This is a genomic window from Pseudoalteromonas sp. RWi3 (assembly GCF_054960735.1).
Genome location: NZ_JBHNYL010000005.1, coordinates 1 through 57671 on the forward strand (window position 1 = coordinate 1; position 57671 = coordinate 57671).

At 39.9% G+C, this 57671-nt stretch carries 52 protein-coding genes and 1 pseudogene (1 of these 53 running past the window's edge); 30 read left to right on the top strand and 23 right to left on the bottom strand.

The window, feature by feature from the left end; genetic code table 11:
- Window positions 1-603: 603 nt before the first annotated feature.
- The 3 genes from ACFI4Z_RS08650 to ACFI4Z_RS08660 all read right to left on the bottom strand — a co-directional run bounded on the left by ACFI4Z_RS08650 (window position 604) and on the right by ACFI4Z_RS08660 (window position 2010).
- Complete coding sequence (locus ACFI4Z_RS08650) at window positions 604-1029, bottom strand: secondary thiamine-phosphate synthase enzyme YjbQ (protein ID WP_462670236.1); 426 nt, start codon at window positions 1027-1029, stop codon at window positions 604-606.
- Entirely contained in the window at window positions 1026-1493 is a 468-nt protein-coding gene (locus ACFI4Z_RS08655) for a chemotaxis protein CheX (protein WP_058561911.1), read from the bottom strand. Before ACFI4Z_RS08655 ends, ACFI4Z_RS08650 begins: the two co-directional genes overlap by 4 nt.
- 82 nt (window positions 1494-1575) lie before the next feature.
- Window positions 1576-2010: a transcriptional repressor gene (locus ACFI4Z_RS08660; protein ID WP_058561910.1), complete on the bottom strand. Its 435-nt coding sequence runs from the start codon at window positions 2008-2010 to the stop codon at window positions 1576-1578.
- Window positions 2011-2103: 93 nt separating this feature from the next.
- Between ACFI4Z_RS08660 and ACFI4Z_RS08665 the strand changes: the two genes are divergently transcribed.
- The 10 genes from ACFI4Z_RS08665 (at window position 2104) to ACFI4Z_RS08710 (ending at window position 10714) form a co-directional block, all read left to right on the top strand.
- The gene (locus tag ACFI4Z_RS08665; protein WP_462670237.1) at window positions 2104-2724 is read left to right on the top strand and encodes a MarC family protein; all 621 of its coding nucleotides are present in this window, start codon (window positions 2104-2106) and stop codon (window positions 2722-2724) included.
- A 265-nt stretch (window positions 2725-2989) separates the two neighbouring features.
- A complete protein-coding gene (locus ACFI4Z_RS08670; RefSeq protein WP_462670238.1) occupies window positions 2990-3880 on the top strand; it encodes a DUF3369 domain-containing protein in 891 nt (296 codons plus the stop codon).
- Window positions 3881-3884: 4 nt separating this feature from the next.
- A complete protein-coding gene (locus ACFI4Z_RS08675) occupies window positions 3885-5627 on the top strand; it encodes an ATP-binding protein (protein WP_462670239.1) in 1743 nt (580 codons plus the stop codon).
- 239 nt (window positions 5628-5866) lie between these two features.
- Window positions 5867-6877 carry a tRNA dihydrouridine(20/20a) synthase DusA gene (gene dusA / locus ACFI4Z_RS08680; protein ID WP_462670240.1) on the top strand — a complete coding sequence of 337 codons (1011 nt, stop codon included), beginning with the start codon at window positions 5867-5869 and terminating at the stop codon, window positions 6875-6877.
- A 236-nt stretch (window positions 6878-7113) separates the two neighbouring features.
- Window positions 7114-7782 (top strand): PspA/IM30 family protein, encoded by a 669-nt coding sequence (locus tag ACFI4Z_RS08685; protein ID WP_462670241.1) that lies wholly within the window; start codon window positions 7114-7116, stop codon window positions 7780-7782.
- A 12-nt stretch (window positions 7783-7794) separates the two neighbouring features.
- On the top strand, window positions 7795-7998 hold the full coding sequence (locus ACFI4Z_RS08690; RefSeq protein WP_058561887.1) for a PspC domain-containing protein: 204 nt from the start codon (window positions 7795-7797) through the stop codon (window positions 7996-7998).
- A gap of 12 nt (window positions 7999-8010) precedes the next feature.
- On the top strand, window positions 8011-8337 hold the full coding sequence (locus tag ACFI4Z_RS08695) for a hypothetical protein (protein WP_462670242.1): 327 nt from the start codon (window positions 8011-8013) through the stop codon (window positions 8335-8337).
- Window positions 8338-8435: 98 nt separating this feature from the next.
- A complete protein-coding gene (locus ACFI4Z_RS08700; RefSeq protein ID WP_462670243.1) occupies window positions 8436-8954 on the top strand; it encodes a copper chaperone PCu(A)C in 519 nt (172 codons plus the stop codon).
- 8 nt (window positions 8955-8962) lie between these two features.
- Window positions 8963-9949 (top strand): DUF2333 family protein, encoded by a 987-nt coding sequence (locus ACFI4Z_RS08705; protein WP_462670244.1) that lies wholly within the window; start codon window positions 8963-8965, stop codon window positions 9947-9949.
- Between the two features lie 3 nt (window positions 9950-9952).
- Window positions 9953-10714 (top strand): TIGR04219 family outer membrane beta-barrel protein, encoded by a 762-nt coding sequence (locus tag ACFI4Z_RS08710; RefSeq protein ID WP_462670245.1) that lies wholly within the window; start codon window positions 9953-9955, stop codon window positions 10712-10714.
- A gap of 18 nt (window positions 10715-10732) precedes the next feature.
- Here ACFI4Z_RS08710 and ACFI4Z_RS08715 read toward each other — a convergent pair whose 3' ends face one another.
- Window positions 10733-11620: a TIGR03899 family protein gene (locus ACFI4Z_RS08715; RefSeq protein ID WP_462670246.1), complete on the bottom strand. Its 888-nt coding sequence runs from the start codon at window positions 11618-11620 to the stop codon at window positions 10733-10735.
- A gap of 1 nt (window position 11621) precedes the next feature.
- Window positions 11622-12029: an SRPBCC family protein gene (locus ACFI4Z_RS08720; protein ID WP_462670247.1), complete on the bottom strand. Its 408-nt coding sequence runs from the start codon at window positions 12027-12029 to the stop codon at window positions 11622-11624.
- Between the two features lie 283 nt (window positions 12030-12312).
- Here ACFI4Z_RS08720 and ACFI4Z_RS08725 point away from each other — a divergent pair, with 283 nt between their 5' ends.
- Together ACFI4Z_RS08725 and ACFI4Z_RS08730 are read left to right on the top strand one after the other, a co-directional pair.
- A complete protein-coding gene (locus ACFI4Z_RS08725) occupies window positions 12313-14508 on the top strand; it encodes a bifunctional diguanylate cyclase/phosphodiesterase (protein ID WP_462670248.1) in 2196 nt (731 codons plus the stop codon).
- Window positions 14509-14612: 104 nt separating this feature from the next.
- Window positions 14613-16787, top strand: a complete 2175-nt coding sequence (locus tag ACFI4Z_RS08730; protein ID WP_462670249.1) for a YgiQ family radical SAM protein — start codon at window positions 14613-14615, stop codon at window positions 16785-16787.
- 61 nt (window positions 16788-16848) lie between these two features.
- Here ACFI4Z_RS08730 and ACFI4Z_RS08735 read toward each other — a convergent pair whose 3' ends face one another.
- From ACFI4Z_RS08735 to coaBC, 3 genes are all read right to left on the bottom strand, one after another.
- Window positions 16849-19608, bottom strand: a complete 2760-nt coding sequence (locus tag ACFI4Z_RS08735) for a S9 family peptidase (protein ID WP_462670250.1) — start codon at window positions 19606-19608, stop codon at window positions 16849-16851.
- Between the two features lie 176 nt (window positions 19609-19784).
- Window positions 19785-20372 (bottom strand): nucleoid occlusion factor SlmA, encoded by a 588-nt coding sequence (gene slmA / locus ACFI4Z_RS08740; RefSeq protein ID WP_099294817.1) that lies wholly within the window; start codon window positions 20370-20372, stop codon window positions 19785-19787.
- Window positions 20373-20484: 112 nt separating this feature from the next.
- Window positions 20485-21678, bottom strand: a complete 1194-nt coding sequence (gene coaBC, locus ACFI4Z_RS08745; protein WP_462670422.1) for a bifunctional phosphopantothenoylcysteine decarboxylase/phosphopantothenate--cysteine ligase CoaBC — start codon at window positions 21676-21678, stop codon at window positions 20485-20487.
- 160 nt (window positions 21679-21838) lie between these two features.
- On the opposite strand from coaBC, the gene radC reads away from it, so the two are divergent.
- The 3 genes from radC (at window position 21839) to rpmG (ending at window position 23190) form a co-directional block, all read left to right on the top strand.
- Complete coding sequence (gene radC, locus ACFI4Z_RS08750) at window positions 21839-22513, top strand: RadC family protein (protein WP_394192769.1); 675 nt, start codon at window positions 21839-21841, stop codon at window positions 22511-22513.
- A 273-nt stretch (window positions 22514-22786) separates the two neighbouring features.
- Window positions 22787-23023, top strand: coding sequence for a 50S ribosomal protein L28 (gene rpmB / locus ACFI4Z_RS08755; protein ID WP_006793236.1), 237 nt, complete (start codon window positions 22787-22789; stop codon window positions 23021-23023).
- Between the two features lie 11 nt (window positions 23024-23034).
- Complete coding sequence (gene rpmG, locus ACFI4Z_RS08760) at window positions 23035-23190, top strand: 50S ribosomal protein L33 (protein ID WP_004587947.1); 156 nt, start codon at window positions 23035-23037, stop codon at window positions 23188-23190.
- Between the two features lie 188 nt (window positions 23191-23378).
- Here rpmG and ACFI4Z_RS08765 read toward each other — a convergent pair whose 3' ends face one another.
- On the bottom strand, window positions 23379-24305 hold the full coding sequence (locus tag ACFI4Z_RS08765; RefSeq protein ID WP_462670251.1) for a manganese-dependent inorganic pyrophosphatase: 927 nt from the start codon (window positions 24303-24305) through the stop codon (window positions 23379-23381).
- A gap of 199 nt (window positions 24306-24504) precedes the next feature.
- Here ACFI4Z_RS08765 and ACFI4Z_RS08770 point away from each other — a divergent pair, with 199 nt between their 5' ends.
- Both ACFI4Z_RS08770 and mutM read left to right on the top strand, forming a co-directional pair.
- The gene (locus tag ACFI4Z_RS08770; RefSeq protein WP_462670252.1) at window positions 24505-25020 is read left to right on the top strand and encodes a hypothetical protein; all 516 of its coding nucleotides are present in this window, start codon (window positions 24505-24507) and stop codon (window positions 25018-25020) included.
- Between the two features lies 1 nt (window position 25021).
- Window positions 25022-25831, top strand: coding sequence for a bifunctional DNA-formamidopyrimidine glycosylase/DNA-(apurinic or apyrimidinic site) lyase (mutM, locus tag ACFI4Z_RS08775; protein WP_462670253.1), 810 nt, complete (start codon window positions 25022-25024; stop codon window positions 25829-25831).
- 43 nt (window positions 25832-25874) lie between these two features.
- Here mutM and ACFI4Z_RS08780 read toward each other — a convergent pair whose 3' ends face one another.
- The 3 genes from ACFI4Z_RS08780 to ACFI4Z_RS08790 are packed head-to-tail and all read right to left on the bottom strand — an operon-like array spanning window position 25875 to window position 28337.
- A complete protein-coding gene (locus ACFI4Z_RS08780) occupies window positions 25875-26375 on the bottom strand; it encodes a DUF3299 domain-containing protein (protein ID WP_462670254.1) in 501 nt (166 codons plus the stop codon).
- A gap of 10 nt (window positions 26376-26385) precedes the next feature.
- Complete coding sequence (locus tag ACFI4Z_RS08785) at window positions 26386-27651, bottom strand: ABC transporter permease (RefSeq protein ID WP_462670255.1); 1266 nt, start codon at window positions 27649-27651, stop codon at window positions 26386-26388.
- Entirely contained in the window at window positions 27648-28337 is a 690-nt protein-coding gene (locus tag ACFI4Z_RS08790; protein ID WP_462670256.1) for an ABC transporter ATP-binding protein, read from the bottom strand. The genes ACFI4Z_RS08785 and ACFI4Z_RS08790 overlap by 4 nt, the downstream gene beginning before the upstream one ends.
- A 183-nt stretch (window positions 28338-28520) precedes the next feature.
- Here ACFI4Z_RS08790 and ACFI4Z_RS08795 point away from each other — a divergent pair, with 183 nt between their 5' ends.
- The 6 genes from ACFI4Z_RS08795 (at window position 28521) to ACFI4Z_RS08820 (ending at window position 35149) form a co-directional block, all read left to right on the top strand.
- On the top strand, window positions 28521-29627 hold the full coding sequence (locus tag ACFI4Z_RS08795; RefSeq protein ID WP_462670257.1) for a phosphoribosylaminoimidazolesuccinocarboxamide synthase: 1107 nt from the start codon (window positions 28521-28523) through the stop codon (window positions 29625-29627).
- 158 nt (window positions 29628-29785) lie between these two features.
- Window positions 29786-30445 carry a methylamine utilization protein gene (locus ACFI4Z_RS08800; protein WP_462670258.1) on the top strand — a complete coding sequence of 220 codons (660 nt, stop codon included), beginning with the start codon at window positions 29786-29788 and terminating at the stop codon, window positions 30443-30445.
- Complete coding sequence (locus ACFI4Z_RS08805; RefSeq protein WP_462670259.1) at window positions 30438-32753, top strand: bifunctional diguanylate cyclase/phosphodiesterase; 2316 nt, start codon at window positions 30438-30440, stop codon at window positions 32751-32753. The genes ACFI4Z_RS08800 and ACFI4Z_RS08805 overlap by 8 nt, the downstream gene beginning before the upstream one ends.
- Window positions 32740-33573 carry a DUF3034 family protein gene (locus tag ACFI4Z_RS08810; protein WP_462670260.1) on the top strand — a complete coding sequence of 278 codons (834 nt, stop codon included), beginning with the start codon at window positions 32740-32742 and terminating at the stop codon, window positions 33571-33573. The genes ACFI4Z_RS08805 and ACFI4Z_RS08810 overlap by 14 nt, the downstream gene beginning before the upstream one ends.
- Complete coding sequence (locus ACFI4Z_RS08815) at window positions 33573-33989, top strand: group I truncated hemoglobin (protein ID WP_462670261.1); 417 nt, start codon at window positions 33573-33575, stop codon at window positions 33987-33989. The genes ACFI4Z_RS08810 and ACFI4Z_RS08815 overlap by 1 nt, the downstream gene beginning before the upstream one ends.
- Window positions 33990-34081: 92 nt before the next feature.
- A complete protein-coding gene (locus ACFI4Z_RS08820) occupies window positions 34082-35149 on the top strand; it encodes a CDP-glycerol glycerophosphotransferase family protein (RefSeq protein WP_462670262.1) in 1068 nt (355 codons plus the stop codon).
- A gap of 85 nt (window positions 35150-35234) precedes the next feature.
- On the opposite strand, the gene ACFI4Z_RS08825 is transcribed toward ACFI4Z_RS08820, so the two are convergent.
- Entirely contained in the window at window positions 35235-36251 is a 1017-nt protein-coding gene (locus ACFI4Z_RS08825; protein WP_462670263.1) for a CDP-glycerol glycerophosphotransferase family protein, read from the bottom strand.
- 324 nt (window positions 36252-36575) lie between these two features.
- On the opposite strand from ACFI4Z_RS08825, the gene ACFI4Z_RS08830 reads away from it, so the two are divergent.
- Both ACFI4Z_RS08830 and ACFI4Z_RS08835 read left to right on the top strand, forming a co-directional pair.
- The gene (locus tag ACFI4Z_RS08830) at window positions 36576-37706 is read left to right on the top strand and encodes a capsular polysaccharide export protein, LipB/KpsS family (RefSeq protein WP_462670264.1); all 1131 of its coding nucleotides are present in this window, start codon (window positions 36576-36578) and stop codon (window positions 37704-37706) included.
- Window positions 37639-38484, top strand: coding sequence for a sulfurtransferase (locus ACFI4Z_RS08835; RefSeq protein WP_462670265.1), 846 nt, complete (start codon window positions 37639-37641; stop codon window positions 38482-38484). The genes ACFI4Z_RS08830 and ACFI4Z_RS08835 overlap by 68 nt, the downstream gene beginning before the upstream one ends.
- On the opposite strand, the gene ACFI4Z_RS08840 is transcribed toward ACFI4Z_RS08835, so the two are convergent.
- From ACFI4Z_RS08840 to ACFI4Z_RS08860, 5 genes and pseudogenes are all read right to left on the bottom strand, one after another.
- A complete protein-coding gene (locus tag ACFI4Z_RS08840; RefSeq protein ID WP_462670266.1) occupies window positions 38485-40014 on the bottom strand; it encodes a tetratricopeptide repeat-containing sulfotransferase family protein in 1530 nt (509 codons plus the stop codon).
- A gap of 52 nt (window positions 40015-40066) precedes the next feature.
- Window positions 40067-40708, bottom strand: a pseudogene (locus ACFI4Z_RS08845) (TonB-dependent receptor domain-containing protein); the annotation flags it as partial.
- Between the two features lie 137 nt (window positions 40709-40845).
- A complete protein-coding gene (locus ACFI4Z_RS08850; protein ID WP_462670267.1) occupies window positions 40846-41352 on the bottom strand; it encodes a TonB-dependent receptor domain-containing protein in 507 nt (168 codons plus the stop codon).
- Window positions 41316-42629 carry a TonB-dependent receptor plug domain-containing protein gene (locus ACFI4Z_RS08855; RefSeq protein ID WP_462670268.1) on the bottom strand — a complete coding sequence of 438 codons (1314 nt, stop codon included), beginning with the start codon at window positions 42627-42629 and terminating at the stop codon, window positions 41316-41318. The genes ACFI4Z_RS08850 and ACFI4Z_RS08855 overlap by 37 nt, the downstream gene beginning before the upstream one ends.
- A 231-nt stretch (window positions 42630-42860) precedes the next feature.
- Complete coding sequence (locus ACFI4Z_RS08860) at window positions 42861-43211, bottom strand: DUF5522 domain-containing protein (RefSeq protein ID WP_462670269.1); 351 nt, start codon at window positions 43209-43211, stop codon at window positions 42861-42863.
- 52 nt (window positions 43212-43263) lie between these two features.
- On the opposite strand from ACFI4Z_RS08860, the gene ACFI4Z_RS08865 reads away from it, so the two are divergent.
- Window positions 43264-43590, top strand: coding sequence for a hypothetical protein (locus tag ACFI4Z_RS08865; protein ID WP_462670270.1), 327 nt, complete (start codon window positions 43264-43266; stop codon window positions 43588-43590).
- Between the two features lie 89 nt (window positions 43591-43679).
- Here the strand turns inward: ACFI4Z_RS08865 and ACFI4Z_RS08870 are convergent, their stop codons facing one another.
- Window positions 43680-44648: a class 1 fructose-bisphosphatase gene (locus ACFI4Z_RS08870; RefSeq protein WP_394192572.1), complete on the bottom strand. Its 969-nt coding sequence runs from the start codon at window positions 44646-44648 to the stop codon at window positions 43680-43682.
- A gap of 162 nt (window positions 44649-44810) precedes the next feature.
- Here ACFI4Z_RS08870 and ACFI4Z_RS08875 point away from each other — a divergent pair, with 162 nt between their 5' ends.
- Both ACFI4Z_RS08875 and ACFI4Z_RS08880 read left to right on the top strand, forming a co-directional pair.
- On the top strand, window positions 44811-47240 hold the full coding sequence (locus ACFI4Z_RS08875; protein ID WP_462670271.1) for a zinc-dependent metalloprotease: 2430 nt from the start codon (window positions 44811-44813) through the stop codon (window positions 47238-47240).
- Between the two features lie 134 nt (window positions 47241-47374).
- The gene (locus tag ACFI4Z_RS08880; protein WP_099294796.1) at window positions 47375-48148 is read left to right on the top strand and encodes a YggN family protein; all 774 of its coding nucleotides are present in this window, start codon (window positions 47375-47377) and stop codon (window positions 48146-48148) included.
- 58 nt (window positions 48149-48206) lie between these two features.
- Here ACFI4Z_RS08880 and ACFI4Z_RS08885 read toward each other — a convergent pair whose 3' ends face one another.
- Both ACFI4Z_RS08885 and rsuA read right to left on the bottom strand, forming a co-directional pair.
- The gene (locus tag ACFI4Z_RS08885) at window positions 48207-49835 is read right to left on the bottom strand and encodes a methyl-accepting chemotaxis protein (protein WP_462670272.1); all 1629 of its coding nucleotides are present in this window, start codon (window positions 49833-49835) and stop codon (window positions 48207-48209) included.
- A 127-nt stretch (window positions 49836-49962) separates the two neighbouring features.
- Window positions 49963-50661: a 16S rRNA pseudouridine(516) synthase RsuA gene (gene rsuA / locus ACFI4Z_RS08890; RefSeq protein ID WP_462670273.1), complete on the bottom strand. Its 699-nt coding sequence runs from the start codon at window positions 50659-50661 to the stop codon at window positions 49963-49965.
- Window positions 50662-50719: 58 nt separating this feature from the next.
- Here rsuA and zapE point away from each other — a divergent pair, with 58 nt between their 5' ends.
- Window positions 50720-51838 (top strand): cell division protein ZapE, encoded by a 1119-nt coding sequence (gene zapE, locus ACFI4Z_RS08895; protein ID WP_462670274.1) that lies wholly within the window; start codon window positions 50720-50722, stop codon window positions 51836-51838.
- Window positions 51839-51923: 85 nt separating this feature from the next.
- Here zapE and ACFI4Z_RS08900 read toward each other — a convergent pair whose 3' ends face one another.
- Window positions 51924-54944 carry a TonB-dependent receptor domain-containing protein gene (locus ACFI4Z_RS08900; protein ID WP_462670275.1) on the bottom strand — a complete coding sequence of 1007 codons (3021 nt, stop codon included), beginning with the start codon at window positions 54942-54944 and terminating at the stop codon, window positions 51924-51926.
- 327 nt (window positions 54945-55271) lie between these two features.
- Here ACFI4Z_RS08900 and ACFI4Z_RS08905 point away from each other — a divergent pair, with 327 nt between their 5' ends.
- Window positions 55272-57398 (top strand): winged helix-turn-helix domain-containing protein, encoded by a 2127-nt coding sequence (locus tag ACFI4Z_RS08905; protein WP_462670276.1) that lies wholly within the window; start codon window positions 55272-55274, stop codon window positions 57396-57398.
- A gap of 55 nt (window positions 57399-57453) precedes the next feature.
- Here ACFI4Z_RS08905 and ACFI4Z_RS08910 read toward each other — a convergent pair whose 3' ends face one another.
- Window positions 57454-57671: the 3' portion of a 5-carboxymethyl-2-hydroxymuconate Delta-isomerase gene (locus tag ACFI4Z_RS08910; RefSeq protein WP_462670277.1), read on the bottom strand. It continues 112 nt past the right edge of the window; only the last 218 of its 330 coding nucleotides appear in the window; its start codon lies off the right edge, out of view; it ends in the stop codon at window positions 57454-57456.

Below are 57671 nucleotides of genomic sequence, written 5' to 3' on the forward strand. Positions count from 1 at the left end.
CAAATAAAGTAAAGCTATCAGCTGCACAGCATCAACCTATACACCGTAGCGTGGGTTGAGTCTCACGAAACCCACGGATAAAAGAACACGAAGAACACCCAAGAGCCCGGTGAGTCATTATTAAAGAATATTAATCATACGCTGCATATGAAAGTAGGTCATCCTACTGCGTAGCGCACCATAGCTCTAAATACTAGAAAGCCCGACTCGAAAGAGCCGGCTTTTTTTACGCCTAAGAGAAAATAAAATACGTAGGTTAACCTGCCCACCGTAGCGTGGGTTGAGTATTACGAAACCCACGGGTAAAAGAACGTCACGAACACCTCAGAGCCCGGTGAGTCAATATTAAAGAATATCAATCATATGCTGCATATGAAGTAGGTCATCCTACTGCGTAGCGCACCATGGCGCCAAATACAAGAAAGCCCGACTAGAAAGAGCCGGGCTTTTTTACTTCTGAAGGAAAATATGAATAGGTAGGTTAACCTGACCACCGTAGCATGGGGTGAGTATTTGACACCCACTAATTAAAGAACACGACAGAGTATGAGAGCGAAGCATTTGTTATGTGGCTCTTTACCGCTGTAGGTATTCGCACTAAGCTCAAACTTGACCTTGCAAGGTTGCTACGATACGCCGGCTACCACCATGATCTCTGTGCTCGCCAAGGTAAACTCCTTGCCATGTGCCGAGCTGTAAACGGCCATTGCTTATTGGAATTGATAGTTCACAGCCTATTATGCTGGTTTTTATGTGCGCCGGCATGTCGTCATCACCTTCATAATCATGGCGGTAATAAGGCTGGCACTGAGGAACAAATTTATTAAAATGACTTTCCATATCCATACGAACGGTTGGATCGGCATTTTCGTTGATTGTTAGACTTGCAGAGGTGTGTTGTATAAATAAGTGAAGTAAGCCAATTTTATAATTCGCTAACTCAGGAAGTTGTGAAGTAATCTCGTCATCAATAATATGAAAACCTCGCGAACGAGGTTTTAAGTTAATCGTTTTTTGCAGCCAGCTCATAGCTTATCAAAGCTGACTTCAATATTTGCATTGCCTGAATCTGAAGTGAAAGGAATTAAAATTTTCGCCCCTTCGCTTTTATGGGTAATTGTATGACCTTCGCCAGATACAACAATAGGTGTTGCCATGTCAAAGTCATAGCCTTTCTCACCGAGCAAGTTCTTTGCGCCACCTGTTACCATATTGGTTATTTCACCAACCATATCAGTTACTTCTTCGTTAACAGAATCAGGTCTTTCGCCAAGCATGCGTTCCATAATTGTAAGCGCTAAACTTTTATCGAAGGTGATAGAAAAAGAACCTTTGGTTTGAGGGCCTACCATACCTATCAATCCTGAAACATCACCACAGGCAATTTCATCTTTTTTGATTCTAGGCTTTCCTGGCTTTAATTCTGTTTGCGCCATTGTGCTTAACACATTTAATAAGGAAGCTAGAAAAGGATTGATAAACTCTACATTCATTGTTACTTGTCCCTTAAGTTTGGCAGTTAAACTGCATTTATATACTTTAAAGTGTAGTGCTTTATTTTAGCTCTGCACTTTATTATTCTTTACACGATGCACATTGTCCATGCGCTTCAATTGTTTGACCCGAAACGATAAAGCCACTTTCAGCCGCTAAACTATTTAGTTCGTGCGATATGAGGGTCGAGTGCAATTCTTTTACAAACCCACAACTATCACAAATTAAAAGTTGCACTGGGTGTATATGATCAAAATGATGACACAGCATAAAAGCATTAGTACTTTCAATTTTATGAATAAAACCTAATTCAGACAAAAAGTCTAATGCACGGTAAATTGTTGCTGGTTTTGCACCTGATTCAGTTAGTTTTAGCTGTTCAAGTAAATCATAAGCACCAACACCGCCTTGAGCACTGGCGAGAAGGCGAAATACTTTTTCACGGATAGGGGTAAAACGAGCCCCACGGTTGTCGCACACATGCTTTGCTTTACTAACGAGTGATTCTATATTCATCTTCTCTTATCCTTACGCTACCGTGATATACTAACATATTGTGTTGTACTTGCAGCGTTTTTATTAGACACTTTTAATCTAGGAGGTCTAGCAGTGAATGAATTATTAGCGATTTTCATATTCTTTTTTGCCGTTATCGATCCTATTGGCACTGTTCCTGTTTTTATTGCGGTAACGCGTGGAGATAGTGAAAAGTTTAAGCGCAAAGTCATTTACAAGGCTGTTGCAGTTTCTGCAGCAGTGCTGCTTTTCTTTGTGGTAGCAGGGGAAGCGTTATTAAACACAATAGATATTCCACTCTCTGCATTTCAAATTGCTGGCGGGATAGTACTTATGCTATTTGCTTTATCCATGATATTTGGTGAAAGTAAGCCCGAAGAAGAAATTAAAAGTGTAAGAGATAGCACTGAAACAGCTATCTTTCCACTTGCCATTCCCTCTATTGCTAGTCCTGGCGCGATGCTTGGCGCTGTTTTGATGACAAGAAACAATGAATATACATGGGTAGAACAAGCAATTACGTCATCCATGATGTTAGCTGTTTTAGTTGTAGTTTTAATTTTACTTTTACTGGCTACCCATGTACATAAATTAATTGGCGATAGTGGTGCGAGTATTATTAGCCGTATAATGGGGCTTATTTTGTCTTCTGTAGCTGTAAATAATATTCTAGATGGCATAGCTCATTATTTTGGTTTAGCTATTTCAGTTTAACCTCCTTTATTATTCCTGTTTTTTCTGGCCTTTGATTATTGGCTTAACTATTGTAATTGTTAGCTGATATTGAAAAGACTATTATGCAGCAGCTAACTTAATAAGCTGTCAACTAAATCTATTTGTCTCAATCGCTCGCTTATCAAATGCAGCTGTATTTTAAGTCATTTTAGATTTTCAAAACTATCAATAGCTGATGCAAATTTTGTTAATTAATTTTTCTTTGCTAGATTTAATTTAACTGTATTACTTTTTTGGAATGAACATGGACTGGTTAGCTAAAGATGCAAAAACTAAGCCTAATACTCGAAGGCCTTGGAAAGTGTTAATTGTCGATGATGATCTAGAAGTTCATAAGTCTACAAAATTGGCAATGAAACTTTTCGTATTTATGGGGCGAGAGCTTGAATTTATCAGTGCTTATAGTGGAGCTGAAGCAAAAAAAATCCTTAATGAAAGAGATGATATTGCTGTTATTTTATTAGATGTTGTAATGGAAACGGACGATGCGGGGCTGAAGCTAGTAAATTATATCCGCAAAGAACTCAATAACACTAGTACTCGAATTGTACTTAGGACAGGTCAAGCAGGGCTCGCTCCAGAAAGTGAGATTATTAAAAGTTACGATATTGATGGTTATAAAGCAAAAACAGAAATCACACAAAATAGCCTTTATCACCTTTTTTATGTGTCTTTACGTTCTTATCGCGATATTTTTCGTTTAGGTAGCTATAAAAATGCACTTAGAGCACTTTTAAGCTCAGTGTTAAAGGTTGATAAGTTAGAGGATTTAGAGTCTTTCTCAGCGCACCTGTTACGATATTTAAGCGAAGTGTTAGATGCGTATGAAGCTGAATTAGTTGTTAATAAAAAAACAGCCTCTCAAATCACTATTAAAAGTGCGGATTGCTCAGTCTTTAATGCAAAAGTAGATAACTTACCTGCTTTTGATATTTCGTCGTTTATTAATAAAGTGTCAGAAGCTAAAACTATGCTTTATGAAGAGAAATTTGTTGGGATTTACTATTTAAGCCATCAAAATACAGAAGCAATCATTGTATTAGAGGTTGAGTCAGAGCTTGACAGTAATGCGATTGAGTTGGTGGAAATATTTGCAGAGCACGTGTGCTCACTAATAGAAAAATTAATAGGATAGCCACGTGCAAAATTTTGATATTGGTAAAATAATAGCATCTTTAAAGTCTTCATATGGTAAAGACTTCTTGGATACTATTACCATGCAGCTTCATCAATCAATAGGCTCTCAGTTTACATTTATTGCCAAATTAGACAAAGCTAGGTTTGTTTCTCAAACCTTATCATTAGTTGCGGGGGATGATTTTGCTGAAAATTTTGAATACTCCCTTGAAAACACTCCATGTGCAGATGTAAGTGATGATTCGACATGTATATTCCCACGTAGAATTTGCAACTTATACCCAAAAGACCAACTCCTAATTGATATGAATGTTGATGGTTATGTAGGCGCACCTTTACATGATTCGAAAGGGGATGTTTTTGGATTAGTTGTTGCTTTATATACTGATCCAATTAAAAATGCTGACGATGTTGCCGCTTTATTTGAGCTGTTTGCTGGTCGAATATCTGCAGAAATAGAACGAGCTGAAAATGAGTTGGCATTGAGTGAATTGAATCAGCAGCTAGAGCATAAAGTTGTATATAGAACGTTCGAACTAGAGAATTTAATTAAACAATTGAAAAGCTCGCAGCAGCAACTAATAGAACAAGAAAAACTAGCGTCACTTGGAAGGCTTGTTGCTGGTGTGGCGCACGAGGTTAATACGCCGCTTGGAGTTGCTGTTTTAGGTAACTCTACGGTACTCTCAGGGTTAAAACAACTGGAGGCAAAACTAATTGATGGCTCGTTAAGTAAAAGAGATTTAGAAGTATTTATTAACGATAACAAAGAAGCTAGTCACGCTATTGAGTTTAACTTAAATCGTGCAAGTGAGTTAGTTGCCAACTTTAAGCAAATGGCTACAGATTTTCACAGTGATCCAAAAGGTGAAGTTAATCTTTGTGATTGGATACACTCAATCTCTACCAGTTTAAAACCATTACTGAAAAAGTCAGGGATCCATTTAAATTTAGCACTCCCTGATCAGCATATTGTAGTATCAACGTACCCTTCTAGATTAGCGCAAGTGATTACTAACTTAGTAACGAATTCAATTAATCATGCATTTCCCAAGGGTTTTGAAGTTAGTCACAAAGAAATTACAATTAGCCTCACTGGAAACAGCTATAAATATGCCATATTAGTGTCTGATAATGGTATTGGTATGGATAAAGATACCAAGTCGAAAATATTTGATCCATTTTACACAACCAACCGTGTTGCAGGTGGAATGGGTCTTGGAATGACGATTGTACATAGTTTAGTAACGAGTTCTTTAAATGGTCGATTTACAATTGAGAGTGCTATAAATAAAGGAACAACAATACATATCAATTTTGATAATACGGTAACTGAGAAGAATTCACTAAAAGGTAGTTTTAAAAGGGCAACTTCGGATTACTATCAGTTTTATATGACTTTTCATGATCGCTTTATTAGTAAAAGTGATGAAATTAAGCAGCTATTTCAACGTGTTGATTTAGAGCGGCAGCAAAGAATGATCTTGCAATCAATCAACTTGTTTATTGAAAATACTGACGATTTAGATGCGCTATTTGCAAGTGATTCATTTAAAGACATTATTGCAAAGCATAAAAATATGGGGATTAATCAGGATTTAGTCGCTATTTGGAAAAATTGCTTAATTGATACTATTGCACAATTTGATTGTGAGTTTAATGATGAGCTGCAAGCCATATGGAGCAACTTACTCACCAATTTTACAACTGGCTTTATGAAAGAGCTCAACAACCAGCAGCATTGAATGATGCAACCTTATATCGTTAATAAAAAAACCTTTAGTTCTTAGGCTAACATTGGCACTCTTTCACTGAATATTTTGTTATGGACGTGTATAATCGCGATAACAAGTTTAGTAAGTCACACATTTAGTTACTATGCATAATGTTGTGTGCTTGATAATAAATATAGCCAATGGCGCTCAATTTTTGGGTGTTAGCACAATTAAAGCAGTGCAGGGTCATTCAGAGCGATTAAGGTAGTATGAGTATTAAAGTAACCTCGGACTCTAGTCCAGCAAAACCACAAGATTCAGAGTTTAGACGCTTTTCCGTAGCCCCAATGCTTGATTGGACAGATCGTCATTGTCGCACATTTCATCGTAAGATGACTAAACACACAGTTTTGTACACGGAAATGGTGACCACTGGCGCTATATTATTTGGCCGTGGTGATTACCTTCATTTTAATCAACATGAAGGTCCAGTTGCTTTACAGTTAGGTGGTTCTGACCCTGAAGCATTGGCAAAATGTGCAAAGCTTGCCGGTGAGCGTGGTTATAATGAAATAAACCTAAACGTGGGCTGTCCGTCAGATCGTGTTCAAAACGGGCGTTTTGGTGCGTGTTTAATGGGCGAACCGCAACTGGTCGCAGAGTGTGTTGCTGCCATGAAGGCCGAGGTGGATATACCAGTAACGGTTAAAACACGCATAGGTATAGATGAACAAGATTCATATGAGTTTTTATGTGAGTTGATTGAAGCAAGCCATAAGGTTGGCTGCGATGATTTTATTATTCACGCACGTAAAGCGTGGTTAAAGGGCTTAAGTCCTAAAGAAAATCGTGAAGTTCCTCCTCTTGATTACCCGCGTGTTTATCAGCTAAAAAAAGATTACCCTCAGCTGCACTTAAGCCTCAATGGTGGTGTAAAGACAATTGCTGATAGTCAAACACACCTCGAGTATGTTGACGGTATAATGATCGGCCGTGAAGCGTATAGTAACCCGTTTATTCTTAGCGAAGTTGATGAAGCCATTTATAATGAGCAACCCTTCACTTTATCTCGCCATGACGTAGTACGCTCAATGTATGACTATATTGAGTTAGAGATGCAGCAAGGTGCAAATTTTTGGCATGTTGCACGCCATATGCTGGGCATTTTTCAAGGTCAGCCAGGCGCGAGGGGGTTCCGTCGTCATTTATCTGAAAATGGACATGGCAAGCAGGCTGATTTATCAGTGATGGATAAAGCGCTCAGCTTTGTTCCTGAATAGTTTTTTATTGAATACGAATAAAGCCGCTTTTTAGCGGTTTTTTTGATCCTAAAAGTTAGTCAAAATATTCATTTTTTAGTTAATTTAACTTTTTCATTCATTCTCTAGTCATCTTTCTTTTTTTTAATATCAATATTAACTAATTGAAATTAATAGTATAAATTAATTTTTATTTAACTTGGCACAAGTCTTGGAATCTCTTAGTGGTAATCACCCATATTCAATAGGAGAAAATCATGGGCTTAGTAAACCGCGTAACAGATCTCATTCAATCAAATTTAGTATCGGTATTAGATAAAGCCGAAGATCCAGAAAAACTACTCGCTCTACTGATTCAGCAAATGCAAGAAACGCTGGATGAATGTCGTTCAACAGCCGCCGCTCTTTTATGCGAGGAAAAGACGTTAAAGCGGGAGCAAAAAAATAAACAAGCTCGCATTGCTGATTGGCAAGCTAAGGCTGAAATCGCCGTCGAGAAAGGCCGTGATGATTTAGCCACCGCCGCATTAAAAGAGAAACAAAATGTGTCTATTGAGTTGGCGGCGATAGAGCCTGAACTCACTAAGTTAGCTGATTCTCTGGCGACGTTACAAGATGATGCCCAGCGATTGCAAAATAAGTTAACTGAAGCAAAAGCAAAGCTTGCTAGTTATCAAAAGAAACACAATGTAGTTGCTGCAAGGGAGCGAGTGAATCACCAGCTTAATAGTAACAAAATTGCAGATGCACTATCTCGTTTTGACGTGATTGAGCGTCGTGTTGAGTCAATTGAATCTCAAGTTGAAGCATACGATATTACCAAATGTGCTAATAGCACAGCAGAGCAAATCGACGCCCTAGTTAAAGATGAGGCTCTCGATAAAGAGCTTGCAGCGCTTAAAGCTAGCCTAAAACAAAGTGCATAGGAGTAAATAAAAATGAATACATACAATAACCAAACACGTTGGAAGAAAGATCCATTAAATAAAAAGATTTCAGGTGTCTGTAGTGGCTTTGCTCGTCGTTTTGATTTTCCTATATGGGCAACGCGCTTAGTGACTATCTTACTTTTAATTCAGTTTCCATTGTTTATAGGTGGTGGCTACCTTGCCGCACATTTTTGTTTAGATAGTGAAGTATAGTGGGGGAGTGTCATGAAATTTATTGCAGCGTGCTTATTACTCATCGTACTTATAACGTGGAGTCCATTTGAAATAGTGCAGTTTGATTCATGGCAGCTGCCTTTAATTATTGCAGACTTGAGCTGGGTTGGTATTGAATTATTTGGTGTGCTTGTAGCTATTATTGTAGCTATCGCTGCTATTGCATTGCTTAGTGCGGGTTTGTTGGGGGCTGGGGTAATAGTTTGCATTGGTGTGATCTTAGCTCTGTTATTTGGATCTGTAGTTATAGCATGGCCGCTAATATTGATCGTTTGTTTGTGTTGGCTAATAGCTGATAATAAAAAAGCCGCGCAATAGAGTGGCGCAATATGGTGTTGAATCACTAATATTACTGACTATTTTTCCGCAAATATGCTAAATTTAGTCTAAAGAATGATTTATTAACAAGGAACGAAATGACTTTTAAACCATTATTGCCATTAGTGTTATCGACTATTATTGGCATGAGTTTATATTCAGTATGTGCTCAAGCTCATTCAGAGCATCATCATGAAACAGATAGTCAGATTATTGTTAACAATGCGCAAATAAGGGCTTTTTTACCAGCTAGTGAATCGACAGTGGGTTATTTAAGTATTGCGAACCACGGTGAAAAGTCGATTCAACTTACTAAAGCAAGTATAGAAAGTTTAGGGCGTGTTGAAGTTCATGAACATACTCATGTTGATGGCGTAATGAAAATGCAGCAAGTCGATTCATTAGTGATAAAAGCACATCAACAAATTGACTTTAAGCCAGGTGGATACCATTTAATGGCTTTTGAGCCAATTGAACCGTTAAAAGTCGGGCAAGAATTAAAACTCACGCTATATTTTAATGACGGAAACCGAGTTTTTACTCAAGCTAAAGTGGTATCTTTAGAGAGCCAAGTTAAACAAGCGTCGCAATCTGATAACAATCACAAGCATCATTAGGAGGCTTAATGTCACAACATAAAGGGAAAATTATTGGTGTCTTGGTACTAATATTTATCTTGTTTTATGCATTAGCGGTGTATTGGAGTGTTGAACCTGAACGCGTCAATGTCGTTACTTATGCAAAGCAGCAAGCACAAGAGCGAGGTGAGAAACTCGTTACTGGTTATGCGACAACGTCATCGTTAATTAATGTGACAAGCACATTATTGAATAAGTCAGGTGGTTACTTATCTAATGATATGATGCCGCCAAGTGTTTTTATGGATAATATGCCAGCTTGGGAGTTCGGAGCTTTAGAGATGTCCCGTGATCTTGCACTATCGATGCGTAAAGATTTTAGTCGCTCACAATCTCAATCTACCGAACATGAATCTTTAAAAAAAGCACAACCGCAATTTAACATCAGTTCTGAAGCATGGGCTTGGCCAAGTGCTGAAAGTGAGTATCAAAAAGGGATCGATTTTTTAATTCTTTACCGTACGCAAATTGCAGACCAAAGTAATCGTCAGAGTCAGTTTTATGCTCGTGCAGATAATCTTCGTGGCTGGTTAAAAGAAGCTGAAAAACGCCTTGGTAGCCTAAGTCAACGATTGAGTGCTAGTGTTGGTCAAGAGCGCCTCAACACTGATCTAGCGGGCGATAAAGAAGCACATCAAGCAACATATACCCCATTACAAAATCAAGTAAAAACCTCATGGTGGGAAATTGATGACGTTTTCTATGAGTCTCGAGGTGCAACTTGGGCTTTATTGCACTTTTTGCAAGCTGTAGAATATGATTTTGCTGATGTGTTGGAAAAGAAAAATGCGCGCGTTAGCTTACAACAAATTATTCGTGAGTTAGAAGCAACTCAAGAAACTGTTTGGAGTCCGGTGATTTTAAATGGTAATGGTTTTGGCTTAGTGGCAAATCACTCATTGGTAATGGCAAATTATATATCTCGGGCCAACGCGGCTCTAATTGAACTTAGCGAACTTTTAGCGCAAGGATAAAAAATGAAAAAGTATTGTTTAGCAGCTGCCCTTTCTATGGCATGTTTAGCACCAGCAGCTCAGGCTGACACTTTATTAGGTCTGTATATTGGTGCAGATGGGTGGCAATCAGATAACTCTGGTAGCTTTGCTGATAGTGGTAACATGCAAAATTTTAATTTTGAAGATGAAACATTCATCAGTTATTACGCAGCATTAGAGCATCCAGTGCCGTTGGTACCAAATGTTAAACTAAAGTACACAGAGTTAGAACTAAATGGTTCAACCACGTTAAATGGTACTTTTGAGTTTGGCGGCTCTACTTTTACTACAAACACGACAGCAACAACGGTAAGTGATTTGTCACACGTTGATTATATTCTGTACTACGAAATTTTTGATAACGACCTTATATCAATTGATTTAGGTCTGAATGCAAAGCAGTTTGATGGTGACATTACTGTAACAGGCACTGATAATGGTCAAACAAAAAGTGAGAATATTGATTTTTCAGGCTTTGTTCCACTTGCTTACGGACGTGCTGAAGTTGGCTTACCGCTTACAGGTTTAAGTGTCTTCTTTGAGGGCAGCTTATTAGCTATTGATGATAGCAAAGTACAAGACTATCAAGCTGGTATTGCTTGGGAGTTAATTGATAACTTAGCAGTGGATGTGGCGATTAAAGCAGGTTACCGCCAAATGACTCTAGAGCTTGATGATATTGATGATCTATACACAGACATTGATGCTTCAGGTCCATTTGCTGGCATTCAAGTCCACTTCTAAGCATTATTTTGCGTGGCACTACTTTTTAAGTGTGTGCCACGTTACATCAAACTCCTCATCTAACGCACTGCTTAATAATTGTTTATAGCCTTTATTTATAGGTATATTTATTAGCTTTCTTAGCTCATCGCCAGTTTGGGTAAATTTATAGTAGCTTAAAACTAGATCGTTGCTTTTTGGTTTCAGCATTGCTTTTTGGTTTAAAAAAGTTAAGTTCAGTTCTTGGCCTGCTTTAAGTACTCCAGACTCTATTTCTTTGCGGTATATAAGGCCAATATCCATTAAGGTCAATATATCTGGAAAACTGATCCCCGCTCTACCTAAATTAAGCGAGACTTTATTCCCTTTGCGTAAAAGATCAAATATAGATGGTTTTTTATAAAAGCCGAGTAAAATTAAATGACTGTCGTCCTTTTCGTTGTAACCACAAAGCGCGGTACACTTTTGTAATGCATCAGCTTCTCTTTGTGTCATTTGCTTAAGAGTTTGCAAGCTTTTGATTGAAAAAGTCCCTGGTGCAACCGTTTCTCCGGCGAGTATTTTAGCCCATAATTTTTGCATTGACTCATTTGAGGTGTCTTCACATAATGCAATAAAGCGTTCTACCCAGTCACTATCAGGTTGACCATTACTTGTTACATCTGGGCAAAAGTTAACGGCCATTGCCATAATTGCTTCAATATTTTGTTGCTGGTTTATTAGTAAGCGCTGCTGTCTATTTTGAGCGCGAGTAAATACAGAGTCTTTGCTGTTAATCCTAAAGGGAACAGGTGAGCGGCCTTGCGCATCATAGCTCTCATTTTGCACTGAGGCGCGAGGAGCGCTACTCTTAACGATGGCATAGCCTAGCTTAGATTCAATGATATTAGCTAAATTAATTTTTGCTTGTGAAGCTTTGACAGTCATATTAATTCTTATCATCCTTGATTTTCAGTTGCACTGTTGTACTTAAGTTATTAAGTCCAAGTGCTACAGTATTGTTTAAAATATATTGGCTGAAAAGTGCAAAATACCCCCCTACAATTGGCGTAGTGACTTCACCAATCAACTTACACGAGAGAACTGTATGCGCTTGCGCTTGAGTAAAGTTGAAAGACCCACTAACAATATGTTCATTATTAAAAAGAATATTAAAATTAATGGAAGTGTCAGTAATGCTGGTGATTGTCATTTCACCCGTGCCCCATTTACTTTGCCAAAATTGATGTGCGCCGACGCCTGAGCTTGGCTTTGCAATCTCAAATTGAATACTGGGATCAAGCTTCTCCCAAGGAGACCAAGTCCTCCAGTTTGAAAGGTCAGTAATATATGGCATTATCAATTCTTTATTCGCTTTGATATCTAGCTTTTGAGTAACCTTATACTGCTGAGGCAGTAGTAACCCAATGACTAATAGGGTTAAACAGAGAATAAATATCAGTTGAATTAATGTTTGTATGATCTTAATGCTTAATCCTTAAAATATAATTTGATTTCAAGTACAACAAGGTGTTATTCATTGACTATAATACGTAATGTGTCATTCATCTATATTAAATAAGACATCATTTAAATTTAAAATAGCTGTTGCACACTGTATTTAAACTGAAGGATTTATAATGTCGTCTAAGCACAGTGACTTTTTGTTTTTTGATCATGAGGAAGAAGCTTCTTCGCAAAGCGCCTCTACGAGGTTTTGGGATGTATTGATAGTTGATGATGATCCTGAAATTCATTCAGTGACTAAGCTTGCTCTTTCAGGCGTTGAGTTTTGGGGGCGGATACTGCGCTTTCATCATGCATATTCAGCAGCTGAAGCTATCGAGGTGTTAAGTAATACACCCAATATTTCGGTTATATTATTAGATGTTGTAATGGAGTCCGATGATGCGGGTTTAAATGCCGTTAAGCACATTAGAGAAACGCTTCAAAATCATTCAGTGCGTATCATTTTACGAACCGGGCAACCCGGTTATGCCCCAGAAGAGCAAGTCATACGCGAATACGATATTAATGATTACAAAACAAAAACAGAACTAACTCGCAGTAAACTGGTGACCTCTTTAGTGACTGCCATCCGCTCCTACGAACAAATTTGTAAATTAGAATATCAAGGACAAGCGCTGAATAATATTCTTTCAGCGTCTAAAGCTATTTTAGGCTTTACTGATATAAAAGCATTTACTATGGCGGTTATTAAGCAGTTATCAGTCATTCTTGATTGCGAGGCGCAAGGCATTGTGTGTGGTTCGCTAGATGATACGAATCGTATTCAAGTATTAGGAGGCTGCCAAGAGTACAGCGATTTTTTTGGTCAAGGCGTTGAGCAATTAGATAATGGTAGAGTGATTCTGCAAGTACAAAAATGCTTTGAACAGTTAGAGCATCAATACACAGATCACGATGGGACATTTCTTTTAAAAAGTAAAAATCGTCAAGCAGCCATTTTTTTGGAATACGCATCAAAGCCTAATATTGAACAGCTCCAATTTGCTGAGATTTTTTTAACAAATGTGAGTGTTGGGCTTGATAACGTTCGGTTATTTAACCGCCTCAGAGATGCTGCATTTAAAGATACCTTAACTGGGCTTTCAAATAGAACGCATTTTATTGAGCAAGTAGAAAAATATCACAGGGTTAATAACAACGCGCATGTTTTTGTATTAATTGATGTAGCTCACTTTTCAGATATCAATAACGGATTAGGCCAAGAGGTTGGTAACCATTTACTTATAGCGATTGTCGAACGTCTTCAGCAAGAGTATCCAACGGCTCAATTGCTGTCTCGTATTGGTGCAGATGTTTTTGGTTTTTTGATTGCTCAAAATGAGTTTGATGAGACTGAGCTATTTGATAATTTAACCTTACCTTTCCTCGTTGCAGAGCACCTATTGCCGATTGAATTTAAAGCGGGGCTATGTGAACAAAAAGATTTTCAAACAACCGGCATACAAACGTTAAAACTCGCTTACATTGCATTAAATCAGGCCAAAAAAGATAAGCGTAATTCAGCCGTTTATTACACACCAGACATGGAAGAGAAAATGGCGTGGCGATTGGGTATCATTCGTCAGTTACGCCAAGATTTTGAGTGTTCAAAGTTAGCAGTGTGGTATCAGCCTCAACTTGATTTAGGTAACCTTGAGTTGATTGGCTGCGAAGCATTATTACGCTGGCCTTCAGGGCAGAGGAACTTTATTTCTCCCGCTATATTTATTCCTTTGGCGGAAGATGCCGGGTTGATTATAGATATAGGGCAATGGGTATTGGAGCAAGCATGTGAGCAACATAAACGCTTAGAGGCGCTAGGTTTTAAGGTGCGTATTGCTGTTAACGTGTCGGTGCCGCAATTTAAAGTAAAAAATTATGCCGAGCTAGTTAAAAATACTTTACTGAAGTACCAAGTTGATCCAGCATACATCGAGTTAGAAGTAACTGAAAGTGTTGTTATGGATGAGCTTGATATTGTGATTGAAACACTACAAAACCTTAAAGCTTTTGGTATTGATGTGGCAATTGATGACTTTGGCACTGGCTTTTCATCGCTGAGTTACTTACAAAAGCTTCCCGTTAATCGCTTGAAAATCGATCGTGATTTTATTAAAGATATTCCAGATGACGACAATGGGGCGATTGCCTCGCTTGTGATAGCTCTGGGTGCTCAGTTAGGCTTAAAAACGATTGCTGAAGGAGTTGAAACACAAGCCCAAGCTGATTTTTTGAAGCAGCTGGGCTGTAATGAAGTGCAAGGTTTTATGTATGCTAAGCCGATGCCTGAAAGTGAGCTTATTCAATATCTTGAGAGTAATAAATAGGTTTTACTGGGCAGCTCATTGAGCATTTACGAAATCGTTAATACCGCTGGAGCATTTATTCGGGTATACTTTGCGGCCATTTTTAAAGCAATTGGTCATATTTTATGAGCGCACTAAAAGCCAAGCGAGCCTTATTCTCGTACCCTAAGTATTGGGCAGAATGTTATGGCACAGCACCATTTTTACCTACAACTCGACAAGAGATGGATGCACTTGGCTGGGATAGCTGCGATATCATCATAATTAGTGGCGATGCTTATGTCGATCACCCCAGTTTTGGTATGGCGGTTATTGGCCGAGTGCTCGAAGCGCAAGGTTTTAGAGTGGGCATTATTGCCCAGCCAGACTGGCAATCAAAAGATGCCTTTATGGAACTAGGCCGCCCTAACTTATTTTTTGGCGTGACAGCCGGTAACATGGACTCGATGATCAACCGTTATACGGCTGAAAAGCGTATGCGCCATGACGATGCTTATACCCCAGGTAATGTGGGCGGTAAACGCCCTGATCGCGCCGTGATGATTTACTCACAAAAATGCCGCGAAGCCTACAAAGGTATCCCAATCGTTATTGGTGGTATTGAGGCAAGCCTTCGTCGTATAGCGCACTATGACTATTGGCAAGAAAAAGTACGCCGCAGTATTTTATTTGATGCCAAAGCCGATATTCTTATTTATGGTAATGCAGAGCGCCCGCTGGTGGAAGTAGCTCACCGTATCGCTGCTGGTGAAACCATGGATACCATTCAAGACATTCGTGGTACTGCGGTTATTCGTAAAGAACCGATTCCTGGTTGGCGTGGCAGTGATTCCACAGCGATTGATAAAATTGGCAAAATCGATCCTATTCCAAATCCGTATGGCGCAGACGATGTAGGCTGTAGTAAAAGCGAGTTTAAGCAAGCGGGTATTGATTTACAGGCCGAAGCTGCAAAGCCTATAACTATTCAACCAGCTCGCCCTAAGCCATGGGAAAAAACTTACGTAAAGTTACCCGCATTTGAGCAAGTAAGCGTTAACAAGCCGCTGTATGCGCATGCCTCACGTATTTTGCACCAAGAGACTAACCCTGGTTGTGCCCGTGCGTTATTCCAGCGTCATGGCGATCGCTCTATTTGGGTAAATCCGCCAGCGTATCCGCTAGAAACCCATGAAATGGATGCCGTATTTGGTCTGCCGTATCAGCGTATACCGCACCCAAGTTATGGTGATGCGAAAATTCCTGCGTACGACATGATCAAAACCTCGGTGAATATTATGCGTGGTTGTTTTGGAGGTTGCTCTTTCTGTTCAATTACAGAGCATGAAGGGCGTATTATTCAAAGTCGCTCACAAGAGTCGATCATTGATGAGATTGAACAAATTCGCGATAAAGTACCGGGTTTTACAGGTGTTATTTCTGATTTAGGTGGCCCTACAGCGAATATGTATAAGTTGCGTTGTAAGAGCAAAAAAGCCGAAAGTACCTGTCGTCGTTTATCATGTGTTTACCCTGATATATGTAAGCACATGGATACTGATCACACTCCAACTATCGATCTTTATAAAAAAGCCCGTGAAGTAAAAGGCATCAAAAAAATCTTGATTGCATCAGGTGTACGTTACGATATTGCAGTACAAGATCCACGCTATATAAAAGAGCTGGTGACTCACCATGTAGGCGGCTACTTAAAAATAGCTCCAGAGCATACCGAAGACGGGCCACTGTCTAAAATGATGAAACCAGGCATGGGCGCGTATGATCAGTTTAAAGAGCTATTTGATAAGTACTCAAAAGAAGCGGGTAAGAAGCAGTATTTGATCCCGTATTTTATCTCGGCTCATCCAGGCACAAAAGATGAAGACATGGTAAATATGGCACTATGGCTCAAATCTAACGATTTTAAGCTCGACCAAGTGCAAAACTTTTACCCCTCACCAATGGCTAATGCAACCACTATTTATCATACTGAGATGAATTCGCTGCGCAATATTAAAAATAATACTGAGCAAGTAGCGGTACCAAAAGGTGCGCGTCAGCGTCGCTTACATAAAGCCATTTTACGTTATCATGACCCTGCTGGTTGGCCGATGATCCGTGAAGCGCTACGCAAAATGGGTAAAGCAAAACTCATTGGTAAAGGCCCTAACTGTTTAGTGCCAGAAGAAAGCCGCGATGAAAAATCAGCTAAAGCAAGCAAGGGCGGACGTCCTGCTTTGAGTCGCCATACTGGCTTTAGTCAGTTTAAAAAGGCCAATACCAAACCAAAAGTGGGTGGTAATCGCCAGCGAGCAAGGTAACTTAAGCACTCATAAAAACGCCCAGCATTTGCTGGGCGTTTTTGTTTATGGTTTGGGTATATTACTCTTCAATAAACGCTTCACCTTCAGTCATCCACTTAGCGGCAGGTTTGCCTTTTAAGTAATGATCAAAGTACTGCATCATGCGAATAGAGAAATCGACTTGGTTCGGGAATTTCTTTAAGTGATGTGGTTCGCCTTCGTATTGTAAGAAAGTGGCATCTTTACCAGAACGGCGCAGTGCTAAGTAATATTGCACACCTTCATGCCATGGCACAGCGTCATCTTTATCACCAAACATGATTAAGATAGGGGTATTTACCTTGTCTGCAAAAAACACCGGTGAATTTTCAATATATAGCTCAGGCGCTTCAAATAAGTTTTTACCAATACGGCTTTGCCCTGTTTCGTACTGGAACTGGCGCGCAAGCCCTGATTTTAAGCGAATGCCACTGTAGGCACTGGTCATGTTAGACACTGGTGCACCCGATACCACCGCTTTAAACATATCAGTTTCGGTGATCATAAATGCACTTTGATAACCTGCCCATGAATGGCCTTGTAAGCCAATTTTATCTGGGTCGGCAATCCCTAACTCAATTAGCTTTTGGCTGGCGTTAATCATAGTTTGCGTTGATGATTTACCTGGGTGGCCTATTTCAAAGCGAATATCAGGTAAAAAGATTGCGTAACCGTTTGAAGTGAACATCGGGAAATTAGGGCGATGATTGAGCTCCATTTTTGGAAAGTCATACATGCGTTGACTCATATAGCGGTAAAAATACACCACAACTGGTACTTTATCGCCTTTTTTGTAGCCCGCAGGCTTAATTAAGACGCCTTGTAAATCTTCACCATCAAACCCTTTGTAGCTAATAAGCTCAGGTTTTTCGCCCCATGCAAAGTTGCTAATTTGCGGGTTTAGGTTGGTAACACGTTGTGGCTTTTTAAAGCTAAAGTCAGTTTGGTAGTAATCAGGGAATTGCTGATATGTTTGTGCAGTAAATAGATATTTGTCGGCATTTTTCGCCTTTTTCACTACATCATAGCGCTTTTTACCCGAAAGTATTTTGCTTACTTTATTGCTGGTTAAATCAAGCTTAGCAATTTCAGTTTGCTTATCTTGCAGGTTAGTTGCGCTTAGCAATAATGTTTCGTCTTTGGCAAAGCCTACTTGGTCTTTATCAAGTTTAATGACACGATACTGGGTATTGGTTTCTTTACCTTGAGTTAAACGGGTTGCCTTTTGTGTTGCGACATCAAAAGCCCAAATATCAAATTTGCTATAAACCAGTACTTGGCTGCTGTCGTTTAACCAGCCAGCAAAACCATAACCCGGTTGAGGTGATGGGTAGTCATGTTTATCATCAGCAAAAATAGCGTTAATTGCTTTAGATAAGGTCGAAACCTTGTTGTTACCTAAATCTTTGAGCTGCACTTGGCTGTCTTGGAAAAATGCTGCAAATTCACCATTTGGTGAAAGGCTTGGCCTAAATGGGTAATCTTTAATAATTGATTTTTGCGCACCCGTTTTTACATCAACCGCATAATAATCAGCAAAAAAGCCACCATACATAATTCGCTCAAGATAGGCTTGATTGTTATAACCAAGCAATGCTTCGCGCTTGGTATTGAGTGCAACCTTTGGCATGTCAGGGGTACTCAATTGCACGGACTTATTATTGTTTAGAAAATAAACGCTTTGATAGTGGCGGTTTTTATTAGCTCTATTCCATTGTTGTTCTTCACGCGGCTTAATTTCAGCATCGTTATTGTGCCAAACATTTAAGCCTTTTTGGTCGCGAATAGTATCGTAGTCATACAGCGAGGCTTCGTCAGTATATTCTTTTGCTTTTATTTTAGGTGCCAGCTTGGGTCTGTTTTCAAAGTACAGGCGTTCACCGTCTTCTGACCATTCTAGCTTGGCTGTTTTACCAATTTGCCATGTTTTATCAGCCGATTTTATATCAGTCAGTTGCTCGTTTTTATATAACTTTAACTGGTAGTCGCGACGACGCATATCGTCATCGACATAGTTTCCTAGTGTAAAGGCCACAATATTATGAGTTGGGTGCCACGCTATTTTGTTAACAACAACACCGGGCTCATCAATGAGCACACTGTTGGTAAAGTCATTGTTGAGATCTAGTAAGGTAACTTGGTTATCAGTCCCATCGCTGTCTATTTGGCTTGCAAGCAACTGGCTCGCGTCACTGCTAATTGCGTAGCTAAATACCTGTAAAATAGTGTGGCTGGTTTTATTGTTTAAGTTAACAACGACTAAATCAAAAGCGGTGTCTTTTTTATCCGGTTTGATTTCACTTGTTTTGTTTTTATCGGCACCACTTGAATCATCTTCTTTATCAGCTTTTTTGTTCAAGCGATAAGCGAGCCAGTTACCGTCATCTGACAGTTTGTAGTCTTTTACATCATCAAACTGTTGCTGCTCACCACTGAGAGCATTAACTAACACGAGGTTATTTTTAAGTTTGTTTTTCTTTTTAGTCGTTTCTTTTTCGAGCAAAGTAGGAACTTGGGTAAATACAACCCAGTTAGCGGCTTTGTTGATTGTGGGTTTAGTGCCGCGTGGTACTTCGGCAATTAATTTATTATTGGTTAAATTATAAACGTGGCCAGTTGCATCACCACGGTAAGGTTTAGCGCTAAAGCTAAGGATGTTACCGTCTTCAGACAGCTGAGTGCCTTTTGCTGCTTTAAAATCAAATACATCTTTAAACTGCAGTGCATCTTTGGCTGTAGCCACTGCACTACCTAAGCTTGCCACTAAGGCAATACTAAGTAGGGATAATTGCGCTTTCATTATTAATTCTCGTTTTGTTTTATTACCCTTATCATAACGGGTTTATTTAACAATTCGAGTAGAAGCGATAAGTGCACGAAAATGAGAGTTAAGAGAGCAAATACAAAAAACCTTGTAAGCATAACTCACAAGGTTAATGATTTAGAACCTAGAACCTAGAACCTAGAACCTAGAACCTAAAGCCAAATTTTTTGCAGCTCAAGCCATTGTTTTTCAAATTGGGCGCTGGGTTTTGCTTTAAAGTCACTGCGAACAAACTGATTCATTTTACCTTCGATGTACGCCAGTAAAAAGTTTGCGATAGTGAGCTCATCACTTTGAAAGGTTTTCCCTTCACGTAATTTACGCTCGCGCAGCACTTGTTTTATTTGCGTTTCTAGTTTTTCAAATAAACCTTGTACACGCTCTCGTAATCGTTCTTGCTCACCTTGAAGTGCATCCCCCGTGAGAATTCGCGTAATACCTGGGTTTTTCTCTGCAAACGCTAAAAGCAATAACAAAATATTGTAGATGCGGCTTTGGGTTTCTTTTTCATTTTCAAGAATGAGGTTTATTCGTGAAAGAAGTGTGTCTTCAATAAACTCAATTAAGCCTTCAAACATCCGTGCTTTACTCGGGAAATGACGATACAACGCAGCTTCAGATACACCTACTTCAGCTGCTAACTTAGCTGTTGTAATGCGTTGTCCTAGGCTTGTTTCCAACATTTGTGCGAGTGCTTGTAGTATTTGCTCTTTGCGATTACTTCTTTTTGTCGCAGGCATGAACATTCCTTTCTTTTAATTATTTATTGGGCTTTGCCAGAGTTGGCCACTCACTTTTTGAGCGAATGAGTGGGGCTATGTTAATGTTTTATTCAGTTTCTTTCCAGCCTTTTTACAATCGCTGAGCAAGCTCTTTCATAACATTTAAGGCTAACGCATATTTTGTTTCTATAACTAATTCTTTTTGCTGATCATGCCAGTAGAGTGTTAACGCATTATGATCAGAGTTAAATCCCAAGCCAGATTTTGATACATCATTGGCACATATCATATCAAGATTTTTATTACTGAGTTTGCCCTTCGCATAGGTGGCGACATTTTGAGTTTCAGCAGCAAACCCCACTGTGTAAGGCCTTTTGTGATCGAGGTTTGCGACAGCAGCAATAACATCAGGGTTTTTTACTAGTGTAAGGGTAAGCTCGTCGCCTTGCTTCTTCATTTTTTGTTCAGCGATATTGGCTGCGCGGTAATCCGCCACAGCGGCACACCCGATAAAAGCATCTGAATTGACTGCATGCGCTAATGAGTGTTGTAATAATTGTTCTGCAGTTTCAATGTTAATGACTGATACGCCTTTTGGTGGCGCAATATTAACAGGTCCAGAAATTAGGTTTACAGTAGCGCCTAATTCCACGGCAGCTTGCGCCAGAGCATAGCCCATTTTTCCTGAACTATGATTAGATATAAAACGTACAGGATCGAGTGGCTCACGAGTAGGGCCAGCGGTAATTGTGATAGTTTTACCAGCGAGTAGCTGGGGCTTTGCTGGCGCAGTGCAAAGAGTAACGAGCTCACTTGGCTCTAGCATTCTCCCTGCTCCAATATCGCCACATGCTTGCTCGCCTTTACCGGGACCCCAAATATCTACCCCACGCTGCGCAAGGGTTGATAAGTTAGCTTGGGTTGCAGGGTGAGCATACATTTGTTGGTTCATAGCGGGTGCAATAGCGACTTTTGCTGGTGTGGCTAATAACAAGGTTGTTAGCAAGTCATCTGCGATACCTGCTGCCATTTTAGCAATGATATTGCTAGTGGCAGGGGCGACCAAAATTAAATCGGCCCATTTGGCAAATTCAATATGACCCATTGCGGCTTCTGCTGAAGGGTCAAGTAATGAGTCTGAGATGATTTCTCCACTGACGGCTTGCATAGTTAAAGGTGTTATAAAATGTTTTGCCGACTCGGTCATAACCACTTTTATTTCGCACCCTTGCTCTTTTAAGCGTCTCACTAACTCTGCGCATTTATAAGCGGCGATGCCACCGGTGATCCCAAGTACAATTTTTTTGTTCTTTAACATTGTTATTACTCTGCCAGCTAAATGTTCTTACTTTTATGCGCTAACGATATCAAATCTTTGCCGTGTGGACGAAGTTTTTAATTTGAATTTTATTTGTCATTTCGCAGGCGAAATTTAATTTATAGATTACAGTTATATGAACTTACTCCATTTTAGGGACGAAATGATGCAGTTAACTTCTTTACCGTTTGAGCAGCGCCCCCGTGAAAAGCTACTAGCCAAAGGCGCCAAGTCGTTGAGTGATGCTGAATTGCTCGCTATTTTTTTACGTACAGGCTTACCAGGTATGAATGTTGTAGAGCTTGCGCAACATTTAATGACTCAAAATGAAACTTTGCATAATTTATTTAATGCCTCCATAGATGATTTTTGTGCACAAAAAGGACTGGGTAAAGCTAAATTTGTGCAGTTACAAGCAGTGCTTGAGCTCAGCAGGCGTTATATGATGGAGCAATGTCAGCGCAAGGCTGTTTTTAATTCACCACAAGCGGTATACGATTACCTAACATTGGAGCTCAGAGGTTTGCAGCAAGAGGTGTTCATGGTGCTATACCTTGATAGCCAGAATAGGTTAATAAAAGAAGAAACGCTTTTTTATGGAACGATCAATGCTGCATCTGTATACCCAAGAGAAGTAGTCAAAGCAGCGCTGAAAAATAATGCCGGGGCACTTATTTTAGCGCATAACCACCCATCAGGGATTGCAGAACCGAGCCAAGCTGACAAACTTATTACTAATAAATTGCAACAAGCTCTGCAATTAGTCGATATAAATATCTTAGATCACATCATTGTTGGTGCAGATAATTGTATTTCGTTCGCTGAGCGGGGCCTTATTTAGCTTTGTTTGGTAGATAAGTGTGTTAAAAATAAGCTGTTTACGCTTTTTTGCTAAATTAGTTTAATTTAAATGCAGTTTTTACTTTCCCTAAGGGCTTTCGATCTTTATAATTAGCCGCTATCAAATTTACATATGAGCTGATTGGATAGATCAGTGTTTGATCTTTGCCTGTAAAAGCTGTATAAAGAGCGCCCTTCGATTTATTCTCTAGGGCAGAAATACATGGCCTTAGGTTAAATTAAGCTCGAGCGAAGTTATTGGAGATATATAGACATGTCTAAAGTATGTCAAGTTACAGGTAAGCGTCCTGCGGTTGGTAACCACCGTTCACACGCGAGAAACGCGACTAGACGTCGTTTCCTACCTAACCTACAAACACACCGTTTTTGGGTTGAAAGTGAAAAACGTTTTGTAACATTACGCACTACTACTAAAGGTATGCGTATTATCGATAAAAAAGGCATCGACGCGGTTCTTACAGAAATCCGTGCTCGCGGCGAAAAAGTTTAAGGAACTGAATCATGCGCGATAAAATCCGTTTAGTTTCAACTGCTGGTACTGGTTTTTTCTACACTACCGACAAAAACAAGCGTAACATGCCTGAAAAAATGGAAATCAAAAAGTTCGATCCTAAGGCTCGTAAACACGTGATTTTCAAAGAAGCTAAAATCAAGTAATTTTAGTTCTCTTCAGAATATCAAAAACCCAGCTTATGCTGGGTTTTTTGTTTTAAACTAGCCATCAGCCATCAGCCATCGGATTTCAAGTTTTAGATATAAAAAAACCTTGCAAGCAAGACTCACAAGGTTAATATCTTTAGCACCTAGCACCTAGCACCTAGCACCTAGCACCTAGCACCTAGCATTTACAGTTTAGCGAATGCATCTTGCAGTGGTGGTACAACTTGCTTTTTACGGCTTAAAACACCGTTTAGCCATACTTTACCGTCTTTAGGTGTTTCACCGTAAGCGGTTTCAACAAGCGTTACATCGTCAGATGCAATCAGCATCTGTGAGCCTTCTTTCATGATGTCAGTTAACAGTAAAAATACTGAGTGGCGACCGCCTTCTTCTTTAAGTTTGGCAATATCAGCTTCAAGGTCTGCTTTAATATCGTCAAATACAGCCAGATCAATAACCTCTAATTGGCCAATACCGACTAATTTACCGTTCATGTTGAAGTCTTTAAAGTCACGCATTACTAAATCACGTGCTGGTGTGTCTTCAACCGCAGATTTAACGCGGAACATGTCCATACCTAATTCTTTAAAATCTTCAACGCCAGCAATTTCAGCTAGTGCTTCAACACACTTGATGTCGGCGGTAGTGCACGTCGGTGACTTAAAGATAACGGTGTCGCTTAAAATTGCACACATCATGATGCCAGCAATGTCTTTTGGAATGTCAACATTGTAAAAGTCATACATCATTTTAATGATAGTGTTTGAGCAACCTACTGGGCGGATCCAACATTCAAGCGGAGTCGATGATGTTAAGTCACCTAGTTTGTGGTGATCAACTACGCCGACAACGCGTGCTTCATCTATGTCATCAGGTGCTTGCGTTTTTTCCGTATGGTCAACAATGTAAACGTCTTCACCGGCATAGCTTAATTTAAGCTCAGGTGCCTCAAAGCCAAAGCGGTCAAGAATAAATTGTGTTTCTGGTGAAACATCACCAAGACGAGTTGGTATAGCTGGCTCATCGATTTGGTTTTTTAAATAAGCAAGTGCAATTGCACCACAAATTGAATCTGAATCTGGGATTTTGTGACCCACTACATACATTGACATTGACGGAGCTCCTTAAAATTTGCAGATATTCTAACAAAGTAATCGTACTTTGGCACATCTCACGTTGCTGAATTTTTGTAATAATTAATAACTAAAGCAAGGGGGCTTTTGAAGGGGGATACTGATTTATTTACAGGTGCCATTTTAGTTGTTTTTTAGTTACACTTTAGTGAATTGAATATTCAGTAAAGAGTCTCAAATGCAGCTCAGTCGCAAAGCATGGAACAATGTATTAATCTTCTCTATGTTATTGATGATCTTCTTTTTTAATGGCCTTCATAAAAAGCTTAATAGTGTGCCTGAGCAACCAAGCATACAAACTGTCTTACCAGCCCAAAGCTTTATTCTTGCGCTTAGTTTTCCAGAACAAAAAATTGAGCGAATAGGCACTGCATGGCGCAGTCAGCCTCTTATTGAAAGCCCAGCAAGTAACGAGTGGTCTGCTAACCAAGAAAGCATTGTTAAACTTATTAATGACTGGCAAAGCGCTGAACTAAGTGTGAGTGATGTATCACCAGCAAAGTTAGCCCAACCAATAACAGTTGCAACGCTCTGGTTGGCGGGTGAGCAATTACCTTGGCTTTATCAATTATACAGCGCACCACAAGGGTATTATTTGTTAGATAAAAGTACACAACGGGTATTTTTAGTTGATGTAAATAAAGCCCAACAGTTATTCGTGAATTTTGAGTTTTTACCGAGTGAGTCTAAATAGTATGCCTGAATTACCAGAGGTCGAAGTAAGCCGCATGGGGATAACCCCACACATTTTGCAACAAACAGTAGTTAAGGTGAATGTTCACAACCCAAATATGCGCTGGCCGGTGCCTGATGAAATTTACCAAATAACCCACCTCCCCGTTGTGGCTGTTGAACGCAGGGCGAAGTATTTACTGCTTACCTGTGAGCTTGGTAGTGTGATTTTACATCTAGGTATGTCTGGTAATTTACGGGTTGTAGATAAAACTGAGCCACTTAAAAAGCATGACCATATTGAGTTTATTTTTGAAAATGACAAAGCGCTTAGGTTAAACGACCCGAGACGGTTTGGTTGCTGCTTATGGCAAGCCCCAGATGAGTGCCATGCATTATTGAGTAAACTTGGGCCTGAGCCACTAACTGATGAATTTACAGCCAAACGTGTGTATGAACAATCACGCAATAAAAAAACGGCGATTAAGCAATTTATAATGGATAACGCAGTTGTCGTCGGGGTTGGTAATATCTACGCAAATGAATCGCTTTTTAAAGCGGGCATTCATCCAAAACGCGAAGCTGGCAAAGTCTCTTTGGCTCGTTATCAAAAATTAGTGCCTATAATCAAAGAAACCTTAGCGGCGGCCATAGTGCAAGGCGGCACAACGTTAAAAGATTTTGCGCAAAGTGATGGTAAGCCTGGTTATTTTGCTCAGCAACTACTGGTGTATGGCAGAAAAGGAGAGCCTTGTTTTATCTGCAAAAAAGAATTAACAGAGATACGTTTAGGGCAGCGTAGTACGGTTTATTGCAGCCAATGCCAGCGTTAGGTATCAAACCTTGTAAGCAACACTTACAAGGTTTAAATCAGGATTAAAGCTCAAACGGTGCAACACCAACGGCTTTTATCTTGTAGCCAACTTGGGCTATATCACCACTCCATGTCTCAGTACTGATAACACCTGTTACAACGATTGCATCATACAAGCTTTCGATAGGCACACCGCCTTTAATTGTTACATGTACAATTTGGTTTGGTGGCGGTGGCGGTACGTGAATACAGGCTCCAAAATATGGTACTAATAAAAACTCAGTGATAATTTCGCTATCACCTTCAAGTGGTACCACAAACCCTGGTAAACTTACTGATTTACCATCGAGTTCTTTAACGACTGGCGCATCTAGGTCAGGCTGAACCCAGTTTTGTTCACTACCTTCATGATTTGCTTGATCTTGGGTGTCTATCTGTACATGGCCTTTAGGAATTAAATCTTCCCAAAAAATTTCTTTTGGTGCATTCGCATAGCTGAAAAAGCTCATCGCTAAACTAATCATAACGACGCTTAATAAGCTAAATTTTTGAATATACTGCATGGTGTTCCTCTTAAATTCTGATACTCATGCCATCGGCAAGTGAGTAAAAATATGCACGCGTTGCGGGAATAAGCCCCACGATAAAGCCTGCCGCCATGATAGCGCCGATCAGTGCTAGTTCATAGTGTGACAACCAAGAGATGGTGATTGAAATACCAGCATGGCTTTGTAAAAAGCCAGCGGCTACATTCATTAATCCGTAAAACAGTCCGCAGCCCAGTAAGCAGCCCAGTAAAGTGATTAATAATGATTCAATACTGATCAGTGAAAATAAGTGCCAAGGTCGCGCTCCCACAGAGCGTAAGATTGCCAACTCTCGACGGCGCTGGTTCAAACTTGCCAGTAGGGTGGTTAACATTCCTAATAAACTAACCAATACAACCACACCCGAAAATAACAATAAGATTTTTTCGATAATTGATAGCATTTCCCAAAGCTCACGCAAAGTGACGCCAGGCATAATCGCAAGTAAGGCTTCATCTTTATATTGGTTAATATTACGGCGGATTTGCAAGGTGTATAAAGGTGAATCAAAGCTCATTAAAAAAGCAGTAATTTGCGTTGGCTCGCCAATGAGGTTTTCAGTATTGTGCTCATGCTCATGCTCATGCTCATGCTCATGCTCAGTGGTAGAGTGGCTGCCGCCATGCATTAGATCTATCGCAGCCAGCGGAATGTGTAAGGTTTTATCAACCGGTGTCCCTGTTGCGTTTAAAATACCAACTATGGTGAATGGGTTATCATCGTGGTGGTGAAAACTGGTATTGCCCATGCCGTGGGATATGATAATTTTTTCACCGACTTTATAACCTAGTGTTGAAGCAATTTCACTACCAATAACAACATCATTTAAATGACTAAATGGGCTACCTTGGAAGAACGATAATGTTTGCTTTTTTCCATACTTATAATGTGTGAAGTAATCAGGGCTGGTCCCAAGTACTGCATGCCCCTTATGGCTATCGCCAAGTGATAATGGAATAGTCCATCTAACGCCGCGTTGCTGTTTTATATACTCATAGCTTTGCCAGCTGACACCGTTGTTGGTGTGACCAATACGAAAAACCGATGAAAGCAGCAGTTGTATATCGCCTGTGCGGGCGCCGACAATAAGATCGGTACCTGATATCGTACTACTAAAACTGCTTTTAGCATCTACACGGACGCGCTCGATACTCAGTAGTAGCATAACGCTGATAGCAATGGTAAACAGGGTTAAAAATGCGCTGCTGCGGCGATTAAGTAGGCTTTTATAAGCAAGTTTTATTAAAATCATAGTGCTTGCTCCATAATATCAACAAGACTAACTGAGCGGTTAAAAAGTGCTTGCAATGTTTCATCATGACTTACAAATACCAACGTACTACCTACTAAGTTAGCTTGTGCAAATAACAGTTCGATAAACGCTTTACGATTCGCTGCATCTAAGGCAGATGTGGGTTCGTCGGCAATTATAAGTTCAGGACTGCCAATAAAAGCACGTGCAGCGGCAACGCGTTGTTGTTGTCCAATACTTAAATCAGCTACGCTGCGGTGATGGTGTTCGCTCGACAGGCCAAGTGCCTCCAATAACCTTTGTGCTTCAAGTGGCAATGAGTCACTTTGTTGCAATGCGTTTTGTTGGCGAAGTTTTGAAAATTGGCAGCCAAGCATCACGTTTTCTGTGGGGGATAAATAAGGAAGTAAATTAAAATTCTGAAAAATATACCCTATGTGATCAGAGCGAAATGCATCCCGCTTGCGGTTATTCAACTGCGCCAAGTTTTTATTAAGCACACTAAGTGTGCCTGAATTTGGTTTATTTATACCAGCAAGTAATGACAGTAGGGTTGATTTTCCAGAGCCGCTCGGGCCGTGTAAAAATACATGCTCGCCACGCTCAATGACTAAAGAAGGTATAGTCAATGTAGGGATAGTTTGTTGCGAGCGCCATTTAAAACTAAGTCTTTGAATATTGATCATATGCAGCGAGTTGTGATTTATTTGCTGTTATACTATAACGCGGTTATAAAAATGAAAACAAAACACGTTAAACAACAAAGTCCTTTAATTGTGATTTAACGCTGTCTCGATTATTATTAGCACCTCATAACCCCAATACCATACTTATGCTCATTATGAGCATGTCATACATCCGGAGATAGCATGACTAGCTATAAAGTTTTAGACGTAAACGATGATTTGCCAATACGTACCAAAGGTTCTGTTCACAGTGGTAAAGTACGTTCAGTATATTGGTTAACTGACGAAGACAGTGCGCGCCTAATAAGTGAGAAAGGTTACCAAGTTCCAAAAGGTACTGAGCTTGCCATTATGGTGATTTCTGATCGTATCTCTGCGTTTGATTGTATTTGGCAAGGTGAAAATGGGCTCAGTGGTGTGCCGGGCAAAGGTATTGCTTTAAACACTGTAGCTTCTCATTGGTTTAAACTGTTTGATGAAGCCGGTTTGGCTGGGAATCATATTGTTGATATACCACACCCTTATGTATGGATCGTTCGTAAAGCGAGTACGGTTAAAGTTGAAGCCATTGCACGCCAGTACATTACTGGCAGTATGTGGCGTGATTACAGCAAAGGTGTACGTAATTTTTGTGGTTTAGAACTACCAGAGGGCTTAACAGCTAACCAAAAATTAGATGATGTACTTATAACACCTTCTACAAAAGGCATTATTACAGGTGTTGATGAAATACCAGAAGTGGATGATGTGAATATTACCCGAGACAACATCACTAATAACCTGTCTGTATTTAACTTCAAGTCAGAGGCTGATGTTGCGCAATACGAAAAACTACTCGTTGAAGGATTTGGCCTGATCAGCGCTGAGCTTGCCAAATTGGATCAGATTTTTGTTGATACTAAGTTTGAATTTGGCTACGTGGAAGATATTGATGGCACTGATAAACTTATTTACATTGATGAAGTAGGTACCCCTGACTCATCACGTATTTGGGACGGCCCAGCCTATCGTAACGGTAAAATCATTGAAAACTCAAAAGAAGGGTTCCGTCAGTTATTAATTAACAATGTGCCAGAAAGCGATGTGCTGTTGAATAAAGATCGTATGGCAGAGCGCGAGCAGTTAGCCCGTGATTATGTATTACCAGAGTCGGTTATGTTGTCCGTATCTGATACTTATGTAGGTATCGCCAGTAAAATTGCAGGCCATGAAGTTACTATTCCACTCGACCCTCGCGGTGAAGTAATTGCAATCTTAGACGAGCAATACGGTCTCATTTCTAAGTATTAATTATCATTATTTAATAAAACGACTTTTAAAAGCCCAATGATTAACTATTATTTAGTGTAATTGGGCTTTTATTCTTGCAATTGAAGTCATAGTTCAATTAACTTAATCACATCCTGATAAAAAATAATTAATGTGGTTTAAACACAAAGGATAATTAAATGGTCGTGCAAGGAATTATAATTAATTGCTTAGCAATGCTTAGTATGTTGTTTATTTCTTATGCTACCTTTGCCGCAAATATTACAGTAAATGTTAAAGATCAACATGGTCAGCCATTATCAGATGCTGTGGTTGAGCTAATCGCCCAAGACCCTGTAACGAAGACTGCTGATTTACCGAAGTTGGTGATGGATCAAGTTGATAAACGGTTTGCTCCCACTTTATTAATTGCTCAAAAAGGCCAGCAAGTTAACTTTCCTAATAGCGATAACATCCGTCATCATGTGTACTCTTTTTCTAAAGCAAAACCCTTTCAATTAAAGTTATATTCAGGGCAACCAGATAAGCCTATTGAATTTGATACTGACGGGGTTGTAGTGCTGGGATGCAACATCCATGACTCGATGGTAGGGTATATTTACGTTGCTAGTAGCGAACACGTTTATCAAAGTGATAACAATGGGAATGTCATACTTGATGACGTTACTTTGCCTGCTCAATTTACATTTTGGCACTCTTCACAAACGATACCTTTAGAAGAAAAAACACCTTTAGCTTTAACTAAAGACACGGTCGATAGTGTGACAGTCGTTATTGCTACGCAATCACCTAAACCGCGAAATACATTTGGTAATAAGTTTAAGGCTAATAATGACTAATAGCTTAAAAAATCGAGTTATCATAGTTTGTGTCGGCCTTGTTTTATTGACGACGGTAGTAAGTTTATTTAGTTTTTGGTGGTCCACAAGCCAATTTAACGAGAAAAAAGTCACACAAGATATTAATGTGGCTGAGAGTGTTTATAAGCAATATTTAACAGCAAAAGAAAGCTTGCTATTAACGGCCGCAAAGGTACTAACATCTGACTTTGGATTTAAGCAAGCCGTCGCTACGCGAGATGCAGATACTATCGGTAGTGTGCTGTACAATCATAGCCAGCGAATTGATGCCGAACTTATGCTGCTGCTTGATTTATCTGGTAAATTAATTTCATCTAATAAACCTAACCAAGAGTTTAGTAATGATTTAGAACAAATGATGAATGAGCTGTTAACTAACGCAGAGCAATCTAATTTTGTCGTGCTTGATAACGATTTATACCAAGTGATTTTGCTGCCAGTGCGTGCCCCACGAACAATTGCGTATAGCTTAGTGGGGTTTAAGATAACCGATGAAGTGGCAATTGAGTTAAAAAATCTAACCAATATGGACGTCAGCTTTATTGCTGAACAAGACGGGTTAGTGCGCAGTTCATTATTATCAAGACCCTCGCCATTTTCGCCGAATGATTACTTTTATCAAGCAACCACCTCTCGCATATTTGGAGAGCAAGTAATTTACCGTAATCGTGATTTACACCTTGCATCATTGGAAGGTCATTCGGTTAATGTTTTACTCAGTGCTGATTTAACACAAAGCTATACTGAATTTGAACGCTTGTTTTTTACCATTATTTTACTGGCCGCTTTAACAATTATCATTGGCGTTGTCGCCAGCAGCTTACTCGCAAAAAATCTGACTATGCCATTATCTCAACTAGCGAGTTTAGCTCGGCAATTCGCGCAAGGTAATTATAGCGTTGATTCAATGAGTAATAAGCAAAGTACTGAAATTAAGACATTGATAGATGCGTTTAAAAACATGGGTAATGATATCAATGAGCGCGAGCAGCAAATAAGTTTTGCTGCAAAGCATGATACGTTAACGGGCTTTTATAATCGCTCAGCCATGCTTGAGGTATTAAATGAATCTCTTGCTAAGAATCAAGATTACACGTTAGTAGCTATCGATATTAAAGGGCTTCGTCATATCAATGATAAGTTAGGACCTCGAGTCGGTGATGATTGCTTAAAAGCTGTAGCGTGCCGTATCGCGGAATTTTCAGATGAGTTAGGAGGCTTTCACGCTCGAATCGGTGGGGATGAATTTTTAACTGTTTTTCCAACGACTTCTAGCCAAAATTTGAAAAAGGGTATTTCAGGATTAATGGCGTTACTAGAAACGCCTTACATGTTACAAAAACTAAAAATCAATTTACGCTTTAGTGCCGGTGTTGTTAGCTATCCAGATCAAGGAACCGCACCAGATGACTTGATGCGACGCGTACTGATTGCCGTTGATAGCGCGACTAATGAGCATGAAAATATTCACCATTATAGAGAAGGTGAAGATGAGGAGCATCTAGAGAGTTTACTCATTATTGATGAATTAAAACAAGCAATTGCTGATGATGATGGGCAGCTTTTTATGACCTATCAACCGAAACTTAATTTTGCGACTCAAAAAGTGGATAAAGTGGAGTCTTTGATCCGTTGGCAAAGAAAAAATGGTAGTTGGGTGTCTCCTGAGTTGTTTATCGATCTTGCTGAACAATCAGGCTTGATTGTAGAGTTAACAGAGTGGGTTATTGATACTGTTGTTAAGCAGGTGGGGCAATGGCAACACGCAGGCATATTTATGCAAGCTGCAATTAATGTTTCCGCACAAGATATTGCTTATCCAGGCTTTCATGCGAACTTATTAAAAGTATTAAAAAGTTATTCTGTGGCCCCTGCATTGATAACAATTGAGTTAACAGAAAGGGATATGATCGAGAATGAAGAGAAAGGTATTCAAGCGCTGAACAACCTCAAAGCGATAGGAGTTAAAATATCGCTCGATGATTATGGGGTTGGTCAAACCTCGCTGGGGCGTTTAAAAATGCTCCCTATAGATGAGCTTAAATTAGATAAATGTTTTATTTTAAAACTGGATGAGTCAGAGAAAGATCAATTCATAGTGAGGTCTACTATTACACTGGGCCACCAACTGGGTTTTTCAGTGGTCGCTGAAGGTGTAGAAACACAAAAGTCTTTAGAGATATTGCAAGATCTTAAATGTGACCACATACAAGGGTACTATTTAAGTAGGCCTTTAAAAGCGGATTTATTTGAACAATGGCTGGAGCAATATAATGAATTGGCATAACACTATTTTTGCATTGCTTATTATATTTTATTCACTTGATACTTTTGCAGGTCAAGGGAAGTTATTGGGTACGCCAGGGGTCTCGCAAGTAGAAGGGAGTGCGGGTGGCGGGCTTGTTCCTTGGGCACAGCTTGCGGGTTATGCCAGCGAAGATGAATTAGCTATAAATGGCTTTTGCAGCCGAGCAGATGTCAGCGATTATTCTCTAGATGTCTGCGGCGCACAGGTTAACGTTTTTGATCGTGTGGAGTTAAGTTATGCGCAGCAACGTTTTGAGGTGCCAGCATTAGATACGACCATAGAGCAATCGATTACTGCAGCAAAGGTACGATTGTATGGTGATATAGTTTACAGTCCATGGCCGCAGTTAAGCCTAGGAGTGCAACACAAGTCACTTGCTGATGGGACTGTTGCTACGCTTTTGGGCGCGCAAGAAACGAGTGGAACTGATATATACTTAGCTGCTAGCAAATTACATTTAGGTGCCTTGGCAGGGTATAACGTCTTTTGGAACTTAACTACTCGTTACAGTGATGCTAACCAGCTAGGTTTACTTGGCTTTGGTGGTCAAAATGCGAGCAAGGAGTTCTTGTTTGAAGGCAGTACCGCTATTTTTCTTAGCCGCGAAATTGCTTTGGGTGTGGAATATCGTCAAAAGGCTAACAACCTAGGGTTAGGTGAACAAGATTGGCAGGATATATTTGTAGCTTGGATGCCAAACAAATATGTAAGTATAACAGCTGCTTGGCTTGACCTTGGCAGTATTGCTGGGGCGAAAGATCAAACCGGTTGGTATCTATCAGTAACAGGGTATTGGTAATGAAAATAACAGTATGTGTTTTATTTGTCTTATTGCTAACTGCGTGTCAATCAGCTCCGAATACAACTCTTTATCAACAACTTAATGGTCATGAAGGCATTGAGCGTTTAACCGATAGTTTTATTAATCAAATTGGAAGTGATGATAAAATACTAGCCTACTTTAGGGATTCAAACGTTGCTCATTTTCGCAACGGTTTTATAAACCATTTATGTGCTTTAACTGATGGCCCCTGTGAGTACAAAGGTGACAGTATGGTTGCTATTCATACAGGGATGAATATAACAGAAGCTGATTTTAATCGTGTTGTTGATTTATTGATAAGCGCCATGGATGAGCAAAATATAAGCCATACTATACAGAATAAAATATTAGCTAAAATGGCACCACTTCGGCCAGAGATTATTCGTATTTAATCAAAAATAGCTTCTATATTTCATCGTTATGGCTGAAAAAGCGCATTGATTTATGTACAATGGTCTTTGTTATCGTTAATGAAATGTAATTTATGCTCGCTTATTTTGATGTTCAGCATCTTTATTATATCCCGCAATATTTACCTGTTATAAAAAAACTAACAGATAAGGGCCACCAGTGTGTGTTGGTTTTTTATAAGTCTCAAGACTCTGAGCTAATCGCTATTTGTGAGCAATTTATAAATGATAACAAGCTCGATGCGGCATGGTTGGCTAATACGGGTGAAGCGTTTGATTTTTATCAAAAGTGCCATGCTGATTGGATTATATTTGGTAATGCATTCGCACAAAGCGAAGCATTAAACAAGAAAACGGCCATGATGCAGCATGGTATTGGCCCTAAACAGTGTTATTACGATGTGTCTAATGCGGGGATGACCGTGCGTTTTGTTGAGGGAGAGCACAGAAAAAACCGCCTCGAAGCACTCTATCCAAAGGGGAATTTTGTTGACTCAGGGTATGCTAAATTGGACCCGCTATTTGATCAATCTGTTGAAAAAATTAAGTTGACGTCATTAGGCCTTGACCCTCAAAAGCCGACTTTATTGTATGCACCGACATTTTACCCAAGCTCAATTGAGTGTATGAGCGATGATTTTGCAGATGACTTTTCTGCGTACAACATCATTATTAAACCGCATTTTTTTTCCCTAACTAAGCCTCGCTATAAAAAACAGCGCATTAAATTAGTACGCTGGAAGCAAAGCAATAATGTATTTGTTGCTGATACAAATCAATTTGACTTAACCCCATTTTTAGCTATTTCGGACATTATGCTTTCTGATGCCTCATCGGCAATTTTTGAATTTGCAGCCTTAGAAAAGCCTGTTATCTGGTGTGATTTTTATAAATTGCGATGGAGCTACCGTGGGATTTTTTCGTTTCGTTTGAAAGAGCGATTAGATGATGATATTCATTATTTTAATCAAATTTGTCACCCTGCTAGACATTACAATCAGCTAGCGGAAAAAATCGAACAAGCGGCTCTGGAGAGTGAGACATTTAAACAAAACAAAGCAGCTTTAATAAAGCAGCTTGCGGGAAGGACCGATGGCTTATCAACCAGCCGTATCGTTGATTACCTAGAGAAAAATGTATAGCTACTCATGCTGCACTGATTAATATAGATGTAGTGCAGACTATTTAAAAATGACTACTAGGATTAGGCAAAGTCACTGCCTCTTATCATGATAACTTCATATAGTTAAGTGCTTTACGAATTTTATATCGACGCAGTAGGTTTAGTGGCTTAGGTAACAGCCCGGCGTTAATTACTTCTTCGGTTGCTGCTAAAACGCGTTGTGCGCTTTTACCGTCAGTGTATGGGTGAACTTGTGCGATATAATCGGTAATGTTTTTTTGTTGCTGTTCGCTCAAATTTAGCGCTTGGTGTATCGCATCGTCTAATTGTTCAGGTTCAGTGATGTTAATCAAAGCGTTTTGTGGCTGACTATTGTTAAAGGTTACCACGGGTTTGCCAATAAGCAACGATTCATCTACCGCACTAGAAGTATCAGAAATAACTATATCAGCCTGCTGAATTAGCGGAATCAAGTTATCGCTTTGGCTTATTTCGAAATGTTCTAGGCTCTCTAATTGCTGGTAAAGCATTTGCCATTCAGGTTTTGTTTTTGGATGAAATTTTAGCTTTACGAAGTACTCACCTGTATTTGCAAGTATTTTGATTTGCTCAAACAAAGCGTCCAAAGATGTTAGGTTTGGAGAAAAGGTCGGTGCGTATAAAATTACAGGCTTTAAGTTATTTGGTTTATCATAGCTAAAGTAAGGGTCTAATTTAGGCCAGCCGGTTTCAGTAACTTTGAAGTGATGATGTTTTTGAGCTAATAAATTAAAGGGTTCTGTTGTCAAAGGGCCATGAGTACAGTACAAATCAAAAAAACCACGAATACCAAAGTGACCTTTCTTTTTATACTCTAAGCCATGAAACACTTGTACTTTGGCTCCAGGAAAAAAGTCAGGAACCACATTACCCGGCACAAACACGGCGCGAGGATTAAACTGCTTCACTTCTTCAACACTATGCAGTTGCTGTTCTGTGGGTAATAGCCCCTCAGTAATTCCACTTCGTTTTGTAATATACCAGCAGACTTTATCGCCATTTTCTATAATTGCATCTTGGATTGGGCGCAATATTGCAAAGCTGTAGGCTTGTTCAACGTAAAATAAATAATGTTTAGGCATGAAGCATCACTTTAAGGCTGAAAGTAGAAAACGGGTAGGTTGTGAAGAGGAAATACTCCACATACCACAGTCAAAATCTATAATACCGTTTTATTACAGTAAAATAAATTAATCAAAGGAGCCAACAGTAGAATAAAACTGCCATAAATTGGTCATGGTTAAGTCATATAGTCGGCTTAGTATTTATATTAAACCTATAAATATTGGTATAAGCCCATTATGCACTTTCTATTTGTGTCCCGTCGCAATGTACACGCCCGTTATTATAAAAAACTAATTTCTCAGCTTAACATTAGTGCCAGCATACATATCTTTGGTAAGCCAATGCTTGGTGCTTTAAAATACATACCTCAAGCACTTAACACTTCTTTTGACGATATTATTGCCACTCAGATAAAACGTAAGCAAGCCAAAAATAGTATGTGGAACAGTCATATATTTACTAGGTTTTATGCGTTTTTGCTGAATATCATTGAGTGCTGCCGCTATGCCAAATACTTAGCTTTATTGGAACAACAAAAACCGACTCATTTAGTTATTTGGAATGGTAATAAACTGCCTAATGTAACGGTTGTAAAGGCAGCTAAAAGGCTAGGTATAAATGTGTTTTATTATGAAAACGGGTTGCTGCCTAATACGAGTTGCTTAGACCCAAAAGGTGTAAACTTTGCCTCATCAGTAAAGCGTGAACGCGAGTTTTATGAAAATTTTGAGCCTCCAGAGCATTTCAATGTACGTATCCCAGAGCTAACGCCTAGAGCAAATCATAAAAAGCGCAAAAAGTTTGTGCAGAGCAAACTGCCTGCACGCTATATTTTTGTGCCATTTCAAGTCCCTCATGATACTCAGATTGCTAGCTATTCGCCCTGGATACATTCTATGGAAGCACTTTATAATCAGGTAATGGAAGCTGTGGAGGGATTGAGTGACCCGCAATTAAAAGTTGTTTTTAAAGAACATCCATCGTGGCATAAACATTACCCTCATCTATACAAAAAGCACCCCCAAGCACTATTTGCAAATGGTAATGTCACCGCCGATTTAATCGAAAATGCACAAGCAGTTGTAACAGTAAATTCAACCGTCGGTATTGAGGCGCTGTTAATTGGGCAGCGTGTTATTACCCTTGGGCAGGCATGTTATAACATTGATGGTTTGGTATTACATGCAGCAAATGGACACGCACTGCGTAATCAGCTTTTGCAAGTAATGCATGGTTGGCAAGTAGATTCACATTTAAAAGATAAGTTTTTTAGTTATTTAAAGCATGTTTACTCTGTTCAAGGAAGGTGGCAAGATTGCTCCAAAGATCATGTTGAAGCTGTTGAGAAACGTTTGCTCGGCCTTGATGCGTTTTCACAGCAGGTAAATGAAGTAAAGGAACACAATGAACAACATCGTCACATGCCAGTGGTTGAACGAACACATAAACGATTCAAAACTCGTTATCTTTGATGCAGGTATGGTGCGCCCAGGTCAACCAGGGCGATACCAACCGGATGCTAAGCTCCCGAATGCTCAGCGGTTTGATTTTAAAAAGCAGCTCGCTGATTTATCCAGTGGCTTGTCGCACACTATGTGTAGTCCTGGGCAGTTCACTGAGCAAATGCAATCAATGGGAGTAGATAGCGACTCGCTGGTTGTCATATATGAAGACCAAGGCTTGTTCAGCTCTGCTCGAGGGTGGTGGATGTTTAAAGCAATGGGATTTGATAATGTTAAAGTGCTCAGTGGTGGCTTAGCTAAATGGCAGTCTCTGGGCTATCTCACTCAAGTCGAATATAGCCATAACCACCATAGAGGGAACTTTACTGCTAAACCAAGGGCTGACTACTTTATAGATGCAGCTGCGGTGTTTAATGGTATTGATGACGATAATGTCTTGCTGCTTGATGCGCGAGGTTATAAACGCTATACAGGTGAGATGGCTGAGCCTAGACCCGGTATGCGCAGTGGTCATATCCCCAACGGCCTGTCATTGCCGTTTATCGAGTTACTTGATAAAGGCGAAGCTAAATCAATTGAGCAAATTAAAGCGGCCTTCTCTACGGTTGTTGATAAACAAACTCAGCTGCAATTTAGTTGTGGTTCTGGGGTAACCGCATGCATATTAGCCTTGTTTGCTGACGAATGTGGTTATCAAGATTTACACGTTTATGACGGTTCGTGGAGTGAGTGGGGCGCACGAGATGAACTCCCCATCGAAACCGGCCCTTGCCCTAAGCGCGCATAGTTATAATGAATTAATTGCAAAATCATAGTTGCGCCAATAGTTAATAGCCTTGTTATTTAATGGTTGGCGTACCTGTATTTTGCTGGCTGTTGCTGAGGGGCTTTGTTGTTTGTAAAAGTCTAAGCAGTCAGCTTGCCACTCTAAATTACAAAAAGCGTATACCTTTTTCGTGCTCCTAACAGGTTCAGTGACTAACTCTTCATATTGCATGATCAAGACGTTGTTTTTGTATGTGTTCGCGAAGTGATTTATTAAGTTACAGTAGTCATAGTAAAAACGGTTTATATTGTTTAAATCATAACTGTAATGATGAAAAGCGCTTGCTGGATTATAAAGCTGGCGGAAATTTGCAATACAACTATCTTGTTGCTCTCGTTGCATACAAATTATTTTAGCTTGCGGAAAAGCAGCTAAAATTAAATCAATATAATAAAAGTTAAACGGTTGTTTATCGCAAACACGTAATGACGGCGCTACTAATTGACTAACGCGTTGTTGATAATTATTAAGTTGCTCAACTGTTTCTTTATTATTATAAGCGGCGGTTAATACCTCACTATTTAAAATCTGCTTATTGCCTCTTTGGCAAAGTTGAGCAATGTCGTTGAGTTCACCTACACCTTGAACTGCAGCAGACTGATTTATGATTTTTTCCATCAATGTGGTGCCTGAGCGTGGCATGCCTACAATAAATATCGGCGCAAAGATATTATTGGCTTGTGTAGCACAGAACTGCTGACTAAAGCTAATTAGTTGTTGGCAAAACTGACTGTGTTGGTCAGGGTTGTATTTTACGAGTTGGTTTATTGTCTTTTTGCTGGCATTAAATGCGTTAAATGCATTTTTGTATTCATTTATATGCTCATAATTGAGAGCGATGGCGTGTTGTGCATAGTGGTTATCTTGCGTTGAAAGTTTGCTTTTTACTAACTTTTTAAGTTGTGCCAGGTGTGTTTTTGCTGAGTCAGTATTATTGAGCTCTGCCAGCGAATAATGTGCTTGAAAATACAAAGGTTGCTTCGTTATTAATTGCTTTAATAAATTACGGGCTTTGTCAAACTCCCCCATAACTTTATAACCAATTGCTAAGTTGTAACTAATTTGAGGAGTTGATGAGTCGAGCAGGTAGGCTTTTTTTTGCCAATTGAGCGCCTCTTGATAATGCCCTAAACGAGTTAGTACGTTAGCAACAAGGTCATAATAAATCGCATTATCATACTCGCTATTTAGCGTTTTATTTATGTATTGCTGTGCGTTAATTAGTTGCCCAGTCAATACCGCTACTTTAGCTAAATGAGCAAAATACACCGGCTGCTTTGTAATGCTAAGTGCTTTTTCTAGTAGCTTTTGTGCTTTGTTTTTATCGCCAACGGCCAGATTTACTTGTGCCAACAAAAAATAACTAAAGTGATCAATTGGATCCCTTGTTAAATTGCTTACTAGTAAGTGATGAGCATCATTAAATTTGCCTTGCGTAAGTGCAAGCTCAATTTGCTGCTGAAGCTTTGTTTGGAGTGATGTTAGTTGCATAAGCTAAAGGATATAAGCCTTGGTACAAAACACCAAGGCTTTTACTCGTTGTTTATAATTCAAAGTTATAAGTAAACTTCATGCCTATCGTGCGCGGTGTTGTTGTGTAATGAGCGTACACACGTTGCAACTCAGGTAAAGCCTTGTTGTCACCAGTTTGCGACATACCTGCCCATGACTTATCACGACGCACAGAGGTAAACGCGTATTTGTCGAATAAGTTATCAACATAAATAGTTGCCGACCACATGTCACCAGTTAATCTTGCAGACAAGTTACTAAGCGAATAACCAGCCAGTGTTTCAGCGTCATCTCTAAGACCAACTTTAGTAATAACATCACTTTGTGCTGTCATACCATAGTTAACACTCAAAAGTTTGTCGTCCATTATATCTTGCTCATAGCGTAGGCCAAATGAGAATTGATGTTCAGGTGCGCCCGGTAATCGGTCGCCATTTACAGCGCCATTATTAATGCCAAAGAGATCAGGTGCGTCTTCAGTTAGTTCTGCTTTAGCATAAGCGTAAGTAGCATAAGCGTAAGTAGCATAAGCGGTCCAGTTATCAGCAAATATTGCGCGAGATGAAATTTCCACCCCTTTTGAGTTTGCTGAGCCAGCATTTGCAGTGATCAGTTCTTGGCCGTTGACAGTAGAGCTACCCACTTGCGCATCTTTCCAATCGACATTAAATAACGAGACTGTAGAATAACTCAAACAGCCAAATTCAATTAAAAAACGAACTCCTGTAATTAACTCTAAGCGCTTTTAAAGCATTAGGTAATGCATTTGGAACCCATAAAACAGGCTGATTTTCTTTAAAAAGAGTAATTCTACAGCCTCAACGCCGCATTAAAATGTAGGCTGTTTTTAAACCAACTAGATTTAAAGCCAAGCTCATAGTTAACTGTGGTATCAGGCTCATAATCTTCTTCATTTGGTAATGCACATACGATTTGTTGTTCTGGTAACACATCAGGACAAGGTGCTATACCATTACCGCCACCAATTCTAAAACCTTCACTAACTGTAAAATAAGCCAGCATGCCTGATTCAAATTTATAGTTAGCATTAAGCTTAAATAAATTTCCACTATCATTGGCGCTGACATTTTCCATTTCAAGTTGCTCAAGTGATGAAAAATCTCCAGAATATAGCGGTGTAGCTGAACCAGAGTTAGTTGAGATGTCATATTCGTATAAACGTGCGCCAAGCGTCACATCAAACTGATCAGTTAGGCTGTAACCTACTTCACCAAAAATGGCTTGTTCTGTGATTTCAGAGTTACTGATTACAATATACTCTAGGTCTTCTTGTACATTGGGTTTCCACCGCCCCAAAATTCAGTTAAACCCGGAGTGTATTCGCGGTCGTCTGAAAAATTCTCTTGTTTATTGTAATAAGCACCTACAATCCAATTTAGAGCGTTATCTGAATTAGATACTAAGCGCAGTTTTTGAGTAAAATTATCACGATCAGCTGTATCAAGTGTTTGACCAACAAATGCAGGGAAATCAGCGTAACCAGTCCAAATATCATAAAGTAAGTCAGTTTGGTCTCGCTGTCCTGACTGCTCGTAGCTTGACCAGCCAGAGGCAGATACCAACTCTGCAAAGCCTAAATCAGCCTTTATTTCAAGGCTTAAAAGATCATTTTCTTGTTCACCGGGCTCAAGTACGCGAGCTGCGTTTTCATAACGGCCAATAGTCCCCTTTAGGGCACTACTATCAGCTAGCGTATTGTATTGTGTTGTTGAGTTGCCACCGTGTTCTTGCTTTTGATAAAAGTAATTTAGTGTAGCATCAACGTTTTCATTTGCTTGCCAGCGAACAGATAAGCGTCCAGTAGTGATTTTCTCATCGTTTGCATCATTCACACGACGTAAGTTGTTATCAATATCATTTTGATCTGTAAAGTCGGGGTTTGGATTAGATACACCAGGTTCTTGCACTGCATATTTGTAATCGATATAACCAGGTTTATTGTAATAATTTAGACTAGCGCGAACTGCCAATACATCGTCAATTAATGGCGTATTAAAGACTGCGCCAAATTCACCACCGGTATCATCACTTTCATTGATTGAAAATATATCACCAGAAACACTGCCTTCGGTGATGTCAAGTTGAGGCTGCTTTAGTAAGTAGCGAATCGCACCACCTAGAGTACCTGCACCATATAGGGTACCTTGTGGCCCAATAAGCACTTCCATACGATCAATGTCGGTCAAGCGTAAACTAATATTTAAGGGAATCTCACCAACATAGGTTGCCACAGTGCCGCCATCTGAGCCGCGATCTGAAGAATTAGTATTTAAACCACGAACAATAATCGGTGAACCTTCTCTGCCACCTTGATCAGAAATAGTTAAACCAGGCACCCAGCGAGCAACGTCTTCAAGGTTACCAATGTTTTGATCGGCAATAACATCGCCATCTAAGGCAGTAATATTAAGTGGTGCATCTTGAATAGAACCAGAGCGCCTGGTTGCAGTTACTTCAATAGTTTCGATTTCTTTATTGGCAGTTACCTGCTGCTCAGCTGCAACAGCATGATGAGCAGTAAAAAATTGAGCGGCTATTGCACAAGCGATAATACTCGGCTTGAACTGTTTCATTTATTATCCTGTTTTTTTCTGGTTGTTGTTACTAAACAGAAAAGCATGTTAAAAAATGTAAACAAGATGATTGAAATTGGTACAGAAATTTATATTCAATTATATGCGTATATTATTCACATAAATGCATTTTTAAGTTGTTCTCCTTTGTTTTTTTGAATAAAAATATTTTTAAATATTTTTCTTGTAAATTTTATGTTTGAAAGAAAGAGGAGAGTTTTGCGTATAAACTTATGAAAATGGGCAGTTCTTACAATTGTTTTTGCAGCAGGTTCCACGCTTTAAGAAAAACCAACGACTGAATACCATGTAGCCGTTTTGCATTTCATAATCGAGATTTTCTATCAGGTTTGCGTTGCTATGGAAACGTTTAGCATAAGTCAGTTGTTCTTTTAAAGGTTGCGTGTACAAGGTAGCTAAAAACTGATTGATTTTAGCTAACGTACACTCTTTGCATAAACAACTGGTGGTTGAGTCATTAAGCGGTAAAATAGCTGGGAGTTCATTGCACCAACAGGCGTTGATGTTACCAACATTACATGTAAGCGTTGTTTGACATTGTGAACAGGCTAAAGTTGTCATTTAATATTCATTCAGTTTTTAAAATCATTATTAGAATAACAGATAAATAAACATGAACAGAGCACAAGCGTTAGCAGAATTTGCCACCCTAGGTAAAAATAAGGACCAAGCCATTGGTATTATTGTTTCAACGAACGAAGTTGAACCTATTTTATGCTACACGTTGACGCTCGAAAACGTCATTGGTGTACTTAAACGCTGCCTTGCTGGCGAAATTGACTTAGATGACCTTGAGTTGTGGGCGAATGTAATTGAAGCACGAACTGACATCGACTACAGCGCAGTGGAAGGTGTGATATACGCACTGAGTAACAGCGAGCAAATGGGCGAGCTAGATAATGATAAAGTGGCGAAGTTGGTTGAGTTATTGAAATGCTAGCCGTTAGCTTTTAGAACACATAGCGATAAAGTAAAGCCGCGTTTGATTTAACAAGCGCGGCTTTTATTTTACAGCTAAAACTGCCTGCTTTACTTGTGGTAGTTTAAGCAGGTTTCTACTTCGTTTTTAGAACCTAAAATAACAGCTACGCGTTGGTGGATAGCGTCAGGTTGAATATCCATAATACGTTCAGTACCTGTAGATGCAATACCGCCAGCTTGTTCAATTAACATCGCCATAGGGTTTGCTTCATAAAGTAAGCGCAGTTTGTTTGGTTTATTAGGATCTTTGGTGTCGGTAGGGTAGGTAAAAATTCCACCTCGACATAAAACACGGTGCACGTCACCAACCATGGCTGCAATCCAGCGCATGTTGAAATTACGCGCTCTTGGGCCTGTTTCACCAGCCATCAAGTCATTGATGTAGTTTTGCATTGCTGGCTGCCAGTGGCGTTGATTTGATGCATTGATAGCGTATTCGCTTGTCTCTTCAGGCACTTTAGCGAAGTCTTCAGTTAATAAGAATGTGCCATGAGTTTTATCTAATGTGAAAAAGCGCGTACCTTTACCGGTTGTTAGTGCAAGTACAGTTGATGGACCATAAAGCACATATCCCGCAGCAACTTGGTTTTTACCTGGTTGCATAAAAATGCGTTCATCCGCGGCGTCTGAACCTTCAGGTGCTCGCATAATTGAGAAAATAGTGCCAACTAAGGAGTTAATGTCAGTATTTGATGAACCATCTAATGGATCAAATGCCACAATGTAGCTGGCATCTGGGTTGCCTGCTACGGTGTAATCTTCTTCTTCAGAAGCGATGGCTTTAACGTAGCCTGATTCCAGTAAAATATCTTTAAGTAACTGGTTAGTTAACACATCAAGTTTCTTTTGTGTTTCACCTTGAATATTTTCATCCAGTGTTGAACCAAGCACGCCCGATAATGCACCTTGACCTACACGGAACGAAATTTCTTTGCACGCAGCTAAAATCGTTCTTATTAACGAGATTAAATCTCTCGGGCAACCGTCTTCAAGTAATACTGGGGGTAGTCTACGCATTCTATTTTCCTGATAACGTTAAAGGCCATGATAATCATAATGTGAGAGGGATCATCAAAGCTAGCGCTGAATTTCGTCTTAAATAACTGTATTTTAAAGCTGATATCCTATACTAGAACCACCTTAAAGCTTATTTAAAACGCGAATAACAAAGATAAGATTATGCAAAAAATACCATTGATACGTTACATACTCTTTACTGTGCTGATGACTATGATAACTCAAGCGCACGCAGCAATTAAGTCTATAAATGATTTTACTGCACAAATGAATCATTTTCCTGGCTATTTTTCATTCTTTTACGATACCGAAAATGGCAAAGTCTATTTAAAAGTAGATAAGCTAGAGCAGCAATTTTTACTACAACAAAGCTTACCTTACGGTGTTGGCTCGAATGATATTGGCCTCGACCGTGGTCAGTTAGGCAATACTCACTTAGTAAAGTTTGAGCGCTTTGGTGACAAAGTGATGCTCAGAGCAATCAACACGTATTACCGTGCTAATACAACAAACAAGGCTGAGAAAAAAAGTATTCAAGAGGCGTTTGCATCAAGTATTTTAGCGGGCTTTAAAGTAGTGGCACAAAGCCCGAAAGCTGTTTTAATTGATTATACCCCGTACTTACTGAGCGATGTTCACGGTGTTAGCCGCACCTTAGCTGCTCGTAAACAAGGTAGCTTTAGTCTAGATGAGAGCCGCAGTGCAGTGTATATGCCGCGTTCTAAAGCCTTTATGAAAAACACTGAGCTAGAAGCTGTGCTTACCTTTAAAGGGAGCAAGCCGGGTAAGTATATCCGCCAAGTCAGCGCAGACCCTTATGCGTTGACGGTTCATATGCACCATTCATTAATTGAACTACCTGATGATAACTACACACCTCGTAAATTTCATCCTCAATCAGGTTACTGGAGTATTGAACATAAAGATTACGCGGCGCCGTTGAGTGATTCAATGTTAGTGCGTTATATTCCACGTCACCGTCTTGCTAAAAAAGACCCTTCACTACCAATCAGTGAACCGGTAAAACCTATTACGTACTATTTAGACCCAGGTGTCCCGGAGCCTGTTAAAACCGCTTTACTTGAAGGTGGTCAATGGTGGAATGACGCTTTTGCAGCAGCAGGATACAAAAATGCATTTATTATTAAAGTATTACCAGATAACGCAGACCCGATGGATATTCGATACAACGTGATTCAATGGGTTCATCGTGCAACACGAGGTTGGTCGTATGGCAGCTCAGTGATTGACCCTCGTACAGGTGAAATTTTAAAGGGCCACGTTACATTAGGCTCATTACGTGTTCGCCAAGATATTTTAATTGCAGAAGCACTTGCAGCGCCATATATAAATGGCAATGAAGTGACTAAAGCCTTGCAAGCTATGGCGTTGGATCGTATTCGCCAACTCAGTGCTCATGAAATAGGCCATACACTAGGTATTGCCCATAATTTCTCTGCCTCAGTGGCAGACCGTTCATCGGTTATGGATTACCCTCACCCGTTATTAAGCTTTAACGATAAAGGTAAGCTAGATGTCAGTCGTGGATATGCGCATGGCATGGGTCAATGGGACACACAGGTCATTAAATATGGCTACAGTGATTTTACCGGTTTTGATGAAAGTGCGGAGCTTGCAGCTATTTTGGCGCAAAATAAAGCCAAAGGATTGGAGTTTATCTCTGATAGCGACGCCCGCCCTAAAGGTGGCGCTCACCCTACTGCTCATCTTTGGGATAATGGTGCATCACCGAGTGAAGAGTTAGCCCGTGTTCTAGAAGTACGTAAATACGCATTGGCTAATTTTGGTATCAAGAATATAAAAACAGGCACGGCTTTATCTCAACTTGAAGAAATGCTGGTGCCTTTGTATTTATTTCACCGTTACCAAGTTGAGTCGGTTGTTAAATTGATTGCCGGTGTTGATTATGACTACGAAGTACGCAGTGATGAGGCCGTAAAAGGGGCTCAAGTAGTGAGTAAATCATTACAACAGCAAGCGCTCAATGCCATGTTAAGTACATTAACAGCCGAAAATTTAATGTTACCTGAGCATATATTGGCACTGATACCACCTAAAGCATACGGTGAGTCAAAAAGCCGTGAAAGTATTGTCGGTCGTACAGGCTTAACACTCGATGCGATGGCCTTACCTGAGGTGGCTGCAAATCACAGTTTATCGTTAATGCTAAATAGTCAGCGCTTAAACCGTCTTGCGCAGCAACAAGCTCGTAGTGGTGACTTTTTTACATTTGATGAAATGCTTGCGCAAATATATGAGCACATATTTGAAAGCGCGCAGCAAACAGGCATGGCAGCTAAGATAAATCAGCGCGTGCAGTTGTTAACGGCAAAACAATTTGCAGATCTTGCTGTTAGCCATGATGTGGATCCTGAAGTGCAGGCTCAGTTGCGTTATTACTTAGTCAAGTTAAGTGATGATTATCAGCAGCGTTCGCTACTTGGCAGTGTGAGTATCGGTGAAAGTGCATTTAAGCAGTATTTATCTGAGCAAATAAAGCAATTTTTAGCATCAGGAGAGTGGCCTTCAAACTTTAAAGTTTTACCAATCCCACCTGGTTCACCCATTTAAATATAAGCGCGGGTTTATCCCGCGCACTTGAAGCATCCATGCGCGATGTCAAATCGCGCCTACCATTTCACTTGCATAAAAATGGTTTTTTGTTAACCTACTGGCCTTCCATTTTTAGTCTTTTTGAGGTGTTTATGGCGTTTTTATCTCGCTCGATATTGGCGTTATCTGTAGCACTTTCAAGTTCCTTTGCCTTTGCCCAAGCCCAATGTGAGGTTGAACTCAGCCATGGCCTTATAATTACTGATGATGTAATTCGCATTGTGGATAAAGGCCAAACTCGGGTACAAATAAATAATAACAATCAGTTATTTATTCGAGGTTATTGGATAGATTTAAGCACTGAAGAAAGCCAAGTTCTTGCGCAATTTAGTAAAGGAATTAGAGATACTGTTCCAGAGCTTGTTGAACTTGCTACTGATGGTGTGAACTTAGGTTTGAGCGCAATTGAGCAAGTTGTTGAAGGTATGTCAGACAAAGAACCTGAAGTGCTTAAAACCCAGTTACAATACGTTGAGCGCGCATTGATGGATAAATTTAAGCGTGGTGACGACTTCTTTTTTATTGCCCCACAGTCGTTGTCTAAAATCGATGATTTCTTTACTGAAGAGATCAGTAAAAAAATCCATTCTGCCGTGCACGGTTCATTAGGGGCTATCTTAGTCTCACTGGGTGATGCATTTAAATCGCGTGAAGGGAATATCGAGGATCGCATTAACGATATGGGCCAGCGAATGGATATTATCTCTAAAGAAATTGATAAATCATTACAAAAAAAAGCTCACCAATTAGAGCTTAAAGCCTCAGAATATTGTGAGTGTTTAAATTCGTTAGATATAACAGAATCGCGCTTACAAACGATTGTGCCAGATCTTGCCGATTTTGATTTAGTGCAAATAAAATCGTAATTTCTGACCTAATAAAAAAGCCCGCAAACGAGTACGGGCTTTTCAGGGAAGTTGATGATTAAGATTTAAATTTACCTGTTTGCGCTTCTAAATCATTCGTTAAACCTTTTATTAAATCAGTCGCCGCGTGAGCTTGATGAGATACATTCGCTGTTTGTGAAGCGGTATCTGAAATTGTCACAATCCGTTTGGCTGTATCTTCACCTGCATCAAGTTGTTCTTTCGCCGCGATAGCAATTTGGTGACTCATTTGCGCAATTGCACTGAGCGAAGAGGCCACGCGTTGTAATTCTTCACTGGCGTCTTTCGATTTAGCAACAGTTTGCTCACTGGTCGTAATGCTTAAGTTCACTGATGTTTTAGCATCTTGGGTGGCTGATTGTAGCTTGCCAATCATGGTGTGGATCTCTTCAGTGCTTGATTGAGTGCGCTGGGCGAGTTGTCGCACTTCATCTGCAACAACGGCAAAGCCGCGGCCTTGTTCGCCGGCACGGGCAGCTTCAATAGCTGCGTTTAAGGCGAGTAGATTTGTTTGCTCTGCAATCCCTTGAATTACACTTAGCACGTTAGCAATATTATTTACTTCATCATCAAGAACTTGGATGTTATTACCAGCGCTGTCAATTTGTTGCTCTAATAACGCAATGGTGTTCGCAGCCTCAGTGGTTAAGTGGCTGGCACTTTGGCCTTGGTTTTCAGCTTCTTGAACTGAATGCGCGGCTTGTTCTGCATGTTCTACAACAGTTTGAGCAGAAGCGGTCAGCTCTGTAATAGCGGAAGCAACCATGTGGGTTTCTTCGTTCAAGCTTCGCGTTAATTTATCAAGTTCTATCGAGCGGGATTCATTATCAACACTTTGATTTTTAAGGCTGTCAGTCACATCTTTAATACCGCCGACTACGCCTCGCAAACCCTGCTGCATATATTGCATTGCTGCGATAATACTCTCGGCTGGTGCATCGCTTCGGATGTGAGAGTCTAAATTACCTCTTGATACTTGTTTAACTATATCAATAACTTGATTTACTTCACCACCAAGTGCGTTACTTAAAGATATACCAAAGCGAGCAATCGCAATTGTCAGTACAATAGCAATGATTAATGACAGCCCAAGCAGCCAACTTGCTGTATCCCAATAACGTGCGTTGACTTCTTTGGCGCTAATACCAGTGCCAACGTACCAGCCAAAGTAAGGCGTTTTCTGTACTACAGAGGTCAAATCGACTGTTTCACCATCGCGCACTGAATCCCAGTGGTAAGTGATAATCTTATTGGTTTGGTTGCCTACAAGCGACTCTACCATTCGGCCAATACTGTTGCCGTTTGCATCTTTAAAATCATTAAAGCTAGTACCGTGAAGTTGTGGATCATGCGGCGTGGCAATAAAATTAAGTTTATCATTTACGACATAAACGTATTCAGAATCGTGGTATTTATTTTCACGTAACATTTGTGTTGCAAATTCGCGGGCTTGTTGTTCAGAGAGCTGCTGTGTTTTAGCGAGTAGCTCGAATTGTTCAACAATGTTTGTGGTGCTTTTCATGAGTTGGTTGATGCGCGCAATGTTATCGCTCTCACTCGCGTGGCGTAGTGACTGTAAGCCGAGTAACGCAATTGTATTGAGTGCTATAAACATAGCTCCTGCGAAGAGGATAATTTTCGTTCTTAATGCTAGACCCGACAGCATGGTAAGCCCCTTATTAATTTTTATGACATTAATTTTCTACCACGTTTATCGGCCAGTTGTTAGTTATAATTAACAATAACATAGGTTTTGGACGTGATATTTACTCAAGTTTCCAAAAGAGGTAAGTTTATAGCGCGATTTCAGCAGCCGTTAGTTGACGGTACTCACCGCTTTCAAGTGTGCTATCAAGCTCAATATTTGCAATTTTTTCTCTATGCAATTCAACAACTTTATTATCTACAGCAGCAAGCATACGTTTAACTTGGTGATATTTACCTTCGCTTATTGAAAGGCGCAAACTGTAGCTGGCTATTAACTCAGCAATGGCAGGGCGTGTCAGGTCTTTCTCGTTATGTAATTGTACCCCGTGACGTAACTGTTCAAGCGCTTCTTCGCTAAGTGGTTCTTGGGTTTCGACGAGGTAAGTTTTAAATTTATTGTGTTTGGGCGAAGTAATTTTATGCGACCAATCGCCATCGTTGGTGATGAGTACTAAGCCCGTAGTATCAATGTCTAATCGCCCAGCAACATGAAAATCATTCATATTAGGCTCATCCAATAAATCAAAAACGGTGGGGTGTAGCTCATCAACGTTCGCACATACATAACCTACAGGCTTATTAAGCATGAAGTAGCGTTTACCAAGATAAGTGAGGGGCTCATCATTTAGCATTACCTGATCAGCTTGCGCAATGGGATAATCAAAGGCAGTGACAATCAAATCATTGATCATTACATTTTTTTGTTTGATTTGCGCTTTTGCTTTACTACGGGGAATTTGTGCTAGGTGGCTAATAAATTTATCTAAACGGCAAGGAAATTTCATTGGGTTCCCATTTTCTGTCGGCTACAATGGCGGCGAGTATAGCCGATAGTAAGCCACCATGACAGTGTCACAGATACAAATATTAGCCGCCTACAATCAGCAATTAGAGGCTGGGAAATTACAACAGGATAGAGCGCAATTACAGGCCGTTAATGCATTACAACAACTTGCAGAAACGCTGAGCCGTAAGTCTGCGTGGTGGCATGCTAAACCACAATGCAAAGGAGTTTATTTACATGGCCCAGTGGGACGAGGAAAATCAATGCTGATGGATTTATTTTATCAGCAACTCCCTACTGAAAAAAAACAGCGATTGCACTTTCACCGCTTTATGGCACAAATACATAGTCAGTTAAATAGCCTGCAAGGAAGTAAAAATCCGCTTACGATTATTGCTAAACGGTGGGCTAAAAGCATCCGCGTATTATGTTTTGATGAGTTTTTTGTCAGCGATATTGGCGATGCGATGATTATGTCGGGATTGTTCAAAGCATTATTTTCTCAAGGGGTTGTGTTGGTTGCTACATCAAACTGTCATCCACAGCAGCTCTATTTTAATGGGTTACAACGGGCTCGATTTTTACCGTGTATTGCGCTATTGGAGCGTCATTGTAATGTGATTGATGTGGCGGGGGAGTGCGATCATCGGTTTCGCTTTGGTCGCCAATTAAATCATTTTATTTGCCCGCATGATCTACAAAAAATTATTGCTGATTTCAAAATGTTCAGTGGTAAAAAACCTATAGTGGAAAATCAAACTGTTACTATTTTAGGACGACCAGTGTGTTATTTGATGCAAAGTAATAATGCAATTATGTTTGATTTCATGGCGCTGTGTTCCGGTACGCGTAGCACTTATGATTACATTGAATTAGCGAACAGTTATTCGCGAGTATATGTAGTAAACATTCCTGTAATGGGGCAAGGGATGACATCAAAACGAATTGTGCATGGTATTGAGGATAGCTATCAGCGGGAACATCAAGCACACAACGATCATTATTTAGATGACGAAGCGCGACGGTTCATTGCGCTTGTTGATGAGTGTTACGACCGTGGCACATTATTAGTACTCAGCGCTCAAACGCATATTGAGCAGTTATATCAAGGAAAAAAACTCGCCTTTGAGTTCGCCAGAACAGCATCACGTTTAGTTGAAATGCAGTATTGGGAATAGAAAAAAGGCACGTTCTAATGAAGCGTGCCTTTGCTAACAACCTAGTAGGGATATGGTTAACGGGCATTAACCATAGGTTATGCTTTTAAAAGCTGTATTCAGCGCCTAGATAAATATAGCGTCCTTTACCACCGCCATAACCAGAGTAATAGTTACCTCGGCCATACGGGTAGAAAGCTCCTTTGTCGTTAAATACATTCTTGATGCCACCAAATACGCGTAAATCACCTTGCTCTTGCAAGCTCATGCTATAAGACGCTGATATATTATGTTTCATAAATGACCCATAGTTTTGGTACTTCAATGGCTCAGGGTTAGCGATACAGCTTTCTTCTTGAGCTGCACAACGCTCGTCATTCGCTGCCATATACTCTTGCCAATCTTCTTCTAAGCTCTGACTTGCTTTAAATGAACCAAGGAAGTTGGTGCTCCAACGTACGCGTACATCATCATTGCGCCATGTCAAAGAGAGCGTTGCTTTATCTTTGCTACTCCCATAGCCCGCATAATGGCTTGTGATATAACTGCCATCATCACTTTGATAAGTCTGTGAGTTTTCGATTACATGATTATAATCAGCTTTAACAGCAAATGATCCTACGCCATCAACATCAAACTTATATTGCGCTACTACATCATAGCCACGCGCAGTGAGTTCATCTAAGTTGTATTGGCGTTGTAAAATTTTAGTGATGTTACCTTCATCATTACGCGTTACATCATTACAAAAGACATTATCATCACCCCATGAGACATCCGAGTCATAGCACTCACGCAGAATGTTTTCGTTACTGATGGTTGAAATGGCATCAACAATCGCTATGTCATAATAGTCCACAGCCAGCCTAAAGTTATCGATAAACTCAGGTGCAAGTGTTAAACCAAACGTATAGGTATCTGCGGTTTCTTCTTTTAGTTCTTTGTTACCAGCACCCGGGGAGTAGGCATTGTTCTCATCTTCAAAGGCAAAGTCAGCATCCTCTGCAAGTAAGGCCTTAAATGCCGGCTCCTGTCGGCAACTGTCATGTCCTGGTTTAGTTGATGTGGCTGTTAGACCATCACAAATATCAGAGTAGCTATCGTAATCGCCACGTTCAGGTGACATAAGCTCTGTAATAGTTGGAGCGCGTTGTGCGCGAGCATAGTTAGCTCTAAATGCGTAACCGCTGATAGGCTCCCAAAATACACCCAGTTTATAACTGGCTACTGTGCCTACATTTTCCATACTGTAATTAGCGAGGCGTAGCGAGGTTTCAGCACTTAAGTTTTTAGCTAGCGGTGCATCTTTTAATAATGGCACGGCGAGTTCTGCAAATGCTTCATATACGTCAACTTCGCCATAAAAGTTCGGCACGTAGTTAAACGTAATGCCACCGGCTTTCATATCGTCGCTGGTTTTTAAGTCTTGTGAATCTTTACGGTATTCACCACCAAATACAGCCGAAACAGCCCCTGCTGGCAGTTCAAATAAGTCACCAGAGATATAGCCTACCATGCCGTATTGCTCTATTTCGGTATCTATAATCGGTGTCGTTCGAATCCAATCTGCCATTGCTGGTGTAATTGAACCTTCACCAAATAGGTTAATTGGAACACAGCCAGCGGCACGGGCATCTGCGTCCTTACATTGAATGGTGCCATCAGCAAGTTGTTCAGCTTGCAGTGCTTGGTTAAGTTTTACTGTATTAAGTTCGTTGTTACGCGCTTGGTGTTGCGTAAAGCGACCATAGCTTGCTGAGATATCCCAATCCCACTCGTTATTGAATAAAGTACCTTGAAGGCCTGCCCAACTACGAATGGTCTTTCTGCTGTTATCGGTGTTGATATTACCTACTTCACCAAAGCGGCGATCCCAATAAATACGATCTTTATAAGGGTTTGCATCTAAAATTTCTTGCGGTACATATGGGTTATCAAGTGGGATGTATCCCGGTCTAACATCACCAGCAGGCTCACCCGTTACAGGGTCAAAGCGAGGAACATAAGCACTTTCATATTCATCTTCAGGTGACTTATCATTAAATGAACCGCTGTCACTGTATTGAATTTGGCCATACAACATGATGTCGTCAGTTAAATCAAAATCAACCTTTATGGCTGTAGAAAAGTTATCACTTGGAACATCAAGTTTTACATACTGTCTAGAGTTTATGCCGTAAATTTCTTCGTTGCCTTTCCAGTCATCACGAAGCGTTTGGCCGTCATACCAAAACTGGGTGTCGTTGCGGCTATTCTCTAAAAATACTCCACCTAGCGTGCCATCGCTTTTGCTTACCCAATCAGCTTGGGTGATGTCACGCATACATTGCAGGCCTGATGATGTGCGCATTTGATTACACATCTCATCATCATCATAAGAATATGAATCTTCTATTTGGGCGCGTTTTCGGTCATAAAAGCTCATACCAAAATCACGATCCCAGTTTACACTGAGGTAGGCATAGCCTCTGTCATCTGCAAATGAATCACCATAATTCAAATCTAGGGTGAATTCTTTACCGCCACCATCTGTGGTTTCACCAGCACGAGCTTTAAAATCGAACCCTTCTTTTTTCGATTGGGTAATAATGTTTACAACACCTGCAACAGCATCTGCGCCATAGGTTGCCGATGCGCCACCACTGATCACCTCAACGCGTTCCACCATACCACTTGGAATAGTGTTTAAACTAACATAGTTCCCGCTGTAGCTATTTGAGACAACGCGACGGCCATCGATTAATGTTAATGTGCGGTTTGCACCCAGATCACGCAGTTGAATGGTTGATAAACCCGTTACAGATACACTCGATTGGCTGGTTGTATTACCAATGCTTTCAGTCAAAGCAGGCATATTCTCAACCAAGATATCAGCTAGGTTTGTGAGACCCGTGTCTTCAATTGCGTCTCTATCCATAGTGACAAGTGGCGTTGCAATTGAAAAACTATCTCTTTTTAGACGAGAACCTGTTACAACGATTTTTTCCGGTGCCTCAGGGGCTGCTTCGCTTATTTGCTTACTGGGTGATGTTCTCTCAATTTCTGCGGTATTTGCAATGGTATGACTTGAAAAACTTGCTGTTATAGCAAGTGCCAATGCACATTTTCTTGTTGATATGTTGCTCACAGATTTCCCTTACATTTTTTTATTTTATAAAAGCCACTGTGTTAAGCGGTTGAAGGGCAGTTCAAAGCATTTCATTAACACAGTAGCTGGTGGGCTTTATTCGTTACATGTTTTATGGAATCGTGAATCAAAGTACAATGAGAGGTGTCTCGTTTATATCCCTATTTTACATCTATTTAATATCTATTCATTTAAAAACAATATGTTGTGTTTTTATATTGCTTGATTCTTGTTTTAATATTCTTTACCTTAAACCCATATTTTTGCTTTTTGTTCAACTATAAGGTTATCCTTCTAGACTTCTGAATTAGGTGATTGCTTTCATATATGGATACTAAAAAACCGTTTTTATTAGATCAGTGTCATGTCTCTGTGCTTGAAAATAAGCTGACATATGCGGATGTTGAAATAGTTTTGCAGCCTAAATTTATCGAATTATTGTCAGTCTTAGCATCGCGTTATCCAAATGCGATAACCCGTGAAGAATTGATTGAAGAAGTATGGGATGGCAATTATTTTGTCGGTGAAAAAGCATTAACTAATGCAATTTGGCACTTACGAAAATCTTTTAAAGAGCTGGACCCAAACAATACCTACATAGAAACACTGCGAAAAACAGGCTACCGGTTAACAATAGCGCCGACCCTCATTGAAGATACACAATCTACACAAAATAAAGCGCCCTTGCTTTCAACGTTTAGGCTAGCTACAGCTGCATTAACTTTAGTTGCAGTCGTGGCTTTTTGGGCAAGCCAGCATTGGCTGTTTTCGCACAAAGAGCAGCCTCTCGTGTCGTCTACTTTTTTACTTACTGATTATATTGAAACGGTTACAACAAGCCCTGGTCGAGAGCTTTATCCAGCCGTTTCGAGTGATGAGCATTTTATGGCGTACTCTTGGCGTCGGCCTGGTAAGCCAACAAATTTATATTTGCGCGATTTATTTTCGCCAGAGCAGGCGGTGAAATCGCTTACAAATACAGATTACGTGGAGGGCAGAACCGTTTTTAGCCCTGACTTACAGCGTCTTTATTATTATCGACGCATCGCAGCAAGTACGTGTGAGGTTGTAGAGCATATTATCGCAACAGGCGAGATTTCGGTGTTGGCATCTTGTCCTGCGAGCAGCGCCACCGATCTTGATGTAAATTATTCGGGAACTGAGCTGGTTTTTATTAGTGAGCAAGTGAGTAAAGGGCGCGTTAGAACAGAACTTAATATTCTTAATTTAACCTCAGATAAAAAAAATATAAAAAAGATTCCGTGTTTGGGAGAATGCCATTTCATTGACGAATCAGTGATTTTCTCCCCCGATGCAAAACAGCTTGTTGTCTCACGCAATTTCCCCACTGGGAATGAAAATCTATTCTTAGTGGATATTGCAACCGGCAATGCACACGAACTAACTAATGGCTTTTTGGATATTCGTGGTATGGATTGGCATCCATTTAAAGATCAATTAGTGTTTTCAGCGGTAAAGCAAGATGAGCGTCGAGGTTACCTTTATAACTTTGATACTCAGATGGTCACTGATATGAAAGTAAAAGGTCTTAGCTATCCTGAATTCACCGCGCAAGGAGATTTGTATTTTCATCAATGGCATATTGATTCAGCTCTTATGCGTATAGAAGTAAATGACTCAATAGTGAGTTCGCCTTTTCCTGTTTTATCAACGCATTTTAATATGCGCTATGCCGATTATAATGAGGCGCAAAATAAAATAGCGTTTATTTCAAATGAGTCAGGGGACACCGAATTATGGGTTGCTAACCCAGATGGCACAAATCGAGCTCAGTTAAGTCACCTAAAAGCCAGTGTATATAGCCCAGTGTGGTCTTTTGATGGTCGTTATATTGCCTATATAGCAAATATTGAAGACAAGAGTGAGCTATTTATTTATGACTTCCAAAAACAATTAAATAGTAAACCTTTGCAAAGTGGTTTTGATAGTTATGGTAAGCCTGCATGGTCAGCTGATAATCAAAGCGTGCTGGTATCTAACAATGGGTATATTTATCGTCTGAATATTCAGGGGGAAAACTTAGGCAAAATAATAGAGCAACCCGCTAATTATGCTATTGAAACGGCTAAGCAAGATCTTATTTTTGCCAATCCAAAAGCAACGCAGTTATGGATAAAACATCACGATACAGGTGAAGAAAAGGTGTTAATTGAGTCGATCAATTTATCTAACCGCGTTGGTTGGCATTATGCCCAAGGAACAGATAGCAAACCCGATAGAGTGTTTTATTTTAATGTTAATCAGGGGGATTACCGACTAAGTGCTTATAACTTACAAACTAAACAGCACCATGATGTGATGCGCTTGCCTGAGCGGGCATTTAGTCGCTCATCAGGTTTAACTTATGTTTCGCAGCTAGATTGGTTGATTTACACATCATACAAGTCACCTCAAATAGATATTAAGCGCATTAAAGCTGAGTACCTACCATAAGTGAATAAACCTTTTAGTGCCTAGGTAATTTCTTAATTTTTATCAAACTATCGCATTAGCATTTACGGTAAGTTTCGCTACTGTTTTCGTAAACATTAACGCTTAAACTATATGATTCCATACAATAAGTACGTAAACAATTAAGTAAGCTTTCACTTAAGCGCTGTTTGTCTTCTGTACTTCTACCAGCCATTATGTAGGCCGCTATATAAATAAAGCCATCTTTACCTTCGCCTAGCTGATAGTGCTGATATGCAATGGCGCGAGTTTTAA

Bases quoted from the DNA above. Each gene is read 5' to 3' on its own strand.
- ACFI4Z_RS08650 (WP_462670236.1), bottom strand. From the start codon at position 1,029: ATGAGCTGGCTGCAAAAAACGATTAACTTAAAACCTCGTTCGCGAGGT.
- ACFI4Z_RS08655 (WP_058561911.1), bottom strand. From the start codon at position 1,493: ATGAATGTAGAGTTTATCAATCCTTTTCTAGCTTCCTTATTAAATGTG.
- ACFI4Z_RS08660 (WP_058561910.1), bottom strand. From the start codon at position 2,010: ATGAATATAGAATCACTCGTTAGTAAAGCAAAGCATGTGTGCGACAAC.
- ACFI4Z_RS08670 (WP_462670238.1), top strand. From the start codon at position 2,990: ATGGACTGGTTAGCTAAAGATGCAAAAACTAAGCCTAATACTCGAAGG.
- dusA (WP_462670240.1), top strand. From the start codon at position 5,867: ATGAGTATTAAAGTAACCTCGGACTCTAGTCCAGCAAAACCACAAGAT.
- ACFI4Z_RS08685 (WP_462670241.1), top strand. From the start codon at position 7,114: ATGGGCTTAGTAAACCGCGTAACAGATCTCATTCAATCAAATTTAGTA.
- ACFI4Z_RS08690 (WP_058561887.1), top strand. From the start codon at position 7,795: ATGAATACATACAATAACCAAACACGTTGGAAGAAAGATCCATTAAAT.
- ACFI4Z_RS08695 (WP_462670242.1), top strand. From the start codon at position 8,011: ATGAAATTTATTGCAGCGTGCTTATTACTCATCGTACTTATAACGTGG.
- ACFI4Z_RS08700 (WP_462670243.1), top strand. From the start codon at position 8,436: ATGACTTTTAAACCATTATTGCCATTAGTGTTATCGACTATTATTGGC.
- ACFI4Z_RS08705 (WP_462670244.1), top strand. From the start codon at position 8,963: ATGTCACAACATAAAGGGAAAATTATTGGTGTCTTGGTACTAATATTT.
- ACFI4Z_RS08710 (WP_462670245.1), top strand. From the start codon at position 9,953: ATGAAAAAGTATTGTTTAGCAGCTGCCCTTTCTATGGCATGTTTAGCA.
- ACFI4Z_RS08715 (WP_462670246.1), bottom strand. From the start codon at position 11,620: ATGACTGTCAAAGCTTCACAAGCAAAAATTAATTTAGCTAATATCATT.
- ACFI4Z_RS08720 (WP_462670247.1), bottom strand. From the start codon at position 12,029: ATGCCATATATTACTGACCTTTCAAACTGGAGGACTTGGTCTCCTTGG.
- ACFI4Z_RS08725 (WP_462670248.1), top strand. From the start codon at position 12,313: ATGTCGTCTAAGCACAGTGACTTTTTGTTTTTTGATCATGAGGAAGAA.
- ACFI4Z_RS08730 (WP_462670249.1), top strand. From the start codon at position 14,613: ATGAGCGCACTAAAAGCCAAGCGAGCCTTATTCTCGTACCCTAAGTAT.
- ACFI4Z_RS08735 (WP_462670250.1), bottom strand. From the start codon at position 19,608: ATGAAAGCGCAATTATCCCTACTTAGTATTGCCTTAGTGGCAAGCTTA.
- slmA (WP_099294817.1), bottom strand. From the start codon at position 20,372: ATGCCTGCGACAAAAAGAAGTAATCGCAAAGAGCAAATACTACAAGCA.
- radC (WP_394192769.1), top strand. From the start codon at position 21,839: ATGCAGTTAACTTCTTTACCGTTTGAGCAGCGCCCCCGTGAAAAGCTA.
- rpmB (WP_006793236.1), top strand. From the start codon at position 22,787: ATGTCTAAAGTATGTCAAGTTACAGGTAAGCGTCCTGCGGTTGGTAAC.
- rpmG (WP_004587947.1), top strand. From the start codon at position 23,035: ATGCGCGATAAAATCCGTTTAGTTTCAACTGCTGGTACTGGTTTTTTC.
- ACFI4Z_RS08765 (WP_462670251.1), bottom strand. From the start codon at position 24,305: ATGTCAATGTATGTAGTGGGTCACAAAATCCCAGATTCAGATTCAATT.
- ACFI4Z_RS08770 (WP_462670252.1), top strand. From the start codon at position 24,505: ATGCAGCTCAGTCGCAAAGCATGGAACAATGTATTAATCTTCTCTATG.
- mutM (WP_462670253.1), top strand. From the start codon at position 25,022: ATGCCTGAATTACCAGAGGTCGAAGTAAGCCGCATGGGGATAACCCCA.
- ACFI4Z_RS08780 (WP_462670254.1), bottom strand. From the start codon at position 26,375: ATGCAGTATATTCAAAAATTTAGCTTATTAAGCGTCGTTATGATTAGT.
- ACFI4Z_RS08785 (WP_462670255.1), bottom strand. From the start codon at position 27,651: ATGATTTTAATAAAACTTGCTTATAAAAGCCTACTTAATCGCCGCAGC.
- ACFI4Z_RS08790 (WP_462670256.1), bottom strand. From the start codon at position 28,337: ATGATCAATATTCAAAGACTTAGTTTTAAATGGCGCTCGCAACAAACT.
- ACFI4Z_RS08795 (WP_462670257.1), top strand. From the start codon at position 28,521: ATGACTAGCTATAAAGTTTTAGACGTAAACGATGATTTGCCAATACGT.
- ACFI4Z_RS08800 (WP_462670258.1), top strand. From the start codon at position 29,786: ATGGTCGTGCAAGGAATTATAATTAATTGCTTAGCAATGCTTAGTATG.
- ACFI4Z_RS08805 (WP_462670259.1), top strand. From the start codon at position 30,438: ATGACTAATAGCTTAAAAAATCGAGTTATCATAGTTTGTGTCGGCCTT.
- ACFI4Z_RS08810 (WP_462670260.1), top strand. From the start codon at position 32,740: ATGAATTGGCATAACACTATTTTTGCATTGCTTATTATATTTTATTCA.
- ACFI4Z_RS08815 (WP_462670261.1), top strand. From the start codon at position 33,573: ATGAAAATAACAGTATGTGTTTTATTTGTCTTATTGCTAACTGCGTGT.
- ACFI4Z_RS08820 (WP_462670262.1), top strand. From the start codon at position 34,082: ATGCTCGCTTATTTTGATGTTCAGCATCTTTATTATATCCCGCAATAT.
- ACFI4Z_RS08825 (WP_462670263.1), bottom strand. From the start codon at position 36,251: ATGCCTAAACATTATTTATTTTACGTTGAACAAGCCTACAGCTTTGCA.
- ACFI4Z_RS08830 (WP_462670264.1), top strand. From the start codon at position 36,576: ATGCTTGGTGCTTTAAAATACATACCTCAAGCACTTAACACTTCTTTT.
- ACFI4Z_RS08835 (WP_462670265.1), top strand. From the start codon at position 37,639: ATGAACAACATCGTCACATGCCAGTGGTTGAACGAACACATAAACGAT.
- ACFI4Z_RS08840 (WP_462670266.1), bottom strand. From the start codon at position 40,014: ATGCAACTAACATCACTCCAAACAAAGCTTCAGCAGCAAATTGAGCTT.
- ACFI4Z_RS08855 (WP_462670268.1), bottom strand. From the start codon at position 42,629: ATGAAACAGTTCAAGCCGAGTATTATCGCTTGTGCAATAGCCGCTCAA.
- ACFI4Z_RS08860 (WP_462670269.1), bottom strand. From the start codon at position 43,211: ATGACAACTTTAGCCTGTTCACAATGTCAAACAACGCTTACATGTAAT.
- ACFI4Z_RS08865 (WP_462670270.1), top strand. From the start codon at position 43,264: ATGAACAGAGCACAAGCGTTAGCAGAATTTGCCACCCTAGGTAAAAAT.
- ACFI4Z_RS08870 (WP_394192572.1), bottom strand. From the start codon at position 44,648: ATGCGTAGACTACCCCCAGTATTACTTGAAGACGGTTGCCCGAGAGAT.
- ACFI4Z_RS08875 (WP_462670271.1), top strand. From the start codon at position 44,811: ATGCAAAAAATACCATTGATACGTTACATACTCTTTACTGTGCTGATG.
- ACFI4Z_RS08880 (WP_099294796.1), top strand. From the start codon at position 47,375: ATGGCGTTTTTATCTCGCTCGATATTGGCGTTATCTGTAGCACTTTCA.
- ACFI4Z_RS08885 (WP_462670272.1), bottom strand. From the start codon at position 49,835: ATGCTGTCGGGTCTAGCATTAAGAACGAAAATTATCCTCTTCGCAGGA.
- rsuA (WP_462670273.1), bottom strand. From the start codon at position 50,661: ATGAAATTTCCTTGCCGTTTAGATAAATTTATTAGCCACCTAGCACAA.
- zapE (WP_462670274.1), top strand. From the start codon at position 50,720: ATGACAGTGTCACAGATACAAATATTAGCCGCCTACAATCAGCAATTA.
- ACFI4Z_RS08905 (WP_462670276.1), top strand. From the start codon at position 55,272: ATGGATACTAAAAAACCGTTTTTATTAGATCAGTGTCATGTCTCTGTG.